Annotated in this window: 66 protein-coding genes, 2 tRNA genes and 2 pseudogenes (2 of these 70 only partly in view); 18 read left to right on the forward strand and 52 right to left on the reverse strand. The window is 40.6% G+C overall.

The features are described 5' to 3' along the window. From ACWIUE_RS01640 to ppsA, 23 genes and pseudogenes are all read right to left on the reverse strand, one after another. On the reverse strand, positions 1-284 hold the 5' end (the start) of the coding sequence (locus tag ACWIUE_RS01640; RefSeq protein WP_454134267.1) for a glycosyltransferase family 4 protein. 1018 nt of this gene lie to the left of the window's left edge; 284 of the gene's 1302 nt are visible here — the first part of the coding sequence; the start codon lies at positions 282-284; the stop codon falls past the left edge of the window. Position 285: 1 nt separating this feature from the next. Then, the gene (locus ACWIUE_RS01645; protein WP_454134269.1) at positions 286-1563 is read right to left on the reverse strand and encodes a glycosyltransferase family 4 protein; all 1278 of its coding nucleotides are present in this window, start codon (positions 1561-1563) and stop codon (positions 286-288) included. Further along, entirely contained in the window at positions 1553-3256 is a 1704-nt protein-coding gene (locus tag ACWIUE_RS01650; RefSeq protein WP_454134528.1) for a glycosyltransferase family 2 protein, read from the reverse strand. The genes ACWIUE_RS01645 and ACWIUE_RS01650 overlap by 11 nt, the downstream gene beginning before the upstream one ends. A gap of 9 nt (positions 3257-3265) precedes the next feature. Beyond that, positions 3266-3829 carry an elongation factor P gene (gene efp / locus ACWIUE_RS01655; RefSeq protein WP_454134271.1) on the reverse strand — a complete coding sequence of 188 codons (564 nt, stop codon included), beginning with the start codon at positions 3827-3829 and terminating at the stop codon, positions 3266-3268. 12 nt (positions 3830-3841) lie between these two features. Further along, a complete protein-coding gene (locus ACWIUE_RS01660; RefSeq protein WP_454134273.1) occupies positions 3842-4765 on the reverse strand; it encodes a class II fructose-bisphosphate aldolase in 924 nt (307 codons plus the stop codon). 82 nt (positions 4766-4847) lie between these two features. After that, complete coding sequence (locus tag ACWIUE_RS01665) at positions 4848-5663, reverse strand: peptidyl-prolyl cis-trans isomerase (protein WP_454134275.1); 816 nt, start codon at positions 5661-5663, stop codon at positions 4848-4850. 78 nt (positions 5664-5741) lie between these two features. After that, positions 5742-6257 carry a thermonuclease family protein gene (locus ACWIUE_RS01670; RefSeq protein WP_454134277.1) on the reverse strand — a complete coding sequence of 172 codons (516 nt, stop codon included), beginning with the start codon at positions 6255-6257 and terminating at the stop codon, positions 5742-5744. Next, positions 6254-8095, reverse strand: a complete 1842-nt coding sequence (locus ACWIUE_RS01675) for an ATP-binding cassette domain-containing protein (RefSeq protein ID WP_454134279.1) — start codon at positions 8093-8095, stop codon at positions 6254-6256. The genes ACWIUE_RS01670 and ACWIUE_RS01675 overlap by 4 nt, the downstream gene beginning before the upstream one ends. Then, on the reverse strand, positions 8085-9233 hold the full coding sequence (locus ACWIUE_RS01680; protein ID WP_454134281.1) for an ABC transporter permease subunit: 1149 nt from the start codon (positions 9231-9233) through the stop codon (positions 8085-8087). Before ACWIUE_RS01680 ends, ACWIUE_RS01675 begins: the two co-directional genes overlap by 11 nt. Next, positions 9234-10226: a microcin C ABC transporter permease YejB gene (gene yejB / locus ACWIUE_RS01685; RefSeq protein ID WP_454134530.1), complete on the reverse strand. Its 993-nt coding sequence runs from the start codon at positions 10224-10226 to the stop codon at positions 9234-9236. 472 nt (positions 10227-10698) lie between these two features. Further along, on the reverse strand, positions 10699-10992 hold the full coding sequence (locus tag ACWIUE_RS01690) for a hypothetical protein (protein ID WP_454134283.1): 294 nt from the start codon (positions 10990-10992) through the stop codon (positions 10699-10701). Beyond that, on the reverse strand, positions 10938-11294 hold the full coding sequence (locus tag ACWIUE_RS01695; RefSeq protein ID WP_454134285.1) for a hypothetical protein: 357 nt from the start codon (positions 11292-11294) through the stop codon (positions 10938-10940). Before ACWIUE_RS01695 ends, ACWIUE_RS01690 begins: the two co-directional genes overlap by 55 nt. 131 nt (positions 11295-11425) lie before the next feature. Next, the gene (locus tag ACWIUE_RS01700) at positions 11426-12055 is read right to left on the reverse strand and encodes an outer membrane beta-barrel protein (RefSeq protein ID WP_454134532.1); all 630 of its coding nucleotides are present in this window, start codon (positions 12053-12055) and stop codon (positions 11426-11428) included. Between the two features lie 291 nt (positions 12056-12346). Further along, positions 12347-12598, reverse strand: coding sequence for a hypothetical protein (locus tag ACWIUE_RS01705; RefSeq protein WP_454134287.1), 252 nt, complete (start codon positions 12596-12598; stop codon positions 12347-12349). Continuing rightward, entirely contained in the window at positions 12591-13682 is a 1092-nt protein-coding gene (gene ychF / locus ACWIUE_RS01710; RefSeq protein ID WP_454134288.1) for a redox-regulated ATPase YchF, read from the reverse strand. Before ychF ends, ACWIUE_RS01705 begins: the two co-directional genes overlap by 8 nt. Before the next feature lie 110 nt (positions 13683-13792). Beyond that, positions 13793-15181: pseudogene (locus ACWIUE_RS01715) on the reverse strand (leucyl aminopeptidase); the annotation flags it as partial. Then, positions 15178-15825 carry a DedA family protein gene (locus tag ACWIUE_RS01720; protein ID WP_454134290.1) on the reverse strand — a complete coding sequence of 216 codons (648 nt, stop codon included), beginning with the start codon at positions 15823-15825 and terminating at the stop codon, positions 15178-15180. The gene ACWIUE_RS01720 and the pseudogene ACWIUE_RS01715, both read right to left, overlap by 4 nt. A 21-nt stretch (positions 15826-15846) precedes the next feature. Further along, a complete protein-coding gene (apt, locus tag ACWIUE_RS01725; protein ID WP_454134292.1) occupies positions 15847-16389 on the reverse strand; it encodes an adenine phosphoribosyltransferase in 543 nt (180 codons plus the stop codon). A gap of 48 nt (positions 16390-16437) precedes the next feature. Continuing rightward, positions 16438-16776 carry a hypothetical protein gene (locus tag ACWIUE_RS01730; RefSeq protein WP_454134293.1) on the reverse strand — a complete coding sequence of 113 codons (339 nt, stop codon included), beginning with the start codon at positions 16774-16776 and terminating at the stop codon, positions 16438-16440. Positions 16777-16870: 94 nt separating this feature from the next. After that, on the reverse strand, positions 16871-18190 hold the full coding sequence (locus ACWIUE_RS01735; protein WP_454134295.1) for a DUF3298 domain-containing protein: 1320 nt from the start codon (positions 18188-18190) through the stop codon (positions 16871-16873). Positions 18191-18225: 35 nt separating this feature from the next. After that, positions 18226-18789, reverse strand: a complete 564-nt coding sequence (locus ACWIUE_RS01740) for an isochorismatase family protein (protein ID WP_454134296.1) — start codon at positions 18787-18789, stop codon at positions 18226-18228. Between the two features lie 56 nt (positions 18790-18845). Next, positions 18846-19940, reverse strand: a complete 1095-nt coding sequence (gene hypD / locus ACWIUE_RS01745) for a hydrogenase formation protein HypD (protein ID WP_454134297.1) — start codon at positions 19938-19940, stop codon at positions 18846-18848. A 54-nt stretch (positions 19941-19994) separates the two neighbouring features. After that, entirely contained in the window at positions 19995-22421 is a 2427-nt protein-coding gene (gene ppsA / locus ACWIUE_RS01750; protein WP_454134299.1) for a pyruvate, water dikinase, read from the reverse strand. 106 nt (positions 22422-22527) lie between these two features. Between ppsA and ACWIUE_RS01755 the strand changes: the two genes are divergently transcribed. Beyond that, a complete protein-coding gene (locus tag ACWIUE_RS01755) occupies positions 22528-23631 on the forward strand; it encodes a hypothetical protein (RefSeq protein WP_454134300.1) in 1104 nt (367 codons plus the stop codon). On the opposite strand, the gene ACWIUE_RS01760 is transcribed toward ACWIUE_RS01755, so the two are convergent. Together ACWIUE_RS01760 and ACWIUE_RS01765 are read right to left on the reverse strand one after the other, a co-directional pair. Beyond that, the gene (locus ACWIUE_RS01760; RefSeq protein WP_454134302.1) at positions 23609-23833 is read right to left on the reverse strand and encodes a DUF5408 family protein; all 225 of its coding nucleotides are present in this window, start codon (positions 23831-23833) and stop codon (positions 23609-23611) included. The two genes, ACWIUE_RS01755 and ACWIUE_RS01760, sit on opposite strands and share 23 nt — an antisense overlap. Further along, a complete protein-coding gene (locus tag ACWIUE_RS01765; protein ID WP_454134303.1) occupies positions 23833-24642 on the reverse strand; it encodes a metal ABC transporter permease in 810 nt (269 codons plus the stop codon). Before ACWIUE_RS01765 ends, ACWIUE_RS01760 begins: the two co-directional genes overlap by 1 nt. Positions 24643-24806: 164 nt before the next feature. Here ACWIUE_RS01765 and ACWIUE_RS01770 point away from each other — a divergent pair, with 164 nt between their 5' ends. Next, positions 24807-24929 (forward strand): hypothetical protein, encoded by a 123-nt coding sequence (locus tag ACWIUE_RS01770; RefSeq protein ID WP_454134305.1) that lies wholly within the window; start codon positions 24807-24809, stop codon positions 24927-24929. 165 nt (positions 24930-25094) lie between these two features. On the opposite strand, the gene lpoB is transcribed toward ACWIUE_RS01770, so the two are convergent. Next, positions 25095-25685, reverse strand: coding sequence for a penicillin-binding protein activator LpoB (lpoB, locus tag ACWIUE_RS01775; protein WP_454134307.1), 591 nt, complete (start codon positions 25683-25685; stop codon positions 25095-25097). After that, positions 25682-27187 (reverse strand): hypothetical protein, encoded by a 1506-nt coding sequence (locus tag ACWIUE_RS01780; RefSeq protein WP_454134309.1) that lies wholly within the window; start codon positions 27185-27187, stop codon positions 25682-25684. The genes lpoB and ACWIUE_RS01780 overlap by 4 nt, the downstream gene beginning before the upstream one ends. 68 nt (positions 27188-27255) lie before the next feature. Here ACWIUE_RS01780 and rplI point away from each other — a divergent pair, with 68 nt between their 5' ends. Then, a complete protein-coding gene (gene rplI, locus ACWIUE_RS01785) occupies positions 27256-27702 on the forward strand; it encodes a 50S ribosomal protein L9 (RefSeq protein WP_454134311.1) in 447 nt (148 codons plus the stop codon). A 159-nt stretch (positions 27703-27861) separates the two neighbouring features. Here rplI and ACWIUE_RS01790 read toward each other — a convergent pair whose 3' ends face one another. Then, complete coding sequence (locus ACWIUE_RS01790) at positions 27862-28161, reverse strand: hypothetical protein (RefSeq protein ID WP_454134313.1); 300 nt, start codon at positions 28159-28161, stop codon at positions 27862-27864. A gap of 131 nt (positions 28162-28292) precedes the next feature. On the opposite strand from ACWIUE_RS01790, the gene hslV reads away from it, so the two are divergent. Genes hslV through era form a run of 3 tightly spaced genes read left to right on the forward strand, consistent with a single transcriptional unit; the run spans position 28293 to position 31497 of the window. Then, entirely contained in the window at positions 28293-28826 is a 534-nt protein-coding gene (hslV, locus tag ACWIUE_RS01795) for an ATP-dependent protease subunit HslV (protein ID WP_454134315.1), read from the forward strand. Beyond that, entirely contained in the window at positions 28823-30127 is a 1305-nt protein-coding gene (hslU, locus tag ACWIUE_RS01800) for an HslU--HslV peptidase ATPase subunit (protein ID WP_454134317.1), read from the forward strand. The genes hslV and hslU overlap by 4 nt, the downstream gene beginning before the upstream one ends. Next, complete coding sequence (gene era, locus ACWIUE_RS01805) at positions 30124-31497, forward strand: GTPase Era (protein WP_454134319.1); 1374 nt, start codon at positions 30124-30126, stop codon at positions 31495-31497. The genes hslU and era overlap by 4 nt, the downstream gene beginning before the upstream one ends. Before the next feature lie 122 nt (positions 31498-31619). Here the strand turns inward: era and ACWIUE_RS01810 are convergent. The 4 genes from ACWIUE_RS01810 to ACWIUE_RS01825 form a co-directional block, all read right to left on the reverse strand. Then, positions 31620-31706: transfer RNA gene (locus ACWIUE_RS01810), tRNA-Leu, on the reverse strand. Positions 31707-31800: 94 nt separating this feature from the next. After that, positions 31801-31884, reverse strand: a tRNA-Leu gene (locus tag ACWIUE_RS01815). Between the two features lie 55 nt (positions 31885-31939). After that, entirely contained in the window at positions 31940-32251 is a 312-nt protein-coding gene (locus tag ACWIUE_RS01820) for a F0F1 ATP synthase subunit C (protein WP_454134321.1), read from the reverse strand. A 240-nt stretch (positions 32252-32491) separates the two neighbouring features. Further along, a complete protein-coding gene (locus ACWIUE_RS01825; protein ID WP_454134323.1) occupies positions 32492-32740 on the reverse strand; it encodes a helix-turn-helix domain-containing protein in 249 nt (82 codons plus the stop codon). 144 nt (positions 32741-32884) lie between these two features. Here ACWIUE_RS01825 and ACWIUE_RS01830 point away from each other — a divergent pair, with 144 nt between their 5' ends. From ACWIUE_RS01830 to ACWIUE_RS01850, 5 genes are read left to right on the forward strand one after another with little or no spacing between them, the layout of a single operon-like run. After that, on the forward strand, positions 32885-33304 hold the full coding sequence (locus ACWIUE_RS01830) for a hypothetical protein (protein WP_454134325.1): 420 nt from the start codon (positions 32885-32887) through the stop codon (positions 33302-33304). After that, a complete protein-coding gene (locus ACWIUE_RS01835; protein WP_454134326.1) occupies positions 33301-33978 on the forward strand; it encodes a tetratricopeptide repeat protein in 678 nt (225 codons plus the stop codon). The genes ACWIUE_RS01830 and ACWIUE_RS01835 overlap by 4 nt, the downstream gene beginning before the upstream one ends. After that, the gene (locus ACWIUE_RS01840) at positions 33978-34637 is read left to right on the forward strand and encodes a tetratricopeptide repeat protein (protein WP_454134328.1); all 660 of its coding nucleotides are present in this window, start codon (positions 33978-33980) and stop codon (positions 34635-34637) included. The genes ACWIUE_RS01835 and ACWIUE_RS01840 overlap by 1 nt, the downstream gene beginning before the upstream one ends. A 24-nt stretch (positions 34638-34661) precedes the next feature. Further along, complete coding sequence (locus ACWIUE_RS01845; protein WP_454134330.1) at positions 34662-34835, forward strand: ankyrin repeat domain-containing protein; 174 nt, start codon at positions 34662-34664, stop codon at positions 34833-34835. A gap of 17 nt (positions 34836-34852) precedes the next feature. After that, positions 34853-35251: a hypothetical protein gene (locus tag ACWIUE_RS01850; protein WP_454134332.1), complete on the forward strand. Its 399-nt coding sequence runs from the start codon at positions 34853-34855 to the stop codon at positions 35249-35251. A 158-nt stretch (positions 35252-35409) separates the two neighbouring features. On the opposite strand, the gene ACWIUE_RS01855 is transcribed toward ACWIUE_RS01850, so the two are convergent. Continuing rightward, positions 35410-35556: a hypothetical protein gene (locus tag ACWIUE_RS01855; RefSeq protein WP_454134334.1), complete on the reverse strand. Its 147-nt coding sequence runs from the start codon at positions 35554-35556 to the stop codon at positions 35410-35412. Between the two features lie 9 nt (positions 35557-35565). Here ACWIUE_RS01855 and ACWIUE_RS01860 point away from each other — a divergent pair, with 9 nt between their 5' ends. Further along, positions 35566-35733, forward strand: a complete 168-nt coding sequence (locus tag ACWIUE_RS01860) for a hypothetical protein (RefSeq protein ID WP_454134336.1) — start codon at positions 35566-35568, stop codon at positions 35731-35733. Here the strand turns inward: ACWIUE_RS01860 and ACWIUE_RS01865 are convergent. The 9 genes and pseudogenes from ACWIUE_RS01865 to hemJ all read right to left on the reverse strand — a co-directional run bounded on the left by ACWIUE_RS01865 (position 35719) and on the right by hemJ (position 44630). Further along, positions 35719-37821, reverse strand: coding sequence for a polyribonucleotide nucleotidyltransferase (locus tag ACWIUE_RS01865; RefSeq protein WP_454134338.1), 2103 nt, complete (start codon positions 37819-37821; stop codon positions 35719-35721). The genes ACWIUE_RS01860 and ACWIUE_RS01865 overlap by 15 nt on opposite strands. Before the next feature lies 1 nt (position 37822). Next, complete coding sequence (locus ACWIUE_RS01870) at positions 37823-38485, reverse strand: phosphoribosyltransferase family protein (RefSeq protein WP_454134340.1); 663 nt, start codon at positions 38483-38485, stop codon at positions 37823-37825. Next, the gene (locus ACWIUE_RS01875) at positions 38478-40688 is read right to left on the reverse strand and encodes an LPS-assembly protein LptD (RefSeq protein ID WP_454134341.1); all 2211 of its coding nucleotides are present in this window, start codon (positions 40686-40688) and stop codon (positions 38478-38480) included. The genes ACWIUE_RS01870 and ACWIUE_RS01875 overlap by 8 nt, the downstream gene beginning before the upstream one ends. After that, on the reverse strand, positions 40685-41146 hold the full coding sequence (locus tag ACWIUE_RS01880) for an RDD family protein (protein ID WP_454134343.1): 462 nt from the start codon (positions 41144-41146) through the stop codon (positions 40685-40687). The genes ACWIUE_RS01875 and ACWIUE_RS01880 overlap by 4 nt, the downstream gene beginning before the upstream one ends. Before the next feature lie 184 nt (positions 41147-41330). Then, positions 41331-41501: a hypothetical protein gene (locus ACWIUE_RS01885; protein WP_454134344.1), complete on the reverse strand. Its 171-nt coding sequence runs from the start codon at positions 41499-41501 to the stop codon at positions 41331-41333. Positions 41502-41625: 124 nt separating this feature from the next. Then, entirely contained in the window at positions 41626-42336 is a 711-nt protein-coding gene (locus ACWIUE_RS01890) for a class I SAM-dependent methyltransferase (RefSeq protein ID WP_454134534.1), read from the reverse strand. 243 nt (positions 42337-42579) lie between these two features. Further along, a pseudogene (locus tag ACWIUE_RS01895) lies at positions 42580-42813 on the reverse strand (class I SAM-dependent methyltransferase); the annotation flags it as partial. Next, a complete protein-coding gene (argH, locus tag ACWIUE_RS01900; protein WP_454134346.1) occupies positions 42810-44189 on the reverse strand; it encodes an argininosuccinate lyase in 1380 nt (459 codons plus the stop codon). The pseudogene ACWIUE_RS01895 and the gene argH, both read right to left, overlap by 4 nt. 9 nt (positions 44190-44198) lie before the next feature. Further along, positions 44199-44630: a protoporphyrinogen oxidase HemJ gene (gene hemJ / locus ACWIUE_RS01905; RefSeq protein WP_454134536.1), complete on the reverse strand. Its 432-nt coding sequence runs from the start codon at positions 44628-44630 to the stop codon at positions 44199-44201. A 184-nt stretch (positions 44631-44814) separates the two neighbouring features. Between hemJ and ACWIUE_RS01910 the strand changes: the two genes are divergently transcribed. Further along, entirely contained in the window at positions 44815-45624 is an 810-nt protein-coding gene (locus ACWIUE_RS01910) for a MetQ/NlpA family ABC transporter substrate-binding protein (protein ID WP_454134348.1), read from the forward strand. Between the two features lie 120 nt (positions 45625-45744). Here the strand turns inward: ACWIUE_RS01910 and ACWIUE_RS01915 are convergent, their stop codons facing one another. From ACWIUE_RS01915 to ACWIUE_RS01950, 8 genes are all read right to left on the reverse strand, one after another. Beyond that, positions 45745-46053, reverse strand: a complete 309-nt coding sequence (locus ACWIUE_RS01915; protein ID WP_454134350.1) for a hypothetical protein — start codon at positions 46051-46053, stop codon at positions 45745-45747. Next, positions 46019-46168, reverse strand: a complete 150-nt coding sequence (locus tag ACWIUE_RS01920; RefSeq protein WP_454134352.1) for a hypothetical protein — start codon at positions 46166-46168, stop codon at positions 46019-46021. Before ACWIUE_RS01920 ends, ACWIUE_RS01915 begins: the two co-directional genes overlap by 35 nt. Continuing rightward, complete coding sequence (locus tag ACWIUE_RS01925; protein WP_454134354.1) at positions 46114-46239, reverse strand: hypothetical protein; 126 nt, start codon at positions 46237-46239, stop codon at positions 46114-46116. Before ACWIUE_RS01925 ends, ACWIUE_RS01920 begins: the two co-directional genes overlap by 55 nt. Positions 46240-46252: 13 nt before the next feature. Further along, entirely contained in the window at positions 46253-47014 is a 762-nt protein-coding gene (locus tag ACWIUE_RS01930) for a tRNA 2-thiocytidine biosynthesis TtcA family protein (protein ID WP_454134356.1), read from the reverse strand. A gap of 2 nt (positions 47015-47016) precedes the next feature. Continuing rightward, positions 47017-47718 carry a Fic family protein gene (locus ACWIUE_RS01935; RefSeq protein ID WP_454134358.1) on the reverse strand — a complete coding sequence of 234 codons (702 nt, stop codon included), beginning with the start codon at positions 47716-47718 and terminating at the stop codon, positions 47017-47019. Positions 47719-47878: 160 nt separating this feature from the next. Then, entirely contained in the window at positions 47879-48565 is a 687-nt protein-coding gene (locus tag ACWIUE_RS01940) for a tetratricopeptide repeat protein (protein WP_454134360.1), read from the reverse strand. 8 nt (positions 48566-48573) lie between these two features. Beyond that, on the reverse strand, positions 48574-49287 hold the full coding sequence (locus tag ACWIUE_RS01945; protein WP_454134361.1) for an ankyrin repeat domain-containing protein: 714 nt from the start codon (positions 49285-49287) through the stop codon (positions 48574-48576). Beyond that, positions 49284-49820 (reverse strand): hypothetical protein, encoded by a 537-nt coding sequence (locus ACWIUE_RS01950; protein WP_454134363.1) that lies wholly within the window; start codon positions 49818-49820, stop codon positions 49284-49286. Before ACWIUE_RS01950 ends, ACWIUE_RS01945 begins: the two co-directional genes overlap by 4 nt. Positions 49821-50274: 454 nt before the next feature. On the opposite strand from ACWIUE_RS01950, the gene ACWIUE_RS01955 reads away from it, so the two are divergent. Next, positions 50275-50487 (forward strand): hypothetical protein, encoded by a 213-nt coding sequence (locus ACWIUE_RS01955; protein ID WP_454134364.1) that lies wholly within the window; start codon positions 50275-50277, stop codon positions 50485-50487. Here the strand turns inward: ACWIUE_RS01955 and ACWIUE_RS01960 are convergent. Further along, entirely contained in the window at positions 50470-51114 is a 645-nt protein-coding gene (locus tag ACWIUE_RS01960; protein ID WP_454134365.1) for a class II aldolase and adducin N-terminal domain-containing protein, read from the reverse strand. The genes ACWIUE_RS01955 and ACWIUE_RS01960 overlap by 18 nt on opposite strands. A 315-nt stretch (positions 51115-51429) precedes the next feature. Between ACWIUE_RS01960 and ACWIUE_RS01965 the strand changes: the two genes are divergently transcribed. From ACWIUE_RS01965 to ACWIUE_RS01980, 4 genes are all read left to right on the forward strand, one after another. Beyond that, complete coding sequence (locus ACWIUE_RS01965; RefSeq protein ID WP_454134367.1) at positions 51430-52263, forward strand: hypothetical protein; 834 nt, start codon at positions 51430-51432, stop codon at positions 52261-52263. 18 nt (positions 52264-52281) lie between these two features. Then, positions 52282-52908 (forward strand): nucleotide exchange factor GrpE, encoded by a 627-nt coding sequence (gene grpE, locus ACWIUE_RS01970; RefSeq protein ID WP_454134369.1) that lies wholly within the window; start codon positions 52282-52284, stop codon positions 52906-52908. Positions 52909-52918: 10 nt separating this feature from the next. Next, complete coding sequence (dnaK, locus tag ACWIUE_RS01975; protein WP_454134371.1) at positions 52919-54793, forward strand: molecular chaperone DnaK; 1875 nt, start codon at positions 52919-52921, stop codon at positions 54791-54793. A 310-nt stretch (positions 54794-55103) separates the two neighbouring features. Further along, positions 55104-55307, forward strand: coding sequence for a hypothetical protein (locus ACWIUE_RS01980; protein WP_454134373.1), 204 nt, complete (start codon positions 55104-55106; stop codon positions 55305-55307). Between the two features lie 21 nt (positions 55308-55328). Here ACWIUE_RS01980 and ACWIUE_RS01985 read toward each other — a convergent pair whose 3' ends face one another. Then, positions 55329-55790, reverse strand: the final stretch of a protein-coding gene (locus tag ACWIUE_RS01985) for an alanine/glycine:cation symporter family protein (protein WP_454134374.1). Its footprint extends 939 nt past the window's final position; the window shows 462 of its 1401 coding nt (coding positions 940-1401); the start codon falls outside the window, past its right edge — the gene reads right to left on this strand; its stop codon occupies positions 55329-55331.

Raw genomic sequence — 55790 nt, forward strand, 5'->3', positions numbered from 1 at the left:
AAAATATACTTAAAAACACCGCGGATTTTTGGATAAGAGTTCCAATCATCAAGGCGGAGGAAGTGAGATTCTGCGATATTTGGCGGGGGCAATTCATCGCAACTCGCCACAAAAATCTCATATAGATTGCTCTCAAATGTCATCTCAATCGTATTTGCAAAAACTCGCTCCGCCCCACCACTATGCAAATCACTCGCTAAATGCAATAATTTTAATTTTTGCGCAGAATCTACGCAATGGCGTTGTTTATAACCTCCTCTATTTTCTTCGCAATGCTTTGCCATTCTAACTCTTTTGAACGCAAAAGCGTTTTGTGCGATAGCATTTCATAGAGATTTTTATCGCTGATGAGATTTTGCAGTGCTTGTGCCAGCTGTGCCTTATTTGGTTTAATAATAATCGCACAGGTATTTTGGAAGGCATTAGCATACTGCCCCCCCCCCTACCAGCGATAATCGCAGAATCTAGCGCAGATTCTGCGATTTTATGTAAATTCGCACGATTCGCAGAATCTGCAAATTTTAGTATTGTGGATGAATTTTTGGGGTTGTGCGAGTGGAGCAAGGAAATAGAACTTTGAGGTTCATTGACGAAGCTCCGCGAAGCACTCCCCAAAAAGTCGCCACAAGACGAATTTGCCCCACCCAAAGACGAATTGCCTTCCAATATAAATTGCTCACTAAGTCCGCCCACATCACTCACCACACACGCCATCCCATTTGCAATCCCAACCGCCGCCACGCCACTTTGCGATGCTTCCAAATATGGCATTATCAAAATATGAGCGGAGTTGAAAATCTCTGCAATCTCCCCCATACTCAAAAATCTATCAATAATCTCAATCTTTTCTTGCACTTCGCTAGGCAAATGCGCTATGCTGTATTGATAGTTGCTTTTTCCGGCGATGATTAGTTTTTCATAAGATTGCGTTTGGATAGATGGCAGGGTATCAAGCAAAAGTTCGATACCTTTATATCTACTCACCCGCCCAAAAAATAAAAGCGTGGGTTTTGGATGATATTGCTTTTGGTCTCGCTTTAATCCCTTAAAGGCAAAAATGCCGTGTGGGATGATAAAAATGGGTTTATTTTGAAGTAATTTTGGCGAAACTTGCGAAGCGACAAATTTACTTAAAAAAATAATATGCGTGGCATTTTTAATGCAAAGATTTATCAAAAATTGCTGCATTGGCAGCTCATCGCCCAAATGCACAATGCCATCGTGCTCCACCAAAATCACAGGTTTTTTATGCAACTTAAATGCAATAATAAAAGCGATATTAAAAAAATGAAAATGCGGCACAAATAATGCGCTATATTTCCGCGCCACAAGGCAAAAATACAAAAATATAAAAGGCAAAACAAAAATGGCGGATAAAATAAAACTTATTTTGCCTTTATAAGTCGGGATGAATTTTGCGTCATCTCGCCTTACTTCATTACTTACAAAGGCACTTTGATAGATTGTAAAAGGCAGTTTAAAATGCTCTAAAATCGCATTTGTATATTGCTCAAAACCACCGCCCTTGCGCGTTAGCGAAATCACTAAAATTTTAGGCGACATAAATGCGCCCTTTTTGGTAAATCGCAGAATCTAGCGCAGATTCTGCGATTTTTGAAGCATTTGTAGTTGTGGTATCTTGCGCGAGATTTGTGTGTTGTGCTGAAAAATTTAAGTAAGATAAGACTTGTGGTCTATCAAGCGAGATTTTTTCAAACTCCCGCGCAAAAGGTAAAATAGGTCGCGCAAGAGACGAATTACCTACATTTAGGGCGCAACTCTCCCTAGCGTAAAGACTGCCATTGCCATTCTCATATAGGTCTGCCACTTGCGATGATATTTGAGCGATTTGGCACAGGCTTTCAAATAAGCTAAAATCATATTTGCCCCCCCCCTCATCAAACATTCCATCGTAGCGGTATTCTAACTCAACTACACTTTTTAAAATCGCAATGGTGCGCTTTTGGGCGATTTTAAAAGATGGATTTTGCGTTAAAATTGGGATATTTTGCAAATCCTCTAATTCCTCTATTACGCGCGAAATATCGCCAATGCGCCTATCTCGCGTCTGCATATCCATCTTACGCGTGATTGAGCCATCATTATCGCAATAAAAATATAGTTTATTTGGAATGCCTATGCTTTTTTTGGCAAGAGCGCAAATCCAAAAGCTTTTTAGCGCATCCTCTGCCATCGTAAGACGCTTATCCTCGCCCATATGTGCCACGATAACCTCCCCCACATACTTAATGTGCGAAGCTTTATAAAGCTTCGCCCATATGTGCCACGGAGGTGTGGCACAATGGGCGAAAACAGCTTCCAAAATCTCCCCATTATAGAGAGTCTTCGTAATAATCGGCGGTGAAATGCGTCTAAAAGTGCGTGGATAAAAGTCCATTCCAAAAAATATAATATCTGGCGCAGAATCTAAATCAAAAGTGGTAGATTCTGCGATTAGATTCTGTGAAATTGCGTTAGATTCTGCGATTAGATTCTGTGAAATTGCGTTAGATTCTGCGATATTTGTTTCATTTGTAAAATCTACCGCACCAAATGCCACTTCGCACGCATCTAATGCCAAATAATCATCTGCATCCAAAAATAATAAATAATATCCACTTGCTTCTTTTATGCCTTTCATCCTTGCATTAAAAGTGCCTAAATTATAAGGATTTTTTATAATTTTTATGCGTTTATCTTTTTTTGCAAAAGATTGCGCGATGTTTATAGAATCATCACTTCCGCAATCATCAATTAGCAAAATCTCAATATTACTAAAAGTTTGATTTATACAAGATGTTAAACATCGTGCAATGTATTTTTCAACATTATAAATGGGGATGATAATTGAAATGCAGGGATTATTCATATAATCCCCCCCCCCAATTAGAATGTTTCTAAAAAGTTTTATGTTTTTTAGAAAAGCATTCGTGCCACAAATCGCCCTATGTAAAATCTTGCAGGTAAATTGAGAGATAAAGTCATCTGCATCAAGTGGCAAAATATAATGCCCCTTTGCGTGCTTTTCGCCTACTATTCTTGTGTGGAACAATCCTAAATTATAAGGATTTTTTATAATTTTTATGCGTTTATCTTTTTTTGCAAAAGATTGCGCGATGTTTATAGAATCATCACTTCCGCAATCATCAATTAGTAGAATCTCAATATTGCTAAAAGTTTGATTTATACAAAATGTTAAACATCGTGCAATGTATTTTTCGACATTATAAATGGGGATGATGATGGAGATTAGCATACGCAAAATCTACTTCGCCTTCTCTAAATACTCGCCTGTTTCGGTATTTACGCGAATCACTTCGCCCTCTAATATATGAAAAGGTATCTGCACCACCGCGCCTGTCTCCAAAGTCGCAGGTTTTTTACCCGCACTTGAAGTATCGCCTTTGAAATTTGGCGCGGTTTCTGTGATAAGTAGCTCTACAACCTGCGGGACATCGACAGAAATCGCCTTGCCATTGTGAAAAAGCACAGATACCGCTATGCCCTCTTTCATCCACTTTGCCACATCGCCCACTTGCGAATCGCTTAAACTAATCTGCTCATAATTTGCCGAATCCATAAACTGAAAACTATCGCCATCGTGGTAGAGATACTGCATAGCGCGTTCCTCCAAATGTGGCTCATCGCATTTATCCCCCGCGTGAAAGGTTTTTTCAATCACTTTGCCATCCAAAAATGACTTTATTTTCACGCGCACAAATGCGGGACCCTTGCCCGGCTTTACGTGCTGATATTCTACGATTCGATACGGAACACCGCTAATTTCTATCTTTAAACCTTTTTTTAAATCGCCCATTGAAATTGCCATTTTGCGTCCTTTTTAAATTTTATTTTCACTGCCTAGCACTTTGATTCGCTCGACTATTAGGTTTCTCATCGCCTCTTTGCCCGGGGTGAAAAATTTGCGTAAATCAAATTGCGTATTGTCCTTTATTGCGACTTTTCGCACTTGTGCGATAAATGCTATGCGCAAATCCGTGTCGGTGTTGATTTTGTTTATCCCGCCTTTGACTGCCTCTTTTAGAAATGAAAACGGCACACCTTTACTGCCCTTTAAATCCCCGCCTGTAGCTAAAAACGACTCTTTTATGTAGTCAGGTATCGCACTTGCGCCGTGCAAAACTAGCGGGATATTTGTGAGCTTTTTGACTTCTTGCAAACGCGCAAAGTCTAATTTTGGTTCGCCTTTAAATTTAAAAGCCCCGTGGCTTGTGCCGATAGCGGGAGCAAGTGAATCTACGCCACTCTCTCTCACAAAAACTTCCGCTTCTTTTGGGTTGATTAGCACAGCGTCCTTTTCGCTAACGCTTACATTATCCTCAATTCCCATTAGTCGCCCCAACTCCGCCTCCACGCTAACGCCCCGCTCGTGCGCCATTTTGACGACTTTTGAAGTTAGCTCCAAATTTTCATCAAATGGGTGGTGCGAAGCGTCAATCATCACGCTTGTAAATCCCGCCTCTACGGCTTTTTGACAGGATTCAAAACTCGTGCCGTGGTCTAGGTGCAGTGCGACAGGGATACGCGGATATTTCGCGCTTAAAATTTTCACCATTCCTACCGCCATTTCAATGCCTAAATATTTGATTGCGCCCTCGCTTGCTTCCACGATTATGGGCGATTTGGCGATGTCTGCTGCTTCAAAAATCGCGCTCAACATTTCGTAATTCACAAAGTTAAACGCGCCCACGCCGTAGTATTCTTTGTGTGCTTTTTGCAAAATTTCATTGCCTGAAACTAACATTTTTAAAACCTTTTTTATTTGATAAAACGCAGAATCTGCGCCAAAATTAGCGTAGATTCTGCGATTCTGCGATTCGCAGAATCTACTTCATCTCAATTTTTGCTTTTTTCTTTAAATCCTGCGCCCTTTTTGCGATAATGTCGCGAAATTTGGTAAGTTTCAAATCATTTTCAAGTTGCACTTTAACTTCTTCATATTTTACTACGCCTTTGGGCTGAATGGATTTTAGATAAATGATATGATAGCCAAAGTCCGTTTTCACGGGCTTTTTGGTGTATGTGCTTGGTTTAAGCGCAAATGCTGCTTTTGAAAACTCCGCTACCATTTGCCCTTCACGCGCAAATGGTGGCAACTCACCGCCCTGCTCTGCACTGCCCTTGTCAGCGGACTTTGCTTTTGCTAACTCGGCGAATTTTGATTCGGCGTTTTTCCCTGCTTTGTTTAGCTCGGCGATTATATCCTTTGCTTCTTTTTCAGTGGCTACCAAAATATGTCTTGCTTTTGCTGTCTCTGGCTGAATTAGCTTGTCTTTGTTTGCGTTGTAGTGCTTTTTGACTTCGCTATCGCTTACCTGCACTGCTTCGATTTGCTTTCGCATCCAAAGCTCCAAAATCATCGTATCTTTGAACTCTTCAAGCGCGTCTTTATACTCTTGCGTATTTTCTAATTTGTCCTTTTTTGCCTCGCGTGTGAGCAATTTGCGCTCGATTGCTTGTTCAATCGCCTTATCTTTTAAGTCGCTTGGGAGATTTGCCAAATCCAAATTCGGCATTGCTTGGCGCAAAAACATCAAATCTTTGTCTGTGATTTCCTCGCCATCGACTTTTGCATACACTTCCGCGCTCAAACCGCTAAAAATAAGCCCCACTAGGCTTAATACAACTAAAACTTTTCTCATAAAATTCTCCTTAAAAATTTGGGTTTAAAGTTGCGGATTCTACATTTATCAATGATTTTTGTCAATAAAACGCAGAATCTATTTATAACTCTCACTAAAACACTGCATTTCATTATAAAAGCTATTCCAAAGTCCCAATTTTTGCGCTTTTGCAATGCTTTGAAGTCGGCGCATTTTTTCCAAATATAGTCCATTATTAAACGCACCTGCGCCGTCCTTATTTACCACCGCAAAGCCATCTGCTACCATTTTTTCATTTAGCACGACATTGCTATACGCAATAAGGCAGTAGCCATTTACCACGCGAACGCTATACATTTGCTCTAAATTGAGATTGTTTTGCATATAGCCGATTGTGAGATGGCTCATAATGCGAAATTTTTCGTTGTTGCAGGGATTTTTCGCGCTAAAATACGGCACTGATGCGCCAAGCATTGAGCATTCAAAGCTGTATTTGCTTAGGCGAAAAACAAGGCGATTTGGGTTGTAGTAGCTATTTAGCAAGTATTTGCGTTCGGTGATTCCATCAATGGCACAAAGATTTGACACAAGATTCGTTGCTATAAATACCACAAACAAAGCAAAATTTTTCATAATATCGATTCCACTAATGATTTGGTATAAGGATTTTTGGGCGATTCTAGCATAAATTTATCGCCACTTTCGGCAATTTCGCCATTTTTTAGCACGATGACAGAGTCGCATAATGCGCGGATTATCCCTAAATCGTGCGTGATTAGAATGTAGCTTAAACCAAATTCATCTTTTAGTCGAAGCAAAAGCTCTAACACTTGCTTTTGTGTGATTTTATCAAGTGCGCTTGTGGGCTCATCTAAGATTAAAATTTGCGGATTTAGGATTAGGGCGCGTGCGATTGCGATTCGCTGTCTTTGTCCCCCGCTTAATTCGCTTGGGAATCGCGTGAGATTGCTTGAATCTAACCCCACAAATCGCAACATTTCAGCGACTTTTTTGTCTTTTGTGCTGTCATTTTTGTAGTGAATATCAAGTCCTTCTTTGATAATCTCACGCACACGAAACCGCGCATTTAGCGATGAATTTGGGTCTTGAAAAACGATTTGGATATGTTTGCGAAAAGCGCGAAAATTGCGAATCTCTTTGTAATTTTGTGTGCCAAAAATAATGTCGCCACTATATTTTATAAGATTTAAAAGTGCAAGTGCAAGGGTGCTTTTGCCGCTGCCCGATTCGCCAATAATGCCTAAAATCTCGCCTTTTTTTAGCTCAAAATTTATGTTATGCAGAGTTTTTTTAGTTGTATTTTTGCCAAAAAGGTGCTTTTTTGCCGTGTGAAAAACGCTTAAATTTTGCACTTTTAGCAAAATCTCATCACTTAAATTTGGATTTTTGTAGCTAAAATGAGTGGCGTTTAGTAAGTCGCGGAGGTATTTATTTTGCGGGCAATTTGTTCTGGGGTATTCATTTGCGTTGTTTTGATACGAAACTTCGCTCAATGGACTTTTATGTCCTATTTTCGCTCGTTCCGCATCAAAACAACGCAAAGCAACACCGCCATTACTTCGATTGTTTGATTGTGAATCGTGCGCTGTGTGAGATTCTGCGATTAGATTCTGCGAATTTGTGGTAGATTCTGCGTTTTTGTTGCTTTTCGCAGAATCTGCGCCATTTTTCGTCATTGCGAGATTCTGCGAAGCAGAATCGTGGCAATCTATCGCGCTATCTGAATTGTGGATTGCCGCGTTCGCTTCGCTCACTCGCAATGACGAATCGTTAAAATTTGCTACATTGCCCACCATTTTGCCGTTCTTTAATAGCAAAATCTTATCTGCATAACGCCCCACCACCGCAATATTATGCGTAATCAAAATCACAGCAATTTCTAGCTTTTGGCTCAAATCCCGCAACAAATCCAAAATCTGCTTTTGCAACACCGAATCAAGCGCAGTTGTCGGCTCATCGGCAATGGCGATTTTTGGATTATTTGCCAAAGCGATTGCCATCAACACGCGCTGTCGCTGTCCCCCGCTCAACTCATAAGGATACACTTCGCCAAATTTCAAATCCAAATCCACCATTTTCATCAGCTCCGCGAATCGCAAATCAACCGCATTTTTTGGCATTTTTGGATTATGTAACTCCAAAATTTCGCACACTTGCTTTTTAATCCTATGCAGTGGATTTAGCGCGACTAACGGCTCTTGCGGGATATATGTGATTTCTTTGCCTAAAAATTCGCGCATAGATTCGACTTTTGCCCCATTAAAAATAATTTCGCCCTTTGATTCGCACATACCATCTAAAAGCCCCAAGATTCGCAAAGACAAAAGCGTTTTGCCACTGCCAGATTCGCCAATAATGCCTAAAATCTCGCCTTTTTGCAATTCAAAGCTGATATTTTTTAGCGCGAAATTGCGAAAATTAAAGCTAATATTTTGGAGTTTAAATAGCATTTTCACTCCCATTAGCGCGTGAATGCTTTGGATTTAGGCTATCTCTCACGCCTTCACCGATAAATACCAAAAGCGACAGCAAAATACTCACGCTTAAAAAGCCGATGATTCCTATATGTGGGGCGTTTAGATTGTCCTTGCCTTGATTTAGGATTTCGCCCAAACTCGCATATTCTGCGGGAAGCCCAAAGCCCAAAAAATCAAGCGTTGTAAGCGTAGCAATGCTCCCAGCCAAAATAAAAGGAAAATAAGTCGTAGTCGAAATTAGCGCGTTTGGCAAAATGTGGCGAAATGCAATGCTAAAATCACTCGCACCCAGCGCACGGGAGGCTTTGACAAAGTCAAAATTTCGCACCCGCAAAAACTCCGCTCGGACAAGCCCCACCAAACTAATCCAAGAAAAAAGTAGCACGATGAAAAGCACACGCCAAAATGTCGGCACGATGAAGCTAGAAATGATGATTAGCGCGAACAAAATCGGCACACTTGCCCAAATCTCTACTAACCTTTGTGTGATAATATCCACTCTCCCGCCGTAAAATCCCTGCAACGCGCCTACAAAAATGCCGATTGCCGAACTCATCGAACTTAAAATTAGCCCAAAGATAAGTGAGATTCGCACTCCATAAAGCAAACGCGCAAATAAATCTCTGCCTTTGTCGTCCGTGCCAAGTAAATTTTTTGTATTCGGTGAACCACTATTTATCGAGTTTGGCGGTGGCGCGGACAAATCATAGATTATCGTATCATATCTATAAGGAATGGGCGGATTTATCACAATCGCATTGCCCAAAAGCTCCATAAAATGCGGGTCTTTATAATCAATGCCAAATTCAAAAATGGCATTTGATTCGTGTGAATCTACGCTAGATTCGTAGCTAGATTTGCGTGAATCTAATTTCGATTCGTTCGAATCTAGCACCGATTCACGCGAATCCAAAGGGCGCAAATCCACAAAATCACTCTCCACATAATCCACAAATATAGGAAAATAAAAGCGTGAATCTTTATAAATCAAAATCGCCCTATCATTCGCAATAAAGGGCGCAAAAAGGCTCACAATAAAAATCACACAAAACAAAATCGCACTAAAAAATGCTAGTTTTTTGCGCCGAAAATGATACCAAAATTCGCCCATTTATCGCCCCTCAAAGTCGATTCGCCTATCAATTAGCGCGTAAGTCAAATCGCTAATAATCCCCACCACAAGCCCTAAAAGCGTGAAAATATAAAGGGACGCAAAAATCACAGGATAGTCCTTATTGACAATGGATTCATAGCCCAAAAGCCCAAGTCCGTCCAAACTAAATATGATTTCAATCATCAGCGAACCGCTAAAAAACATCGCCATAAACGCACTAGGGAAACTTGCGATGACTAGCAACATAGCATTGCGAAAAATGTGGCGATAAATCACCTGCGATTCACTTATTCCCTTTGTCCGCGCCACTAGGACATATTGTTTGCTTAATTCATCTAAAAATGAATTTTTGACAAGTAGCCCAAGCGTGGCAAATCCGCCGATTGTGATACAAAACACAGGCAGAGTTATATGCCAAAGGTAATCTTTGACTTTGCCAAAGGGCGTGAGATTTGCAAAATCATCGCTTATTATGCCTTTTAGCGGGAAAATATCCAAATAATTGCCACCACATAGCAAAATGATTAGCAAAATCGCCAAAATAAACGCAGGGAGCGAGTATGCAAAGATTATAATAATGCTTGAAATCGCATCAAATTTTGAGCCATTTCGCACCGCCTTTTTAATGCCAAGTGGGATAGATATGAGATAAATTAGCAAAGTGCTAAAAAGCCCAAGCGAGATTGATACGGGCAACTTTTCTTTGATAATCTCCACCACAGGGCTTTTGCGATAAAAACTCTCCCCAAAATCAAAACGCGCATAATCGCCTATCATCTTAAAAAAGCGCGTGGCTATGGGCTTATCAAAGCCATAGAGTTTTTGCAACTCCGCCAAACTCTCATCGCTAACCCCCGCCCTGCCCTTATAAAAGCTATCATTTAGATTTGTCGCGTTTAGCTCATTTGTCGCTAACGCGCTATGTTTGGAGATAAGTAGCTCAATGGGACCGCCGGGAGATAGCTGAATGATGGCAAAATTTATACACATTATGCCAAAGAGCGTGGGGATTAGCAAAAAGATTCGCTTCAAAATATAGGTGCGCAAATTAGACCTTTAAGATTTTTTGCAATTTTTAAAAATCGTCATTTTAGCGAAATTTACTTTTAGATTCTGCGAATTTGATTTTTGCGGGGGATTTTATGAAAAATATGGGTTTTGGTGTGGGAGATTCTGCGAATTTGGCAAATTTTCGCGCAAATCGCAGAATCTACATCTTTAAGGCGAAGCGCAGAATCTAATGCGCCATTTTCGTCATTGCGAGAGAATGAGCGTAAGCGAATTCTCGTGGCAATCTATTGTGTTATCTAAATTTTTGGATTGTTGCTTTGTTTTATTTGTAGATTCTGCGGATTTGGGTAATTTTTATTAGATTCTGCGAATCGCAGAATCTAATTGTGGATTGCTTTGCGCGAATCGCAAGCGATTCACCTCGCAATGACGGATTATTTTACCCACCCCCTTAATCCCCCTCCGCAAGGGAAGGGGAGAAATTTTCGAGATTTTTCGCTCGTTTTACTCGCTCAAAATGACAAAAAATCGCACTAGATTCTGCGAATTTGATTTTTGCGGTGGATTTTATGAAAAATGTGGGTTTTGGTGTGGGGAGATTCTGCGAATTTGCAGAATCTAGCGCATTTTTCGTGCGAATCGCAGAATCTTGCAATGATTTCAACGCAGATTCTGCGATTTTGTAAAAATCTACTTCGCCTTTCGCTTTGGCATAGTTGCCGCCTGTCCCGTAGCTTTCACGCAAGCCTGCCCGAAAAGTATCGCGCTCCAAGCACTAGCTTCTATGGTGACATTTGTCAGCACATCGGCGTCATATCCCGCCTCGCTTGCTTTTTGTAATGCGTCCGCCACCGCCTTGCTCTCGCGAAATGCAAGGGAGCCCATTGGAATGCCTAAAATGCTCCACACACAGCTCTCCCCCTCGAAATAATCGCCCTTTTTCATAGGGATTGGCACGGCGTTGGTGCTTGCGATGGAGTAGTGCGCGAGTGGTTGCGTGCAACCTGCAAAGATAAATGCCATTAGTATAATGCTGAATTTTTTCATTTTGTGTCCTTTTTTATTAAAATTTATGAAAACTGATTTTAGATTCTATCGCAGAATCTCACAAGCAATTTTTCGCAAAAAAGCGCGTTTAAGGCGGTTTTGCTGTTAGATTCTGCGAAATGTGGATAGGTTTAGTATTCATAGTTATCCAAATCAAACTCATCGTAATCTTGCGTTGTGCTTTGCTTTTTGCTTGGTTTTATGGTTTGCTTTGGCTGTCGTTTGATTTTTTTAGTGGGTTTTTGTGCGCCAAATGTGTAAGCATAGCGCATACTCATACTAAAAGCGTGGCGATTTATTGTTTTTTCACTCAAAGACTGCGTTTCATCAAATGCCAAAAACGGCACACGCACGGCAAGCTCAACGCTGTGATTATCGCTAAAACTCCCACGCAAGCCAAAATTTGCTCCAAAGTCAAATGCGCTTATCGTTTTCATCTTAGGATACTCGCCAAGCCACGGATAATCATAAACTTTGCTTGTGCCACCTAGCCCAAGTCCTGTAAATACGCCCATCTCTACGCCACCGCCATTGTAAAAATTCCACAAAAAGTCCGCATTTATCGTGTAATTTATCGAAGTGATATTTGTGGTGGCAGTATAAAGGATGATGAGCTCATCACCACGCTGTGAGTGGTGCATAAAGTGTAGGTTGCCATAGAATCTCGCGCCAAGTTTTTCTGTGAAAAAATATTTGTATCCGCCGAAAAATTCATAATCAAATGTGTGGTAAATATCCCAGCTTGTGATTTCGTCAGCTATGTAAAGATTGGTTGTTTTATAGGTGTCTTTCCATCCGCTACTGCCAAATCCACCGCCAACAAAAAATCCGCTAGATTCTGCGAATGCGAAATTTGTGGTAAAAATAAGTGCGAAAAGTAGCTGATTTATGAATTTGTATAGGGGGGGGGGATTTTAGATTCTGCTGCATTTTGCGCTTCATTTTATGTCCTTTCGTGTGAAATAAAAATGCGAATTGTAGCAAAAGATTTTTAAATGAAGTTTAAAATTGCGAAAAATAATGTAGATTCTGCGAATTTTGGTATTTTTTTATTAGATTCTGCGAATCGCAGAATCTAATTGTAGATTGCTTTGGCGATTCGTTGAATCGCCTCGCAATGACGAATTTTTTAAGATTTGATTCGCTCTGCGAATCACAATCGAAGTATTTTGCGGTATTGCTTTCGTAGTTTTTGGTGAATCGACACAAGGATAGCGGACTTTGCGTCCGTGCCTTGTGGCGATTTGCCAAATCTGCGAAATGATTACCCAAAGACAAATTGTTATTTCAGCGAATCTACACATTAAACCTAAAATGCATTACATCCCCATCTTGCACAACATATTCCTTGCCCTCACTTCGCATTGCGCCGTTTTCCTTCGCGCCACTCTCGCCACCATATTTCACAAAATCCGCGAAACTAATCGTCTCTGCGCGAATAAAGCCCTTTTCAAAGTCATTGTGAATGACAGCGGCGGCTTTTGGGGCTTTTGTCCCACGCACAATCGTCCAAGCGCGGACTTCTTTTACCCCTGCGGTAAAATAGCTTATGAGATTTAGCGTCTCAAAACTTATGCGAATCATCTGCTCCAAGCCACTTTGCGCGAAACCTAGCTCACTCAAAAACTCCGCGCGCTCCATCTCGCTCATATCAATCATCTCTTCTTCGATTTTGGCGCAAATCATCACAACCGCGCTATTTTGTGCCTTTGCGTAAGTCTGCAATGCCTCAAAATGCGCGTTTGCGCCACTTTCATCAACATTTGCGCCATAAATCACAGGCTTATTACTCAAAAATCGCAAATCCCTATCAAGCGCGATAAACTCCGCGCTATCCTTATCTGCAAAGGTTTTCACGGCTTTATTTTGCTCCAAATGCGCCTTTAATTTTAGGGCGACTTCTAACATTGTCGCGCTCTCTTTGGACGCCTTTGCGGCGCGCGTTAGTCGCTCGATTCTGCGTTCCAAACTCTCCAAATCCGCCAAAATTAGCTCAATTTCAATGATTTCAATATCGCCAATAGGGTCGATTCGCCCCTCTGTGTGTGTGATATTGCTATCATCAAAGCACCGCACGATATGCAAAATCGCATCGACTTCCTTAATATTTGCCAAAAATTTATTTCCCAAGCCTTCGCCCTTACTCGCGCCTCTCACAAGCCCCGCAATATCGACAAATTCGATTGTAGAGTGCTGAATCTTTTGAGGTTTTACGATTTCGGCAAGTTGCGCGATTCGCTCATCTGGCACGGGGACAATCGCCTTATTTGGCTCGATAGTGCAAAATGGATAGTTCGCGCTCTCGGCATTTTGCGCCTTTGTGAGTGCGTTGAAAGTGGTGGATTTGCCGACATTTGGCAGTCCTACTATGCCTACGCTTAAACCCATTATTTTGCCTTTTTGCGAGATAGATTCTGCGATTTTGCGCTAGATTCTGCGTTTTTTTGTGCGAGATTCTGCGATTTTGGTAGTTTTATTTTTTCATCAGCCACCGCCAAAATAAAATCAACCACACTTCTAACCCCCGCACCACTCGCACCATAAGGATTTATGTCCCACTCTTTTTCCACAAATGCAGGTCCTGCAATGTCGATATGAAGCCACTTGTCTTTATACTCATCGCGGATAAATTTCCCCAAAAATAGCCCCGCCGTAATCGCCCCGCCATAGCGCGTAGATGAGCAGTTTGAGACATCGGCGTTTTTGGATTCGATTAGTTTTTCTAAGTGGCGATTAAAAGGCAGTTTTGCGCAAAGTTCGCCACTTTTTAGCGCGATTGCTTCAAATTCTGTTTTTAGCGATTCGTTGTAGCCCAAAATCCCGCTACTATATTCGCCCAAAGCCACGACACACGCGCCTGTGAGCGTTGCTAAGTCGATTATTAAGTCTGGCTTCAAATCCTGCGCAAATGATAGGCAGTCGCTTAGCACAAGCCTCCCTTCTGCGTCTGTGTTTTTTACTTCGATACTTATGCCCTCGCGACTTTTTAAAATATCATCTGGGCGGTATGCGTCCCCGCCGATTGCGTTTTCAACTGCGCCTATGATTCCGCATACTTCGATATTTGGCGCAAGTTCGGCAATCGCACAAAGCGCACCAATTACCGCGCATCCACCGCCTTTATCGGCTTTCATCGTAGTCATATAATCCGCTGGTTTTAGGCTCAAACCTCCCGTATCATAAGTTAGCCCCTTGCCAACCACAACTATTCTTGGGACGATTTTTGCCTTTGGATTTTTGGGTTTATAAGTTAGCTTTATTAGTCGTGGGGGATTTACACTCGCCCTTGCTACCGCCAAAAGCGCGTTTGCCTTTTGTGTTTGTAAATATTTTTCATCGCCAATTTCGCAAGTCAAACCCTTTGCCTTTGCCAAATCCACCGCGATTTTTGCCAAATCTTTTGGAGTGCAGTCCGATGGGGGCGTATTTACGATTTCACGCACCAAATTCACGCTTTTTGCCACAATCTGCGCTTTTTTTAGCTCTGCGCTAAATTCGCCCTTGTCGATGATATAAAGCGTCTTTAATCGCCTCTTGTGCTTTTCGCTCTTATATGCGTCAAATTCGTAAGTCCCTAGCAAAAATCCAAGCATTAGCGCGTAGTTTTTTTCACTATCGCCAAAGCCGTGAATCTTTAATGATTCGACATTATAGCCCTTTAATTTTCGCGCTAGATTCGCCCCTGCTTCGCGAATCAAATCCACGCTAAATTCGCCAATGCCTAAATAAAATCTGCGCTCATTTGCTACAAAAATGCCCTGATTCGCCTTGCATTCAAAGCCTTGTAGTTTAAAAATCGCACTTGTTGCTTTGTCAACCTTGCTATTTTTATCCACCAAAATCGCTTCAATGTCTGCCTTTGTCGCCACTGATACTAAATTTATCATATTTTTGTCCTTTCGTTTATTTTGTTTTGTTTGTTTTCTAATTCGGTTTCAAGTTTATTTAACCGCTTATCCACGCGCTTTGTTTGCGTTTTAAAATAATAAATCACACCGCCACAAAATGTCGCCAAAAATGCAAGTAATATGTATGGGTGAGATTTTAGCCAATGCAGTAGATTTAAAATATGTTCGCCAAAAAACCACGCCAAAAGGATTGTAATCGCCGCCCAAATCCACGCACTGATGAGATTGATAATCGCAAATTTTAGCGCGTTGTAGCGCGTTAGCCCGATTGAGATAGGGATAATCGTCCGCATTCCATACATATATCGCTGCACAAAAATGATACCCCACCCGTATTTTTGCAAGAGCAGGTGCGCCAAAGCAAGTTTGCGCCGTTGATTTTTGAAGCGTTTTTGAATGTAGTCTTTGTTGAATCGCCCGATATAAAAATAAATTTGGTCGCCCACAAATCCGCCAAGCCCTGCGACAAAAATGGCAATAAAGACATTCAAATGTCCCGTGTGAGCGGCGATTCCTGCAAAGATTAGCCCTAATTCGCCCTCCAAAATACTCCAACAAAAAAGTATGAGATAACCAAAGTCAGCGACATATTTATCCCATAGCTCGATGATAAATTCTTCCATTAAATGCCCTTAAATTCGCTCCTATAATTCCAACACGCAAAAGACTTTTGTGCTTTTTTCAATTTCGCTAACCGCATCAAATTCAAGCAAACGCAAGATAAAACACGCTTCAACGCAAGTCCCGCCGATAGATTCGATTAGTTTAATCCCAGCTTTTGCCGTGCCACCTGTGGCTATTAAATCATCGATGAGCAGGACTTTTGCGCCCTTTTTGTCGCTAAATGCGTCTATGTGAATCTCAACTTCGCTAAATCCGTATTCTAACGCGTATTTTTCGGCTACCGTGGTGTAAGGGAGTTTGCCCTTTTTGCGAATCGGCACAAAGCCGATTTTTAGGCGCGAAGCAAGGGCTGCACCAAAGATAAATCCGCGCGATTCGATACCCACGACAAAATCCAATCCGTAGCTTTTGTAGCGCGATTCAAGGAATGTCATCAAATCCTCGAAAACCTCCGCGTTGTTGATGATAGTCGTAATATCGCGGAATAAAATGCCCGGCTTTGGGAAGTTGGGCACATCTCTAATGGCGGATTTTAGTTTGCTTTGTAATGTGTTTAAGTCCATAGTTTTTCCTTTATTTTAAATTCTGCGTTTAGATTCTGCGAATTTGCATCATAGCAACGCCTCGATTTTCTGCTCTAACTCGCGGATTCGCGTCTTATACTTGTCGCATTCGATTTTATACTGCGAATTGCGCGCTTTTAGGGCTTTGATTTCATTTTTCATTGTATTCATTTCCTCTGTCAAAATGTCGTTATTCCCCAAAGCGCGTTGCAGTTGAAGCTGGTGTTTGCGAATCAAAATCTCCGCTTCGTGCAATGTCAGCTTGATAGACGCAGAAGTCTTTTCCTCTTTTTGTGCGATATGCTTGTAAAAAAAGGTTTTGGTAAGCATAAAAAGGACAAACAAAACAAACGCCGTAAGTAAAAACCAACTCGCAACCGTGCTCATACTCTCCCCAAAATTTTAAAAATCCGTAATTCTAACATAAATTATGTTTAGCAAAATTTAAAATCGCAGAATCTAATGCAGATTCTGCGTTTTATTAGCTATTTTTGCCAAAAAGATAGGCATACGCAGAATCTTCGCGCACAAAGGGCGCAAGTTCGGCAAAGTCAAAGTGAATGCTTATGATTCCAGCTGCATAAGGCGCAATTTCATAAATGCCCCAATAAAATTCCACGCCATTTGGGGTGATTTTAAACTTTGAGAGCATAGCATTTTCATCGACACTATCCCCGTATTCCGCGCTCAATCGCTCTTTTATCATCGTCTTTAATTTTGCGTCATTTTCATATTTTAGCAAGATTTTTGGCTCATTTGCGATTCGCACTCCATTTGATAAATCAAAAGCCACCGCATCATCGCTGTAATTGCCGTGCGCACCGCCACTATAAATGTAATTGTAGTTGCTAAAAACAATCACTTTTTCATCAATATAAGCGACATTGAAGTTTGAAATGCCATCAAAGTTAAACGAATCCTCCGCATTTGCATACTCGCTAAAATCCGTTATGTCGCGCAACTGCGCATTTATTTTGTCAAGCGTAAAATTTAGCTTATTTGACACTATGATAGGAATCTGCAACGAAGCGTTAAAATTAAACTCTTTATCCGTGCCATCAAAGTCCTTGCCGATGTGCTTTTGCGCCACGCTAATGCCAAAAATTGCAATTTCGTTGATTTTGTTTGTCGCAAGTTTGAAATCCACGCTTTCGCCTTCTTTAAAAAATCCATTATTTGCGAATCGTCCGCTAATCTCGCCATTTTTAGCGATTTGTGCTTCAAAAATTTGGGCGATTTGATTGTTTGAATCTTGCGCTATGTTTGCGCTCTCTTTTGTGATTTCAAGTTGAATGGTTTGTGGATTCGCGTTTAAATCTTGTGAATCTGTCTTTGAATCCTTTGAATCTCGCGCTTTTTGGGGCGAATCTATGGGATTTGAATCTTGTGCCTTATTTTGCGTTGTATTTTGCGCCACTTCGCCTTTTAGCGTGAAAATCTCCCCACCGCGCACGATTTTGCCTAAAATATAGGCTATGCTGTTATTTTGATTTTCGCTTGTGTTAGGCGCAGATGAGATTTTGAGATATAGCGTGGATTGCTGCCCATCGATTTCGCCACCAAGCAAATAAAATTTCGCCAACGACTTGCTAATCTGCGGTGGCGTGGCATTTGAATCCTTTGTGCTTTTAAGCGTGATTTTGGATAAATCAAAATTTTGCGCTTCTGCTTCAACTTTTAGCGCACCAAAATCAAAACTATCTTGCATAATCGCAGAATCTACGCCTAAATCCTCCGCCTTTTTATCGCAACCCACAAAAATTATGGCACATAAAATCAAAAAACTGATAATTTTTCGCATAAATCCCCCTTAAAAATTTTATTTTATCAACGCCATCATTTTATCAACGCCGAAATCGCCTTAAAATGCGGTGAGCGCGAATCTTTTAGCAAATCAAATAAAATGCTTTCCATATTTATCACACTCGCCCCGCAATTTGCCAAAAAAGACAGCGCGTTTGCCTTATTTGCGCTATTCCTAGAAATCACGCAATCACTTGCCACAACCACGCCAAAACCCATATTTAGCAAATCTCTGGCACTTTGAAGCACGCAAATATGCGCCTCCATTCCCGCGATAATGATTTGCGTGATATGCGGATTTTGCGCCAAGTAGGCTAAAAGCGGACTATCATCATAAACCACGCTAAAAACGCGCTTTTCAAAATCGCTGTGTTTAGATTCGCCAAACAAGCCTTTTGCGCTCTCTCCAAGCCCCTTTACATATTGCAAACTCTGCCATAGCGGCACTTCTAAAATGTCGCAACCTGCAATCAAAATTTTGGTTTGGCGTAGCATTGCGCTAAACTCATCTTGTGCCATACTTTGCGCCAATCGCTGTTGAATGTCGATTACCAAAAGCAACGATTCATCTTTGTTTAGTGATAAAATTTCTTGCATTTTTTGCCTCTAAATTTTAAAAATAAAAGCGCATTCTACCATAAATCTTATAAAAATCACTGATATTTATAATACGCGGCACACGCGCCCTCACTGCTTACCATACAGCTACCTATGGGATTTTGCGGGGTGCAGACTTTTGCAAAAATCTTGCATTCAAGCGGTTTTTTAAGCCCACGCAAAATCTCTCCGCAAATGCAGTTTTTATTATCCGCCACCTTGCGCTTATCAATAATGTCTGCAAACTCTATCTCCGCATCTAATGCAGAAAATTTATCGCGGAGTTTTAGCGCGGAGTGCGGGATTTCGCCAAGCCCACGCCACTCAAAAGATTTGCGCGGCTCTAAATATTTATTTATTAGATTTTGCGCTACTTCGTTGCCTTCACGCGTAACCACGCGGTTATATTCGACTTCAAGTGTGGATTTGCCACTATTTTTTTGGCGCACGATTCGCAACACCGAATCCAAAATATCCAACGGCTCAAATCCGCCCACCACGATAGGGATTTGATAGCACAAAAGTTCTTCATAGATTTTTGCCCCGCTTATCACGCTAACATGGCTTGGGGCGATGAGTGCGTGAATGTTGCAAGGCTTTGAATCTAGCAAAATTTTTAGTGGCGGGACAACCAAAATATGATTTATGTGAAAATATAAGTTTTTGATATTTTCTTGTATTGCGCGCTCAATCAAAGCCGTAGTCATCGGCGTTGTCGTCTCAAAGCCGATTGCAAAAAATATTACTTTTTTATGCGGATTGTCCTTTGCGATTTGCAATGCTTGAAGTGGCGAGTAGAGAAATCGCACATCTGCGCCTTTGCTACGCGCTTCTGCAAGGCTACCTTTGGAGGACGGGATACGAATCATATCGCCCAAAGTCAGCAAAATCACACCTTTTTGCATTGCAATGTCAAAGGCTTCATTTATGCGATTTTTTGGCATTACGCACACAGGGCAACCCGGTCCGTGTATAAAGTCGATATTTGGCGGGAGTAGTTTGTTTAGCCCGTATCGCATAATGCTATGCGTGTGCCCACCGCACACTTCCATAATTTTGAGCTGTGATTTTAGGCTTTTAGATTCGGCGCGAATCTTTTTAAGAATGCCAAAAATTTTGTCTTTGTCTCTAAAACTATCGATTAAAAGCATTATTTTGCCTTGATTTTGGGGCAGATTCTGCGAATCGCAGAATCTCTAAAAAATCTATTTTTTCAAACTCTTTTCTAATTTCTCAACCACGCGCCAAGTGGATATGACTGAATCGGGATTTAGCGAAATGGAGCTTATGCCCTCTTTGACTAAAAATTCCGCGATTTCTGGGTAGTCGCTAGGTGCTTGTCCGCAAATGCCACAATATTTTTTGTGCTTTTTACACGCAGCGATTGCGCGTCTAAACATTTCTAACATTGCTGGATTTCGCTCATCAAAAATCGAGCTTACTAATTCGCTATCCCTATCCACGCCCAAAGTGAGCTGTGTTAAGTCATTTGAGCCGATTGAAAAGCCATCAAATAGCGAGAGAAACTCATCTGCCAAAATGACATTTACAGGCAGTTCGCACATCACATAGATTTCTAATCCGTCTTTGCCTGATTCAAGCCCATTTCGGCGCATAATTTCTAATACTTTTTTGCCTTCTTCTGGTGTGCGCAAAAATGGCACCATAACTTTCATATTTGTAAGTCCCATTTCATTGCGCACACGCGCTAATCCCTGACATTCCCACTCAAACGCCGTGCGGTAAATGTCTGAATAATATCGATTCGCCCCACGATAGCCTAACATTGGGTTTTCCTCGTGTGGTTCATAGGGCGCACCGCCTATCATATTGCGATATTCGTTTGTCTTAAAGTCGCTAGTGCGCACAATTACGGGATTTGGGTAGAATGCGGAGGCTATCATTCCTATGCCTTCGGCGATTTTGCCTGTGAAAAAGTCCTTTGGCGTGTCATATCCGCTTATGATTTGCTTTATCGCTTCAAAATCCTGCACATCTTTTTTGCCATTTTGCATATCCACTAACGCCACAGGGTGCGCTTTTATGCTATTTATGACAATGTGCTCCATTCTAGCTAATCCCACGCCATTATTTGGCAACTGCGCGAAGCTAAATGCCTTTTCAGGGTTGCCTACATTCATATAGATTTTGGTTTTGGTATTGCCTAAATCCGAAATATCCTCCACTTCAATATCAAAGTCAAAATGCCCATTATACACGAATCCTTGCTCTCCCTCTGCGCAAGAAACGGTCGCTTTTATGCCATTTGCGAGTTTTTCAGTCGCACCTGTCGCCCCTACAATCGCTGGGACGCCGATTTCCCGTGCTACGATTGCCGCGTGGCAAGTGCGCCCACCGCGATTTGTGATAACTGCGGCGGCTTTTTTCATTGCTGGTTCCCAATCTGGGTCGGTATTGTCGGTTACCAAAATATCGCCCTCTTTGATTTCGCCCATATGTTCGATGTCTTGGATAATTTTGATTTTGCCTTGTGAGATTTTGTCGCCTATTGCCATTCCTTGCACGAGCGTGTGAATCTTATCCACAGGCTTTTTGAAGCTGTATTTTTCAATGCGATTTGCGACTTTTTTCTTGTGCTTTTGGCTTTGCACGGTTTCAGGACGCGCTTGGACTATTAAAATATCGCCGCTTTTGCCATCCTTTGCCCACTCCATATCCATAGGGCGATATTCGCCTGCTTCTTTTGTGTAATGCTCTTCGATTAAAATCGCATATCGCGCTAAAGTCAAAATGTCCTCATCAGTGATTGAAAAACTGCTTAATTCTTCGATAGTTGTAGGGATATTGCGCGTAGGGCGTTCCGCTCCGCTTGGGGCATAAACCATTTTTATGTCTTTTTTGCCTAGCTCTTTTTTTATTATGGGGCGTTTGCCTTGCTTTAAAGTGGGCTTAAACACATAAAATTCATCAGGATTGACCGTGCCTCCCACGACATTTTCGCCAAGTCCCCACGATGCCGTGATAAATACCGCATCTTGAAATCCTGTCTCTGTATCAATGCTAAACATTACGCCACTTGCGCCTATGTCGCTTCGCACCATTTTTTGCACTCCCACAGATAGCGCGATTTTAAAATGGTCAAAGCCACGAGATGCGCGGTAGCTAACGGCTCTTTCGTTAAAAAGCGAAGCCATACAGGATTTCACATAGTGAATCAGATTCTGCGTCCCACGCACATTTAAGAAAGTATCTTGCTGTCCCGCGAAACTTGCATCGGGTAAATCCTCCGCCGTTGCGCTACTTCGCACGGCGACATCGGCGGTATTCATATTGTATTCCTTGCCAAGTATCGAATACGCCTCCAAAATCTCATCTTTCAAGTCCTTTGGAAAAGGCGTAGTGAAAATCAGCTCGCGAATCTTCTTGCTACGCGCCTTCAACACATCGATTTCAGAGACATCCACGCCATCTAGCAAATCCTTAATTTTCTGCCGTATCCCGCCTGAATCAAGCAAATACCAATACGCCTCACTTGTGATTGCAAAGCCATTTGGCACTTTTATGCCAACCCCAATCAGCTCTTGAAACATCTCTCCAATACTCGCATTTTTGCCCCCGACAATCGGCACATCCTTGTTATTCAACTCGCTAAAAAACTTAATGTATTTCATCGCGCTCCCCTTCAAAAAATAAAATTTTGAAATTATAAAATAATCTATTAGGATTTTTTGCTTAAAATTGCAAAATATTTTTATTTTTTTGCAAAATGGGGGCAAAATGCTACTTAAAAAAATCAAAGTAAAATCGCTAAAAAACGCAGAATCTGCGGTAGATTCTGCATTTTTGAATGATATTGAAGTAAAAATAATTGTAAATTGCGCTGAATCTACGAAATTTCTTGCGGAGGATTCACGCAAAATCCTCCCCTCCCTTGCGGAGGGCAACCTCCAATCTCTCCCCCTCCCTTGCGGAGGGGGATTAAGGGGGTGGGTAAATTCAAACAAATCTAACTCACAAATAACAATCACATTTTTTGCGCTAGATTATGACTTGGAGCACCTTGTGGCGGGGTATTTTGGCGCATTTGGATTGAGCGTGAATTTTAGGCGAGTGGATAATATTTTTTATATAGATTCGCCCTTATCAAAAGATGAGATTTTATCGCGCTTTGCGCAAAAAGACTTTATTCAAAGCTGCGAACAAATTGAGATAAATGACAAAAAAATCAACCGAGATTCAGTTGTAATGCCCTTTAATGGCTCACGGGCGAAAATTTCAAGCGAATTTTTAGAGAAAAATCGCGAATTTTTTGTAGATTCAAGCGTGAATTTTAAAAACGCAGAATCTACGAAAGTTCTTGCGGAGGATTCACGCAAAAATCCCCCCTCCATTGCGGAGGGGGTTAGGGGGTGGGTAGATTCTGCAAAGTTAGATTCTGCATTTTTTGTCCGCATTTTCGCAGAATCTAAAAATTTTTGTCATATTGAGCGAAGCGAAATATCTCAAAAAAACAATAGAGATTCTTCGCTTCGTTACACTTCGCTCAGAATGACACAAAATAGCACAAATTCTGCATTTTTTCAATCTTTTGACACAAATCCCAAAAACGCCATTTATAAAGCAATCGGCAAGGCATTAGATTCAAGCGAGGGCAAAGGCAATCTATTAGACGCCACGATTTTCTTAAACTTTCGAATCGATATCGAAACCTTAAAAATCTTAATTTTGCAAAAATGCACCTTTGTCATCTGTGCTGAAAAACCCGCATTTAGCGTGGTGCGATTCGCACAAAAATTTGGCGTAACGCTAATTTGCTTTCATCAAGGCGACTTTTTAGCACTCACCCACCAAATGCGCGTTATTTCGCAGAATCTGCGCTAGATTCTGCGATTTTGTGAGATTCTGCGCTTTCTAATTTTTTTAGTCGCGCTTCCATTTCAATCAACTTTTTATCGATGCCTACGCTAATTGTCACTTGATTTAGCACCACCCAAAGACTGAAAATCCCCAAAATCAAACTCACCGCCACCGCAAAAACAGCGATTTTTATCGCACGAAGCGACTTTTTTTCTACATTATCCATCATATTTTCCTTAAAATAAATTTGACAATTTGCGCTAAAATCATCCCGCAAATCGCGCTCATCACCACACACGCGCCAATGCTTATGTTATACAAATACGAAATCACAAATCCGCTGATGATAAAAATTAGCGATAAAATCCCCGCAAACACCATCATTTTTGCTAGTGAGTTTGCAAACATAAAGGCGATATAAGATGGGATACTTAAAATCGCAAGCACCAAAATCATCCCCGCCACGCTCATCGTCATCACAATGCCAAGCGAGATAAAAATAAAAATGACACAAAGAAAAATGCGCGTATAAACGCCCTTCAACCTGCAAAAAACTTCATCATACGAAACGCTCAAAATCTCCCGCCAATAGGCAAAAACAAACGCTAAAAGTAGCAAATCATAAATGCCAATTATCCAAATATCTTCTTTTCCACTCGCCAAAATCGAACCAAAAAGATAACTTGTGATATCCACCGCATATCCGGGCGTAATATCGATTAGAATAATGCCAAGTGCCACGCCAAACGCCCAACTTGCCGCGATGAAACTATCGATATTTTGCCTTCTAAACAGCACAAAATAAAGCAAAATTAGCGACATTAAAACCGCCATCAGCGAAGCACCAAGCATTGTGTGAAATCCAAAATATAACGCCAATCCCACGCCACCAAATGCGCTATGCGCCACGCCACCGCTTAAAAAGACGATTTTATTTGAGACAATTAGCGTGCCGATAATCCCCGCGCAGATGGATATGAGAACTGCGATGATTAGGGCGTTTTGGATGAATTGTAATTGCAAAATTTCTAACAAATGCAACCTTTTGGCGTGGATTTTGAAAAAAGCGATATTTTAGCAAAAAGATTTTTAGATTCTGCGAAATGGCGAAAATTTGGTGGTAGATTCTGCGAAATCCCTTAAATTTTTGTGGTAGATTCTGCGAAATGGCGAAAATTTGGTGGTAGATTCTGCGAAATGTGCTTAAATCGCAGAATCTCGCACGAAAATCGCAGAATCTAAATAATTATTTTGTGGATTGCCACGATTCTACACTCGCAGAATCTCGCAATGACGGAGATTTTTCGCTACGCTCAAAATGACAAAATTTATTAGATTCTGCGATTCGCAGAATCTAATAAATTATAGTATTTGTGGATGAATTTTTGGGGTTGTGCGAGTGGAGCGAGGAAAATAGGACATTTAAGTCCATTGACGAAGCTCCGCGAAGCACTCCCCAAAAAGTCGCCACAAGACGAATTTGCCCCTTACCAAGCGACATTTTTGTTGCTTCCTACCTTTATTATATTCACCTCATCATCCCACAGCACAAGTCCGCTTTTCAAATCACTCAAAGTTAGCAAAAAATAATAATCGATTCGCTGTTTTCCGCTTGAAATTTTGGTATTTTTTTGGATAATTTTGCCTGACAAACTTAGCTCTGGCGCGATGAGTTCGCCTTTTTCGATTGTGGTGTATTGATTGTATTCATCGTTGTCTCGCGCTTTTCGTGCGGTGTGAATCATTTTATCGCCACTTGCGCCCATCGCAAGAGATAGGATAAATTTACCGCTCTCCCGCATTTCGCGTGTGATTTTGCGTGTGAGCTGCGCTGTGTCGATATGCTGCATTGTGTCGTTTATGACATCTGAAATCACAAGCACTTTGGGTTTATCGATATTTTTTGCGTAGCGACTTTTTAAAAGCGATTCTACCGCACCATCGGCGGCATTTTGAATATCGTGATAGTCTAATCCGCTACTTGTGAATTCGCCCGACTTTGCCAAATCCACATACTCCACCTTATCCGCACACCCGACAAATAGCGCAAACACGCCAAAAAATAGCAATTTTTTCATTTGCTTTCTCCATTTAATTTGTGAAATAAAATGCTAATTATATCATTTTTTATTGCGCGAATGTAAATTAGATTATCGCTCTTATCGCATAAATCTTCGCATTTTGTTAGCGCGAAGTCGCCTAATTTCACCGCACCATTAAATAGCGCAAAATCGCCCTTATTTTCCACTCGCAAAATATAAAATCGCAAGGGCAAAATGCGCACGCTACGAATATCCGCCCTTGTGCTCGCATAGCTGAAAATCGCCCCCGCAAGCGAGCCAAAAATGCCTAATTTCTCTCCCAAAAAATATTGCAAATATGCCTTGTAAGACGAGCTTAAAAGCGAAGTGAAAATGATGTAGGGTAGCTCGATTTGAAATTCATTATTTACAAGTGGCGAAATGTCCGCGATTTCAAACGCAACGGGCTTGTCTTTTGGCGATAAATCGGGGAGACTCGCCACTCGCTTCGTTGATGAACCACTAGTTCTATCGCCTCGCTCGTGGCTTCGCAACCCCGATTTCTCATCCAAAATACTTTGCCCTATCGAATCTTGTATATATCTTGCATTGTAGTTTGTTTTGTATTCATACGATTCACGCAATACAGGCAATGCGATATTAAAACTCAACACGCTAGAATTCACAAAAAATAACGGCAAATCAAAGCGAATCTCTTCTTTTTTAGGGATTTGCCCTTCTTCAATTATTATCCACGAATATCGCTTTTTGTTGCCATTTTTGCGAGATTCTGCGATTTTGATATCGCTTAAAATCGCCTTTTGATTTGTGATTGCATAAGATTCTTTAAGCAAATTTTGCGCTTTTTCAAAATCATTTTGCGATAAGAAAAAAATGCCTGAAACATAGCTAATATAGGGATTTACATAACCTTCAAATGCCTTATAAGCGCGCAAATTTTGATAATGCTCTTTATATTGCAAAAGTGCTGAATCATAGCTTTGCGCGACATTTACGCCATTTGTTTCTTGCCCGTATTCACCCGCACTCTGCCTTATGCTCTCATCTCTTGCCAAAATATAATCGCTAAAACAATCCTTTGCACGGCGATGTCTATCATTTGCGCGGTTAAACTCAACCCTTGCACTTGCAAAATCGCCCGTCATTATCGCACTTAACGCCTTGTAATGATTTGCAAATACGCTTTCAAAAAACGCCCCTTTATACTCAAACATACCATTGCTAACCAAAATGCTTGCAAAGGTTTTAAGTCCGCCCTTAAAGGCATTTTCGCCACTTGTGCCTTCAAAAAATCCCTCCGCTGAATCTAAATAAGCATTTGCCCCCGCAAAATCGCCTATTTGATACGCCAAAATCCCACTTTGTAACGCCCATAAAAAGTCATCATCGCTGTATTTTTTGGCATAATTATACGCTAAATCTAAATCCTGCGCTTGGTAGTAGAGATTTTCTAACTTCGCAATATCGCCCATTGACGCACACGCACTAAATGCAACAGCGCAAAACAGGGCGGAGAGAAGCACTTTTAAAAAATACACAACGAACCTTAAAATTTGTGATAAAATTTCGCAATTATATTAAAATTTTTAGCAAAAAAGGCAAAAAAATGAAAGTTTTACTCTTAAAAGATGTCAAAGGTTTAGGCAAGGCAGGGAGCGTTTGCGAAGTCAAAGACGGCTATGGCAAAAATTTTTTAATCGCCAAAAATTTAGCGCAACTCGCCACAAATGAGACAATCAATCGCTACAAGGCGCAAGAAAAAAAGCGCATTGAAGAAGAGGCAAAATTAAAGGGCGAATTGGTTGATTTGGCGAAAAAGTTGCAAAATCTAACGCTTGAAATTCGCAAAAAAGTGGGCGCAAATGGTGCGCTTTATGGCGCAATTACAAAAGATGAAATTGCGGTTGCTTTTAAAGAAAAATTCAATATTGACATTGACAAAAAGGCGTTGGATTTGAAAAATCCCATAAAAAGCACGGGCATTTATGAGTTGGATTTGAAGCTAGGCTTTGGGATTCACGCGGTTTGCAAGGTGGATATAGTCGCGGAGTAGATTCTGCGAATCAATCGAAATCAATCAAATTTAATCGAGAAATCGCAGAATCTAGCGCGAAAAAACATTAAGATTCTGCAAATTTAAATATTCCCCCCTCCCTTGCGGAGGGGGTTAGGGGGTGGGTCAAAAATAAATTTCGCAGAATCTCGCAAAATCTTACATAATTTTAGTCGCTATAAGTAGTCCTGCAATCGCAATTTGCGTCATAACAAGCCATTTTAATAACTCATATTTTACTTCGATAATGTTATTTTTAAGTAGCGCAATATCATTTTTTACAAGCGCGATATCATCTTTTGTGGATAATTTATCCAAATCTTTGTTGCTTTGCTCTAAAATTGAGTCTGCGATTTCTAACGCTTCTTGCTTTATTTGCGCTTTATCTTCGCCCTGAAAATGCCTATCGATAAAATTATCTATCAAAATTTTGGTGCTTTTATTTAACGCTATTGCCATTTTGAAATCCTTGAAAACCAAATAAAGCGCATTATAGCACAAAAATCGCAATCTTATTAAATTTACGCATTTTTTAAGGCGAGTTTTTGTAAAATTCGCACTTTTTAGATTCTGCGAAATAAGGATTGAAAATGTTTCACGCGACAACCATTTTAGCATTCAAAGGGGCGGATAAATCCGTCATCGGTGGCGATGGGCAAGTAACCTTTGGCAACTGCGTCTTAAAGTCAAACGCCACAAAGATTCGCGCCCTTTATGATGGGAAAATTTTAAGCGGATTTGCGGGTAGCACGGCAGATGCGTTTAGTCTCTTTGATATGTTTGAAAAGATTTTGGAGGCAAAAAAGGGCGATTTGGAACGCTCGGTGGTGGAGTTTAGCAAGGAATGGCGCAAGGATAAATATTTGCGAAAATTAGAAGCGATGATGATTGTCCTAAATCGCGCAAAAATCTACATTTTAAGCGGAAGTGGCGATGTGGTAGAGCCAGAGGATGGCGTGATTGCGGCAATCGGTAGCGGTGGAAACTACGCGCTATCCGCTGCAAGAGCGTTACATCGCAATGCGAATTTGGATTCGCGTGAGTTAGTCGAAAAATCCCTGCAAATCGCAGGCGAGCTTTGCATTTACACAAACACAAACATAAAAATATTGGAGTTAAAATGAGAGATGACAAAAGCCCAAAAGAGATTGTAGAATATTTAGATGAGTATATTATCGGGCAGGACAAGGCAAAACGCGCCATTGCAATCGCACTTCGCAATCGCTATCGTAGAATGCAGTTGCCAAAAGAGATTCAAGATGAAATAATGCCAAAAAATATCCTAATGATAGGCTCAACGGGCGTTGGCAAAACGGAGATTTCGCGCAGAATGGCAAAGATTTTGGGACTGCCATTTATCAAAGTCGAAGCCAGTAAATACACCGAAGTAGGCTTTGTGGGGCGCGATGTCGAATCAATGGTTAGAGATTTGGTAAATGCGTCTATGAATTTGGTAAAGTCCGATTATATGGAGAAAAACGCCGATAAAACGGAGGATTATATCCTAACCAAAATCACAAACAACCTAATCCCACCGCTCCCAAATACCGCAAGTGAGAGCAAAAAAGAGGAATACAAAATCAGCTTTGAAAAAATGAAGCAAAAGGTAAAATCTGGCGCGGTTGATGATTTGGAAATCGAGGTAGAAATCACCGAAGCCCCAATCAACCCCTTTCCTATGCCAAATATCGGCATTGTAGAGATTTTCCCCAAAGCGCAAAAGATTAAAAAAATAAAGACAAATGTAAGAGACGCCAAAGAATTGCTTAAAAACGAAGCGATGGAAAATATCACAAATATTGATGAGCTGAAAATCGAAGCGGTAAAAAAGGCAGAGGAAAGCGGAATCATTTTCATCGATGAGATTGACAAAACGGCCAGCGATAATAGCAACTCACGCCAAAATCCAAACAAAGAGGGCGTCCAGCGCGATTTGCTCCCCATTGTGGAGGGAAGCCTTGTGGATACGAAATATGGGCAAATTAAGACGGATTATATTTTATTTATCGCGGCAGGTGCGTTTCATCTAAGCAAACCAAGCGATTTAATCCCCGAGTTGCAGGGGCGATTCCCCATTCGCGTGGAGCTTGATTCATTAAGCGAGGACGATTTGTATAAAATCTTAATTCAAACCAAAAATAGCATAATTAAGCAATATATTTATTTGCTTGAAACCGAAGGGCTAAAGCTAGAGTTTGATGATGAGGCACTGCGGACAATCGCGCGATTCGCTCACATTGCAAACGAAAAGACAGAGGACATAGGCGCAAGGCGATTGCATACCATTGTCGAAAAGGTGTTAGAGGACATTAGCTTTGATGCGCCAAATCTCAAAGGACAGAGCATAAAAATAGGCAAAAAGGATATTGAATCAAAATTAGATTCAATTATCCAAAATGCCGACAGCACGAGGTATATTTTGTGAAATTTGGCGAATTGGAGTGCAAATCTATGGGCAATTCGTCTTTGGGTGCATCTTTCGCACTTTTAAAATTTTTTGGGCGTTCGCAGACCGCTAGTCTAGTCTCACACCCAAAAAATTTTAAAAATACAAAATCTCCACCGCAAATACTAGAATTGTTTTTAAATGCAGAATCTAATAAAAAAAATGGCGAAAATATCGCAGATTCTGCGAACGCAGAATCTAATAAATCTTGTCATATTGAGCGAAGCGAAATATCTCAAAATAGAGATTCTTCGATTGCTTCGCAATCTCAGAATGACAAAAATAATCCATCCTCCCAAATGCGTGAGGATAAGTCTCAATCTCTCCCCCTCCCTTGCGGAGGGGGATTAAGGGGGTGGGTAGATTCACAAAAGAATAGTAGTGCGAAATTTTCAAATAGCGACTTTACCCACCCCCTAGCCCCCTCCGCAAGGGAGGGGGAACAAAAGACAAATTGCGCACAAGACAACGAGCATAAAACCAAATGCGGATTTATTGCCCTCATCGGTCGCCCAAACGCCGGCAAATCCACACTTCTAAACGCTCTTATAAACGAAAATCTCGCGCTCACTTCGCACAAAGTCAATGCCACGCGCAAACAATGCAATATAATCGTTACGCACAACAACGCGCAAATGATTTTCATCGACACGCCCGGACTTCACAAAAGCCAAAAGTTGCTAAACGCCCTTATGGTTGATGAGAGCCACAAAGCTATCGAATCTAGCGATATTGTGGCGTTTCTTGCGCCTATAAGCGATGATTTAGCGCATTATGAAGCGTTTTTAGAGATTATCAAAGATAAAAAACACATTGTTTTGCTGACAAAAATCGACTTAACAAGCAAGGCGAATCTGCTAAAAAAGCTTGAAATTTATCAAAAATATAGCTCCAAATTTGAGGCGATTATCCCCATTTCTGCCACAAAGCGCGTGAATTTGGAGCAGATTTTTGGTGCGATTTGCGCACATTTGCCTAATTCGCCATTTTTGTATGATAGCGAAATCCTAACTTCTACGCATATTCGCGAGATTTACCGCGAGAAAATCCGCGAATCGCTTTTTAACTTCACAAACAAAGAAGTCCCTTATAGTAGCGAAGTGCGCATTTTGCGGATATTAGAGAGTGAAAATATCACCAAAATCTACGCTGAAATCATCACAGAAAAGACAAGCCAAAAGAAAATCATCATAGGGCAGGGCGGAAAACGAATCAAAAATATCGGCATAGACGCACGAAAAAAGATTGAAGAATTTAGCGGTGAGCGCGTATTTTTGAGCCTAAATGTGGTGTGTGAGAGAGGGTGGAGTAAAGACAAAAAGGCAATCGAAAAGATGATTGGCGAGTGATTTGCAAAATTTCCTAAAATCGCTGCAAAATCGCAGAATCTAGCGTAGATTCTGCGATTTTATATAGATTCTGCGTTTTGCTTTAAATATCTAAAATTTATAAAAATGATTTTTGTTAAAAATGGTGCCGAGGGTCGGACTTGAACCGACACAGGGTTGCCCCTACCAGATTTTGAGTCTGGCGCGTCTACCAGTTTCACCACCCCGGCGCAAACAAAGCAAAGTTTTAAAAATTACATATCGCACAAAATGCGAATCTTTATAGTGTGAATCTCAAAAAAGATTCAAAAATCGCAAAAGTTTTGGTGCGGTTGGCGAGACTTGAACTCGCACGAGTCGCCTCACCACCCCCTCAAGATGGCGTGTCTACCATTCCACCACAACCGCTAAAATCCGCCTAGATTCACGCGAATATAAAATCCACGCGAATCCAAACGCACACTTATGACAACAGCGGATTTGCGTAAAGCACGATGATTGCGATAACTAGCGTGTAAATAACCTGCGCCTCGATTAGCGCAATAGCGATAAACATCGTAGTGGATAGCTTTCCGCCGATGCCCGGATTTCGCGCCATACCTGAAATTGCCGCGCCAGCCGCATTTCCCATACCTATCGCGCCACCAAGTGCCGCAATGCCTAGCCCGATAACCGCGCCCATCGCAGAATACGCCTTGATTAGCTCAGTGCCAAGACCATCATTCGCACACGCTACGCCCACACAAGCCAAAAACAAAAAAAGAAACTTTTTCATATTTTCTCCATAATAAAGTATTTCAAAGCCCTGCCGTTCGGATTCATCTCCCTACTTATCCAAAACTTTGATAGGCGCAATTATTGCAAAATCAAAATAAAATTTCACTTATTTTTGCAAAATTTTTGAAAATTTGTGTGAATTTTGTGAAATTTTGGGATATTGAGAAATTTTGTGCTTTTTGCATAAAGATTCGCAAAGATTTGGCATTTTTACATAAAAACTTGGCTAAAAATCACACTATTTTATCTCATCTAAACCTTTGAAAAAGTCCTCCACGCTGACATTTAGGACGATTGCGATTTTTAGTAAATGCTCGATATTGAAGTGCTGTTTTTTGTGATAGATTTCTGCGCAAGAGACTAGCCCAACGCTTTTGTGTCCTATTTCTAGGGCTAGTTGCAGTTGCGTTAGTCCAGCTTTTTGCCTAGCGTTTTTGACATTTTGCCCTATGATTTTGTGGGCTTTTTCTAGGTAATCCTCTTGCATTGGGCGTTTTGCCACCTTTATTTTTATAAAAATTTTGTTTTCAAAACTAGCTATTACTAAGTTTGATTTAAATTTTAATATGCTAATATTGCATTTCAACTTGTTATAACTAGTTGAAAAATGAAAATTTAAGGGAGAGAAAAAATGCGTAACGAAATCGAAAAACTCAAATATCACATTAGCACCATAAAGGATAGTGTTGAGTTTATAAATATTGACGGCTTGGCTGTAAAAATGGATTTATCCAAAGAGCAGTTTGATAGATTGCTTGAAATTTGTGATGAATTTGAGCGTAGAATCGAAAATGAGAAATTTTTTAGCAAAGCTGAATTTGAAATGACGCTCGAAAATGAATTTGGAATCGGCTATCAAACGATAAAAATGATTGTTGATGATTTCGCAAAATATGGGCATTTTGACTATTTGATATATGTGTATATGCTTACATCATTAAGTAATGTGCCATTTGTCAAAGCAAAATACAAAAAACTTGATGAGGCAACAAAAAATTTCATCGATGAAGTGGTAAAAAATAGTAGAAAAACAACAAATGGGCAAAAATGAAAAAGCTAATATTATCCCTTGTGGCGATGGTGTGTGCTGTAAATGCTGGTGAAATGCAAGATTTGTGGTGTAAAGATAAGAGTTTATCATATTGCATAAAACATTTTGATAGGCAATGCGAGGCTAAAAATTATGGTGCTTGTAGTGTTGTGGGATATTTGCACCATAAATTAGAGCAATATAGCGAATCCAAAAAATACTTTGAATTAGTTTGCGATAAAGCAAATAGTAAATCTACCTTTCAATTTGAGCAAATCAATGGTGCTTTAAGCAATAAAGTCCCCGCTATTACATTTATGCAAGCAGATTGTTTTTCGTTAGCAGGATACCATTCTTATGGTTTGGGCGTTAGGCAAGATTATATAAAAGCATTGCAATATCATAAAAAGGCTTGTGATTTGGGTAATGCGTTATCTTGTGCTTTGGCTGGTGGTGCGTATTATTTTGGCGAAGACATAAAGACAGATTACAGACTAGCAAAAAGCTATTTTGAAAAATCCTGTGAAATGCAAAGTGGTCGTGGTTGCGTTGGATTAGGTGCAATGTATGGGGATGGCGTAGGTGTAGCCAAAAATCTATCCAAAGCAAAAGAGTTATATGGCAAAGCTTGTGATTTGGGTGAGCAAATTGGCTGTGATGCTTATAAAGAGCTGAATGAAAAGGGTGTGAGATAATGAAAAAGCTGATTTTTGCCCTTGTGGCTATAATGTGTGGCGTGTGTGCTGTAAATGCTGGTGAAATGCAGGAAACAATATGTGGCAATAAAAGTTTATCATATTGCATAAAGCATTTTGACAAACAATGCGAAGCTAAAAATTATGGTGCTTGTTTTTCGTTGGGAGCATTATATCAAGAGCAAGAACAATATAGTAAAGTTAAAAAATACTTTGAATTAGTTTGCGATAAAGCAAATAGCAAAGATTCATATCAAACAGAGCTAATAGATGGTAGTTTGAGTAAAAAAGTCCCCGCTATTGAAATAATGCAAGCAGCTTGTGGTAATTTAGCAAACTTCTATACCAATGGAACAGGTGTTAGGCAAGATTATATAAAAGCATTGCAATATTATAAAAAATCTTGTGGTTTGGGCTTTGCAGAATCTTGTGCCGTTGCTGGTAGTGTATATTTTTTAGGTATAGGCACAAAGATAGACTACAAACTAGCAAAAAGCTATGTAGAAAAAGCCTGTGAAATGCAAAATGGTTTTGGTTGCTTTGGACTAGGTGTATTGTATGGGGAAGGCAAAGGCGTCCCACAAAATCTATCAAAAGCAAAAGAGCTATACGGCAAAGCGTGTGATTTAGGATTTCAAGAAGGCTGTGATGCTTATTAAAGAGCTGAATGAAAAGGGTGTGAGATGAATAGAGAAGATATGAATTGGAATGAAATATTGCTAGAATCGGCTAAAAATAATAATTTTGAGAAAGTTAAGGAAAGCATAGAAAATGGCGCAGATATAGGTATTAAAAATAATAATGGCAAAACCGCACTAGATTATGCAAAGCCAGATGCGATAAGTAGCTTTTTTTAAGATTGCTAGGCAACATAATGGGCAAGGAAATAAAGTCAAGTGAGATAATAAAACTACTAGATGAGACTATTGATTTCGCCCAAAAGGCATTAGAGGGACATATAGAAATGTGCCACGAACAATGTATAAAAGAAATCGAAGCGCAATGGAAAGGAACGATAAAGTTTAACAGCGCAGATGATTTGTCATCGCATTTTTCTTTGGTGGGCGATGATGAAATAGTGCATATAGGATTGTTGAATTTGCATATAAAGGCACTTAAAACATATCGTGCAAAGTTGATAGATGAGCATAATAAGCTACAAATGGACTATTGCTTGGAGAGACAAAAAAATCGCCTTGCTATAATCACTGCTACAATCGGCGCAATCGGCGTAGCAATAGGCGCAGGAATAACTTTGATGTTAAAACAATGAATCGCATTTGCGATTCGCGTGAAATTATCCGTCATTGCGAGGCGTTTGAGCGAAGCGGAAACAACGAAGCAATCTATTTAGGGGGACTTGCGAATCTAATGTGAATCGCTTACTTTTGGCGAATCTGTGGGCAGATTCTAAAAATCTAATTTATCGATTCAATTTTGTGGCATTGTTTTTATTTGCCTTTTAGATTCGCGGGGTTTGGATTGCCACGAAAATTCGCTTACGCTCATTTTCTCGCAATGACGGCAATATTTTCGATTCGCATTTGATTTGTGGATTGCTTCACCTTGCTGTCGCAAGGACTCGCAATGACGGGCGGGGCAAGATTCGCTTTATTTTTTTGGATTGCTTCGGCGATAAATCGCCTCGCAATGACGGATTTTTTATTTAAAGATTCGTTGAATCGCCTCGCAATGACAAAATGCGTAGTGATTCGCCAAATCGCACGAAATTTGCAATATTTAGCACAAATTTAGCTCGATTTTGTCGTTATTTATCCCTACGATTTCGACATTCACACTCTGCCCTTCGCTAAAATCGCTCAAATTTAGCCCATTGCGCGATAATTTTGAAGCGTGAATCAGCCCATCGACACCATTTTTTATCTCCACAAACACCCCAAAATGCACGACACTTTTTACCACACCGCTAAATTTTTCGCCCACCGCAAATTTCTCCACCGCAAAATCTACGCATTTCAAAATCTCCGCCTTTGCCTCCGCGAGATTCGCGCCATTTGCGCCAAAAAGCGTGATTTGTCCGCTGTCTTTTGCGATATCTACGCTCACTTCAAATCGCTCGATTATTCGCTTGATATTTTTGCCACCGCTACCAATTATAAGCGGGATTTTGCCCTGTGGCACGGAGAAAGTCTCGCTTTTTGGCGCATTGTCATTTAGCACGATTTGTGCCTTTGCATTTTGCATTTTTTCTAAAATCGCTAGTCTCGCCACACGCGCAGAATCTAGCGCACCGCTTAAAATCTCCACGCTAACATCGCTAATCTTTATATCCATTTGAAGCGCGGTTATGCCGTTTTCATTCCCCGCGACTTTGAAGTCCATATCGCCTTCAAAGTCCTCAACCCCCGCAATATCGCTTAAAATCGCATATTTATCGCCCTCTTTAATTAACCCCATCGCAACACCAGCGACTAAAAATTCTGGCTTTAACCCCGCCGCAAACAGGCTCAAACTTCCCCCACACACGCTTGCCATCGATGAGCTACCATTTGATTCAAGCACTTCGCTTACAATGCGAATGGTTTTATCGCCCTGTGATTTTAGCGATGATTCTAATGCCTTCTTTGCCAAATTGCCGTGCCCTAGCTCTCTGCGCCCCACTGCGCCGATTGGATATGCCTCGCCTGTGGAGAATGATGGGAAGTTGTAGTGAAATAAAAATCTTTCTTTTTTGCTTTTTGTGCCTACATTATCCACGATTTGGGCATCAGATTCTGCGCCAAGCGTGCAAACCGCAAGGACTTGCGTCTCGCCACGAGTGAAAAGTGCGCTTCCGTGCGCATTTGGCAAGATATTTGTAGCGATAGAGATTTTGCGAATCTCATCTAATCTCCGCCCATCAAGGCGAATGCGCTCATTTAAAATCATATTGCGGATAAAGTTTCGCTTAAATTTTGCCACGCTTTTTTCTACCACGCTTTCGCTAAACTTAGATTCTGCGATGATTTGGCGTTTTAAGAGATTTAGTGGCGCATTATTTTCGCCCATTTTTTGAATTACATTCTCCAAATCTTTGCCATAATTTTTAGAAATTTTCGCAAACGCCAAATCTAAATCCGCCAAATCTAAATCCGCGCAATCCGCCGAATCTAAATCCACGCAATCCACGCAATCCGCAACATTCGCTAAATCTAAATCCCCCAAATCCCCCAAATCCAAATGCGCTTTTTTATGTGGATTTAGCGCGTTTTCATACATTTTTGCATTTGCATTCAATTTTTCTTTTGCCAAATTTAGCGCGCAAATCATCTTTGATTCACATAGCGAATCGCAATTACTTTTAAACTCAATCATCGAAATATTCTCGCTCCCAGCGACAAATAAATCGATTGTAGATTCTGCGATATTTGGCGGATTTATCACAAAATTATCATCGATTAGTCCCACGCGAATCGCACTCACCGCAGAATCTATCGGGACATTTGAAATATAAAGTGCCATAGACGCCGCATTTAACGCCAAAACTTGTAAATCACAACTCTCATCGCCACTTAGCACAAACACGCTAATTTGCAACGGATAGCGAAAATTTTTAGCAAAAAGCGGACGCAAACTTCTATCAATCAGTCGCGAAGTAAGCACTTCAAAATCGCTAGGTTTGCCCTCCCGCTTTAAAAATCCGCTTGGGATTTTGCCATTTGCATAAGACTTCTCAATATATTGCACGGTTAAGGGCAAAAAGTCGCCTTCAATTTGTGTGCCTTCCATCGCCACCACCGCTAAAATCACCGCTTTTTCTTTACGCAATAAAATCGCTCCATTTGCCTTTTTTGCGACTTCATCGATTGCCAAAATCTCGCCATTTTCTAACATTATCTCCATTTTATCTCCCTTTAAATTTGTCATTTAACGCTTCAAACGCAGAATCTGCATTGCCAAAGTCCTTGTAATAATGCTCCGTATCCACAAAGTGCTTTGGCGCATACACAAAAAAGATATTATCCACCGCGTTTTCTAACTGCAAAAGCGTAGATTCTGCGATGATTGGCGTAAAAATGCGAATGGTGCTACATAACTTTTTCTTGCAAGTTTTGATTGCCACACTCATTTTAAGTCCGCTCTCCACGCCATCATCAACCAAAATCACATTGCATTTATCAAGTGCGCTGATATTTTCGCCCTTGCGATATTTATAAATATCAGGCAAAATCTTCTCATCATATCGCCTTTTTGCTTCGCCATAAATAAAATCATAACTTATACCAAAGGACTGCACAAGCGCGCTATTTATCGCAATATCCATATTTTCGCTAACTATCGCCACTTCGCATTCATTATTTTTTGGCGCAAAAATCGATTCGCTAAATAAATAATCAAATGGCACATTAAATCGCCTTGCAATCTCACTTGCATTAAAAAGTCCTCCCGCACTTATTGCAACCAAAATCGTCCCGCTTTTCTCAAACTCCGCACTTGGCGTTTTATCAAGCAATTTATTTAGCGCATCGCTTCTATTTTCAAACTTTTCATAAACCCTATCAATCATTGCTTCTTACGCTCTCTTTGAAATTATATTTTATGCTAGTTGAAGTCAGTGGCACGAATCTAAACTCCAAACTAATATAGCGATTTGTGATGGACTTCGCCCCTTCTTTTGTTAAAATGGGCGTAATCTCATTTGCAAATTTTAGTCCAATGCCAAAGCAACGAATGTCTTTTGCAATACTCACATTCCAATCTCTTAAATAATTTTGATTAAAATCATATCCAACATCGCCTTTGAGTGAGAAATACTCAAAGTCGTGCGCTAGTTTTAGTCGCAAAAAATTTGCCGTAGTCTCCACACACGCACCATCTAAGCACTCTTTATAATTGCCATCGAATTTTTGCCGTAAATAATAAGTCGCACTCCCTTGAAAATACCCATATCGCGCATTTATTGAAAATGAGATTTCATCTAAATTTTGAAATTTATGCGAGTAAGAAAGCGTATTTGAAACGCTAATATTATCAAAAATATTAAATCCAATTTCATTGCGAAGAGAGCTAAATCGCTCAATATCCTCCAATCCATCGCCTAAATCCACGAGTTGCGACATTCGATGATATAATATTTCGCCCCCATCGATATCAAAAAAATACTGCGAAAATCCCAAGCGAAGGGATGGCTTCACATCGCTAAAAATCGTATTTGACTTAAACGCCGGATAAAGTTCGGCGTCTGTGGCGGTAGATTCAGCATTTAAAATATTATTTTCATCATCTTTGTAAGAATAAAGCGGATTTGTAAGTTCTGCTTTAAAATTTAGCGCGTGAAAGAATTTATTATAATGCTTTGCAATATCACTTGCGATGAAAAATCCATAGTTCGCGCTAAAATAGTTGCTTGTCTTATTTTGCTTGATTTTATCGCTTAATTTATCTGCGCGAGTTAGTGTGACAACTCCGGCATTTGCACTCACACTCGCCCCAAGCGTAGCATATCCGCCAAAAATCGGCAAGTGAAAGTTTAGTGGCACACGCACACTATTATCCACATATCCAAATCCGCGATAACGCATAATATTTTTGGTATTTGCATCGATTGAATAGGTTAGATTGCTAATGCCAAGTTGCGAAGTGTATTTATGATATTGAAAATGCGGCAAAGTATGCAAGGTGGCGTCATTTGTAGGACTTTGCAAGTCTAAAAAATATTTGAAATATAATCCCGCGTAATGCTCGCCTTTTGTGCCAAAGAAGTTTGCCTTTGAAGTTTGGATACGATTTTCAATATCTGTGTTCTCTGCGTCTTGCAAACGAATATAATCCACATCATTCATAAAGCGAAAATCCAAATGCAAACCATCATCATATCCATCAAAAAATTCGCTTAAAATGCCCCTCCGCTCGTGATTGAAGTTGAATCCATAAATGTATTTGTTTTGCACATTATTTTTTATCATATATTTATGAAAATTATCAAAAAATCCAGCGTTAAAATAAAATAATTGATTTTGCAAATCCACAAATCGCAGTTCCATATTGCCACCATATCCGCGCGAAAAGCGAATCTGTGGCGTTAGCGTCATATCCCAAAAACTATGCGTTGCGATAAAAAATGGTTGCAAATATACAAATCCCTCCAAACTTGACTGCGTAAAACTTGGATATAAAAATCCCGTGCTTCGCTCTTGCTTTGTGGAGAGAAAAATATATGGCAACCACAGCACGGGGACATTTTTGATATAAATGCGCGGATTCCATATTCCTACGATATTGCTCTCTTGATTGAAAGTCCCAGAAGTGCCCTCAATCCGCCACACAGGGTCGCTAATCTCACAAGCGCTAATGATTGGGTCATCAAACTCAAAGAATTTATCTTTGCCTTTGGTATTTTTCGCGCTAATCCACACGCCAGATTCTGCGTCTTGGATATAAACAGGTTCGATTAGATAGAACTTTTCATCAAAATTCACCTTTGCATTTTGCGTAGAAAAATATAAATTGCCATCTTTGTAAAACTGCGCATTCCCGCTGACTTCCGCTTCGCGCGTCTTTGTATTATACTTTATCAAATCCGCGATTATATAGACATTTTGCGAAATCAAAGAGGCATTGCCCTTTGCGATGACAACTGAATTATCGCTAGATTCTACGCTATCAGCGTAAAGTTCAAAGATTCGATTATTATCCCTATCAAACTCGCTTACCGCACTTTGCGCAACTAAAATCTGTGCGAAAAAAACGACTGCTAGGGCAAATCTCATTCTATCTCTTGCCTTATGTCAATTACGATTGTTTTGATAATCAAATCGTGCATCGCGCGTCTAAATGTATCTCCAAACGCCACTAAAAACGGGATATAAAGTAAAAGCGTAGAAATTATGCGAATAAGAGAGCGAAGCACCGCATCTAGCGCATTTGGCTTATCAAGTGTGTCGATTTTCACAATCTTAATCTTACAAATAATCTTACCCAAACTCGCTCCATAAAGCGCGGTAAAAATGCTATGGTAGGCGACTTGAAGTGCGAAAATATATAAAAACGCATTTGATAAAAGCGTCTGAATCTGCTCCACATCGCCCCTTAATGTGGAGAGTTCGCCGAAAAATCCTACAAAAATAATTAGCGAAATGATGATTTCATCGATGAAAAATGCTAGGATTCGCCGCTCGTCACTTGCGATTTTCAACCCTTCTCTATCCAAAATATCCATTAGATTCATTAAAAATGTCCTTTATTTTGTGCGAAAATCGCCCTGTGATTCGTGGCAATTTACGCATTTAAATCCAAAAACACAAAAACGCAGAATCTACCATTTTTAGACTTAAAATGTAGAATAAAATTAAAAAATCCCCCTCCCTTGCGGAGGTTAAATCAAACTCTCCCCCTCCCTTGTGGCGGTGTTTCTATTTTCTCCCCCTCTCAAATGCGCGCGGGGGATTAAGGGGGTGGGTAGATTCTGCGTTGAGATTCTGCGAAATTGTGTTAGATTCTGCGTTTATTTCGTCATTGCGAGAAGTCGGCACGACTTCGTGGCAATCCAAAAAAACTCCCGTGCGATAAATACCCCACCCCAAACTCCTCCCGCAAGGGGAGGGGTTTTCTCTGTTTTTCTCCCCCTCCCTTGCGGAGGGGGATTAAGGGGGTGGGTTAGATTCTACAAATTTGTCTAAAATTTATTACGATTCGCAGAATCTAGCGTTAATTTTGTGCTGAATCTTTTTGTGCTGAATCTTTTTGTGCGATAATTAGCGAACAGACATTGCAAAAATATCGTTTGCTAAATTTAACGCCAAAGCCCAAATTTTGCAGTTTGTGGGCGATTTGCTCCAAACTCAAAAATCCATCTACCGAATTTGGCAAATATTTATACGCAGCGTAATTTTTGGAGATAAAGCCCCCGATATAGGGCAAGATTCGCTTGGTGTAAAATCGCGCGATTTTATCAAAAATATTTTCGTTGTCCTTTTTGCTAAACTCCAAAATCACCAAAATGCCGTTTTTGCGCAAAACGCGGTGAAATTCTTTTAGCGCGGAATCCACTTCGACAACATTTCGCAAACCATAGGCGATTGAGAGAATATCCACGCTATCGCTATCTACACGCAAATCCTTTGCCTCGCCATTTTGCAAAATCACGGAGGGTGGGAGCTTTTGGGCTGCGATTTTTAGCATTTCATTTGAAGGGTCGATGCCACGAATGGAGGTTAATTTTGGTGCGTTTTCTTTTTGGCAATTTGCCTTTGGGTATTCATTTGAATTATTTTCGCATAAAACTTCGCTCGATGGACGCCCAAGTCCTATCTCGCTTGTTTCACGCGAAAATAATCCAAAGCAACACCGCAATCCGTAGGATTTGCGAGCAAAGCGAAGCAACCAATCCTTCGATTGTTTGTTTTGCGTATTTTGCATTTTATTAGATTCTGCATTCGCAGAATCTACCCACCCCCTAGCCCCCTCCGCAAGGGAGGGGGAATCTTTGGATTGCTTCGATTCGCGTTGCGAATCTCGCAATGACGGATTATTTAAATCTTTTAAATCATTTGCAATTCTAGTATCTTGCGCAAGATTTGTGGGTTGCGCAGAAAAATCCGTGCGAGATAAGGCTGGTTGCCTATCGAGTGCGGATTTTTCAAGCTCCCGCAAAGATTGCGTAAGAGACGAATTGCATACTTTTAACCAACAAAGTATCATATCTCCCGTGCCACAGGCAACATCTAATATATCTAGCGAATCTTTTTCGCACAATCCTATCGCTTTTTCGCACGCTTCTTTGCGCCATTTTTTATCAATCCCAAAGCTTAAAATGCGATTTGCAATGTCATAATTTTGCGCGATTGAATCAAACATTGCCACGATTTCGCGCTGTTTGCTGTCTATTTTTTTCATAGCGAATCTAAAAAATCCTGCATTATTTCTATTTGCTCATTCACGCGCACTTCCGCGCTTCCACCATAAGAATCGCGCGAATTTAGCGAAGTTTGCAAATCTAACACCACCTTTGCACCATCCAAGTTTGAATCCTGCGCACACAGCTCATTTTCGCTTAATTCGCTAATATCTTTGCCCATAGATTCGGCGAATCCTACGACTTTGCCTACGATATGATGTGCGTCTCTAAAACTGACGCCCTTTTTTTGCACCAAAAAGTCCGCCAAATCTGTCGCAGTCAAATGCCCCATTTTTGCCTTATTTAGCATTGAATCGGCGTTGATTTGCACTTCTTTTAGCATCGCATTTAGCACTTTTAGGCAAATGCTGATATTTTTCACGCTATCAAAAAGGGCTTCTTTGTCCTCTTGCATATCTTTGTTATACGCCAAAGGCAGGGCTTTCATAGTGGTTAGCAGTGCAAGTAGATTGCCAAAAATTCTGCCACTTTTGCCACGAATAAGCTCTGGCACATCGGGGTTTTTCTTATTTGGCATTATAGAACTCCCTGTGGCAAAGGAATCGCTAATGGTTATAAAGCCAAATTCGCTACTACTCCACAAAATCAGCTCTTCAGCAAAGCGCGAAGAATGAAGCGCAATCATCGCTATTGCATACAGCAAATCAAGCGCGAAATCTCTCTCGCTTACCGAATCCATCGCATTAAACGAAGGCGCAGAAAATCCTAACTTTGTCGCACAAAAATCCCGCTTTATTTTATATGGACTACCCGCCAAAGCCGCACTCCCAAGCGGACAAAAATCATTGCGCTCATAGTCGCTTTTAAGGCGCAAAATATCGCGCCGAAATGCAAAGCAATACGCAAGGATATGAAATGCAAAGCTCACAGGCTGGGCGTGTTGCAAGTGCGTCATACCGGGCATAATCGTTGTGGTGTGATTTTTTGCGATATTTAAAAGCGTGGCGATTAAATCCTTTAAAAGCCCTTGAATCGCCACATTTTGCTTTTGGACATAGAGCCTTGTATCAAGGGCGACTTGGTCGTTGCGCGAACGCGCAGTGTGGAGCTTTTTGCCAACTTCGCCGATAAGTTGCACCAAACGCCGTTCGATTGCCATATGAATGTCCTCATCGGCGATTTTGAAGCTAAATTCATCATTTTCGATTTCGCTTTGAATCTTATCCAAACCGCCCAAAATGAAGTTTTTTTCGCTGTCGCTCAAAATCCCTATACGATTTAGCATTTCTGCGTGAATCTTACTGCCAAAAATATCCTCCGCATAAAGCTCTTTGTCAAAATGAATCGAAGCGTTAAATTCCTCCAACACTTTTGCGCTTGTCTCGCGAAATCGCCCTCCCCAAAGCTTTGCCACGATTGCCACCTAAAATTTTAGTATCGCGCTAAATGCGATTACAAAAATGCACAGCGTAGGCACTTCGTTGTAGATTCGGTAGAATTTGCCACTTTTTGCGTAAATGTCATTTTTTAGATTGCGCAAATGTCGCCCACAATCGAAATGATAGATGATTAGCAAAAATGCAAAGAGCAATTTTAGATGAAACCAACCGCCTGATTTAAACAAATCCATATTTAGCGCAATCATCGCAATGCCCGTTAGAATCGTTACCACAATCGCGGGTGTGCCGATAAAATAGTAGAGTTTGTCCTCTTGAATCTTTACTACGCTCACAAAATCCGCTTTGTCCTTATTTTCTGTGTGATAGACAAAAAGTCGTGGCAAGTAAAACAAAACCGCCATCCACGAAGCAAACGCCACAATATGAAGTGCTTTTAAGATAAGATATAAATTCATAAATTTCCCCTTTTTCGCGCTAGATTCTGCGAAATTCGCGCTAGATTCTGCGAAATTTACGCTAGATTCTGCGAATTTGGTATAAAAATGCGAATTATGGCACAAAAAATCTTAAAAATAAATTTCATTTTAAGCAAATATAGGCAAAAATTGCGCTTTTAATTTTGAAAGTTAAGGGAGAAATATGAAAAGATTAGCATTGATTTTTGCGCTAATTGCGGGATTTTTTATTATCGGGTGCGGAGATTCTGCAAACGCAGAATCTAGCGAAAATACTTTAATCACAATCAAAGTCGGCGCGACGCCAAACCCTCACGCGCGGATTTTGGAGAATATTAAAGATGATTTGAAAAGTGAAGGCATTGACTTGCAGATTGTCGAATTTAGCGATTATGTATTGCCAAATATCGCGCTAAATGACGGCGAATTGGATGCGAATTTCCACCAGCACCAGCCGTATTTGGATAAATTATCAGCGGATAGAAAGTTAGATTTGAAGTCCATCGCAAAAATTCACATCGAACCGCTTGGATTTTACTCTAAAAAAATTACGGATATTTCCGCGCTAAAAAATGGCGCGACAATCGCCATCCCAAACGACCCTAGCAACGGCGGGCGGGCACTTATTTTGCTTCACAATAATGGACTTTTGAAGTTAAAAGATGAAAATAATTTATACGCCACAGAGATTGACATCGCGCAGAATCCGAAGAAATTAAAGATTAAACCTGTGGATGCGGCGATGCTGCCAAAAATCATTGGCGATGTGGATTGCGCGGTAATCAATGGAAACTATGCCTTGCAAGCGGGGATGAGCGCGAAAGATGCGCTATTTTTAGAGGACTCGCGCTCGCCTTATGCGAATATTTTGGTGGTGCGAAGCGGTGAGGCGCAGAATCCAAATTTATTAAAGTTGAAAAATGCGCTGACGAGCGCGAAAACAAAGGCGTTTTTGGAGGAAACATATAAAGGCGAAGTGGTGCCAGCATTTTAATTTTATAAGTGCGTTGTCTCGTGAGCACAATTTGTCTTTGGGTATTCATTCCGCAGATTTGCTAAATTTCAGGTGCTCGCAGACCGCTAGTCTAGTCTCGCACCCAAAATTTAGCAAAAACTACGAAAGCAACACCGCAATTCGCAGAATTTGTGAGCGAAGCGAAACAATCAATACTTCGATTGTTTGAAACGGCGTGCGAGATTCTACGACTCGCACGAAAATCGCAGAATCTAATGCAAAAAACCTGTCATTGCGAGGCAGTTTGAGCGAAGCGAAAACAACGAAGCAATCCATATTTTCGTCATTCTCACGCAAGTGAAACGAGCGAAAAATCTCCGCCTTTGCGAGATTCTGCGATTTTTTGCAGAATCGTGGCAATCCACATATTCCGTCATTGCGAGAAAATGCGTAGCATTTTCGTGGCAATCCAAGATTCTGCGTTTTTTGTGTGATTCGCAGAATCTAAAAAGAGATTTTTCGCTTTGCTCAAAATGACAATTTGATTTGGATTGCCACGATTCTGCTTCGCAGAATCTCGCAATGACGGAATAATTTCCCCCTCCCTTGCGGAGGGGGATTAAGGGGGTGGGTTAGATTCTGCGTTTTTATCACTTTTCGCAGAATCTCACAAATCCGCAGAATCTAAAAAATCCTTATCGCAAAAACTTCCCGCGTGAATATTGCTAAACGCTTTTTTGAGCGAGATAAAAAAGTCCTTATTTTGCGCCTCGATTTCGCGTAGCATTGCCTTTGCACTTGCCCTTGCAAAGGGCTTTTTGTCGCTATCTACCCAATTTATCGGGCAGTTGCAATCAGGGGCGATATAAATTTCATTGCTTTTGATAAAGTCGATAATCTGCCGTTCGCGCACAAAAATCAGCGGACGAATGACAAATAGCCCGTTCCCAGCGCGATAAATCGGTGGCATAGAGCGCAACGCGCCATTGTAGCTGAAATTCATCACAAAGCTCTCCGCCGCGTCATCTAAGTGGTGCGCCAAAGCGATTTTGTTAAATCCGCCCTCCAACGCCTTGCTATACAGCGCACCGCGCCTCATACGCGAACAAAAACTGCAATATGAGCTATGTGGGCGTTTCTTTTCCTCCAAAGCCTCAAAGATTTTCGTGCGGTAGAGTTCGTAGGGAATGCCGTGCTTTGCGCAATAATCGATGATATATTCATACTCGCCCCCGCGTCCGTAGTCGATTGTGATTGCTTTGAAGTCAAATTTAAAGGGTGCGTGGCTTTGCATTCGCTTTAAAATCATAGCTAGTAGCATCGAATCCTTGCCCCCGCTAAGCCCCAAAAGCACTTTGTCGCCCTCTTTTATTAGCCCATACTCGGCGTTTGTCCGCCCAACTGCGCTTAAAATCTTTTTGCTTATCATCGTTAGTCCTTTATAGATTCTGCGTTTTGGTTAAAAATTTGCATTCTTTGTGCTTCATTTTCTTGTAGATTCTGCGCCATTTTCATAAAATTTTTTATGTCATTATTGCGGATTATTGAAATGTATTGCGCTTTATCGCCCTTTTGAATTATCACAGGCGCGAGATTCTGCTCCAAGCAACTATACACGATTAGCAATCGCCCGATTCTGCCGTTGCCATCGCTAAAAGGGTGGATTTTTTCAAAACTTATATGCGCCTCCAAAATCGCGCACAATTTTTCATCATCATTTTTTGCATTCTCAAATCGATAGTAGAGATTTTCGCACCACTGCGCCATCGCGGTAGGCACTTGATAAGGCGGGAGCGTATCAAATGGCGCGCCAATGATGATATTTGGGATTTTCTTAAACTCGCCATTGTTTTCAAGCAGATTTTCCAAACACAAAGCGTGAAATTTTTTAATGAGCTGTGGCGTCAAACTCGCTTTATTTTGCAGTGAAGTAATTAGATATTGCAGGACTTGCTTATAGTTTTTCACTTCGTAAAATTCGCGCATATTCATTTGCTTTGGGATAAAATCATCCACCAAAATGCTCGCGCTTTCATCTTGGGTGAGCGTGTTGCCCTCGATTGCGGTGGAGTGGTGCGCCATTCTCACACATAAATCAAGTGCGTAGTTGTGATTGCTTAAAATATCTAACATTTTTTGTCCTTGCTTTTGTTGCGCTTTTTAAAAAAGCGCAATTTTAGCAGAGATTCTGCGATTCGCGCAAGATTTTCACACGATTTGCAGAATCATAGCAATATAAATCGCAGAATCTAGCAAGATTCTGCGATTACGCCAAAGCAATGACAAAGTCAGCTTACTTTACACCCGCTTCATTTAGCTCTTTGTAGCCATCACAGCCATTTTGGTCGCCAAAATCACAGGCTTTGCCAAATAGCTCTTTTGTTTTGTATATATTTTCTGCTACACCTTCGCCCTTACCATACATTACACCTAGAATTCTGCAACCCAAACCACTTTGCATTTCACAGGATTTTTCAAAATAACTTTTTGCTAGTTTGTAGTCTATTTTTGTGCCTATACCTAAATAGTATGCACTACCAGCCAAGCCACAAGATTCTGCATTACCCAAACCACAAGCCTTGTTATTGTATTGCAATGATTTGCTCTTATCCTGTCTAACGCCCAAGCCGTTAGAATAATGCTTTGCCAATTTTCCACAAGCAAGTTGCATTATTTCAATAGCGGGGAGTTTCTTGCTTAAATTACCATCGATTTGTTCAAATTGATAGGTAGATTTACTATTTGCCCTATCGCATACCATTTCATAGTATTTTTTAGATTCACTATATTGCTCTTGTTCTAAGTGCAAACCTCCCACAACAACACAAGCACCATAATTTTTAGCATTGCATTGTCTATCAAAATGCTTTATGCAATATGATAAACTCTTATCGCCACACATCATTTCTTGCCATTCACCAGCATTTACAACGCACACGCCACACATTATCGCCACAATGGCGTAAATTAGCTTTTTCATTTAGTCCCCTACTTATACTCAAATTTTATTTGCATTCTTTTTGCGCCCCTGCTCTCTAAAAATGTCATTATCTCTTTGGTTTTTGCTTTGTTTAAAGCAGTCAAACCCTCATTGTCTTGTGCGTTTATATCTACGCCTTTTTCTACCAGATATTTGACAACTTCCAAATGCCCTTTAATAGAAGCCAACATCAGCGCAGTTCTGCCCCACTTGTCTTTTTCGTTTATATTGCCTTTGCTAAAAAACGAAAACAATCCACTCTTACTACTCTCTACTAGCACCTTTACTACCTCCAAATGCCCATCAAAAGAAGCCGACATTAACGCAGTATAGCCGTCATTACTTTTAGCTTTCACATCTGCACCTTTGGAGATGAGATATTTTACTAGCTCTAATTTTCCATTTGAAGAAGCACTAATTAAAGCAGTCCAGCCGAAGCTATCTTTTGCATTTACATTTGCGCCTTTGGAGATGAGATATTTGACTATTTCTAAATGCCCTTGATATGAAGCAATATTCAAAGCATTGCTCGACAAACCTAGCTCGTCAATATGCACAGCATTTACATCTACGCCTTGCTGTTCTACTAGCTGTTTGACTTTATCCAAATCCCCATCTCTTGCCGAATCATATATCAAATCCGCATTTTTATCTGCCCATACAACTTGAATCGATAACACGCCTAGCATAAAAGCTAATAATATTCTTTGAATCCTTTTCATTCTATCCCCCTTATATCATTTGTGATTTTGCCACTAAGCAAATCAGCGACAAATTTTCGCACACAATCCGCAAAATACGCCCTAAAATTCTCATCGCTTATCATATCGCTTTTGGCGTTATTGCATAGCGCACAGGCTAGGACACGATTTGTGGATTTGTAGCCTTGCTTTGGCGTTTTTTGCTCTATATGCAAAGTCGGATTAAATTTAGTCGATAGGATTAGCTCGTCGTTAAAAAGTTGCTCTAATTGCGCTTGTGTAGTCCCGCAATAATAGCACTTTGGCTCTTGTGCGCTATACCATTCATAAAACGCCCTAAATCCGCCAAAATCAGCTTTGCGCTCTTTGTCAAAGCTATTAAATCTCTTGCGTAGTTTGATAAAATCTTTGTATTTGGTGTCTGCTTTGATTTTATCAACTTCGATTTCATTTATGCCTAACTCTTGCGCACTTTGCTTTGTCGTGGGCAGACAATTATTTTTCTCTATGCAATTTAGCGCATAGTCTATGACTTTTTTTGTGTTTTGCTCCATTTTTTGTCCTTTTTGTTGTGAAATTTATTCGCCTTTTGTTTGGGGCGAATCTTGTTTTTTTAACCGCCGACTTAAAATCCACACGCGAATCTTGTGCGCGAAATTATAGATTTATGTAATCATTTGAAATCCTTTGTGGGTGGTTAGAAATGTGAAGTTTTTGTCATTGCGAGGCGCACGAAGTGCAACGAAGCAATCCAAAAAGTAATGTAAATTTTTAAGATTTAATGTGCGAAATTTGCGAGATAAAAACGATAAAAAATCAGTTAAATAAAGGGTAAATTCCCCCCCCCCAAGAGAGTTTCTGTAAGTTTTATGTGGCTTATAAAATCATTGCGTTTCAAAATGTGCCTTTTTGTGTGAAATTTCAAAATAAAATCCGCATTTTAGTTTGAATCAAATTAAAAAATTCTTAAAAGTATTTGAAATTTTGGGATTTTTCGCTTCGCTCAAAATGACATTTTTTTTGGATGGTTGCTTCGCTACGCTCGCAAATTCTGCGAATTGCCACGATTTTGCTTCGCAAATGCAGGGCTTACAAGCAAGTCTCGCAATGACGGCAAGGCACGCTAGATTCCACGCTTCACACAAAATTTTCGCACGATTCGCAGAATCTCGCCCAAATCTAACCCCAAAATATCGCAGAATCTCACTCATCCCAAAGTGAATGTTGATTCGCACTTAGCTCGACTTTATACCTAAATAGCGTATTTTCCAAATTATAAAGCGTTAAGATTCTAGCACTATTTTCAATCAAAGTAATCGTCTTTGCAAGGTGCATTAAATCCCGCCCGTAGGCATAAATCCCATATCCGCGCACGATTACAAAGTTTGCATTGTTTTGCTTTAAAAAATTGCCTACTTCCGTATCAGCGCGCTCTTCCCAGCTATCAAAGGATTTTGGATTGTAGATATTTATCTCTTTTAGCACCTTTGCGCCGTAGTAATCCTTTGGGATAATCTTTAAATGTTGCAGTGAATACGCCAAAGTATAAGGCGGGAGCGCGTAGGCAAAGCATTTTGCTTCGGCGATTTCTTTGTAAATGTATGAGTGCAAAGAGGCTTGCGAGCTTGCTTCATTGTAGCTATAATCGCGCTTGTGTGAGAGAATGACTAGATTTTCTTCGCGCAAATCATCAAAGAGCGCGTCCTTTGTGTTGATGATGAATTTTGTCTCATTTAGTTTGTGCGAGATTGAGCCTTGAAAGATATTAAAACAATCCTTTTTAAACATCGTGCGTGAGATATTTTGCAAATCTCTTAAAACCTTGCTATCTACATTGTTTTTAATCATAATGTGCCTTTTAGATTCGTATAGATTCGCGCTTTTTTCGCGCCAAATTTACATAGATTCACGCGACAAAATTCGCATAAATCGCTTTTAAAAGCGGGATTTTACCATAAAAATATTAAAAAAATTATTTTATGATTCGTAAGATTGTAGCGATTTATATCAAGCTAATTTATATCACTTTACTAAATAAAGTTGATATGATTATGCTAAATGTTGCTAATTTTTAGCAAAAAATTAGCACTCAAATCAAAATATTGCTATTTTTTTAAAAATTTATGTTATAATTTCGCAATTTCTTATTAAAGGATTTTGGATTTGAATAAAAAGCGCGAAAAGCTACTAAATGAAATGATAACCATTTACATACGCGAGGGCAAGCCGCTTGGCTCTGAATCGCTTCGTTTGGAGCTTAGTAGCGCGGATTTTCACATTTCATCAGCTACGATAAGAAATTATTTTAAGGTGCTTGTAAATGAGGGCGTTTTGTCCCAGCCACACATTAGTAGTGGGCGAATCCCTACAAACAACGCACTAAAAAATTATTGGCGCAAAAACATTGACATTAGCGTCCCTTTGGAGATTGGCAGTCTGCAAAGCGTGGCAAATGCGAGTGAAAAATATGAGATTTATTGCGGGATTCGCCTGTGGCAGAGCGATATTTTAAGCGAAGTGGTAAATTTTCGCGACAAATATATCATTTTGCTTTTTAGCGCAAAGCCAAATAGCGCGAAGTCATTTAATATGAAATCAGCGCAAAAAGGCGAATCAAGCGAGGCGATTCTCCCGCATTCATCGCATTTGTATGCGTTTTTGCAAGAAATGCTTTACCAAAATATCGAAGAGATTCGCTTTATGGCACGAAGTGTGTGCGCTAATGTGTTGTTTTATAGTTTGGAAAATCGCGCAAATATCGCAAATAAGGCGTCAAATTTTGGGTGCAAATTTTTGGAGATTAGCGACTCCGCGCTTTTTATGGAGATTTTGAATAGCCACATTTTTTATCGACTAAAAAATGGCTTTCACTTCCTAAAAGACGGCTATTTGGGGCTAATCCAAGATGTGCGCTTTGATGAAAATTTTGGCAAAATGTTTGTCTTTGGGCGACTTGATTGCGATTATGCGGGATTTTACAACGAAATTGCGTCATAACTTAAAAAAGGAGGATAAATGCAAAAAGATGATTTTAGCGAAGTTAGCGATGAATCTTTTAAGTCAAACGCAGATTTAGGCGAATCAGATTCAAACGAATCAAACGAATCAAACGAAAATTTGGGCGATTCAAATGAATGCGATTCAAGTGAATCAAACGCCGATTCAGCCGAATCTAGCGTAGATTCAGACGATTCAAGCGAATCTAATGCCGACAAAATCAAAGCATTAGAGGAAAAATACATTCGCGCTTATGCGGAGTTTGACAATGTCAAAAAACGCTTGGAGCGCGAAAAATATTTGGCTTTGGAGTATGCAAATGAGCAGATTTTAAAAGATTTTTTGCCCATTTTGGATACTTTGGAATCCGCGCTTGATTCGACTAAAAACGATGATAGCGAGGCGGTGGCAAAGATTCGCGAAGGGATTCAGCTAACCATTGATAATTTTATAAAGGCATTTAACAAGCATAATGTCTCGCATATCAGCACGGATGGCGAGTTTGACCCAAATGTGCATAATGCCATTATGCAAGTGCCTTCAGCGGACAAAAAGGACGGCGAAATAGCGCAAGTGATTCAAAAAGGCTACAAATACAAAGATAGGGTGATTCGCCCTTCAATGGTAGCCATTACTAAAAATTAAGGAGTAAAAAATGAGCAAAGTTTTAGGTATAGATTTAGGAACGACAAATTCGGCAATGAGCGTATTTGAGGGCGGTGAAGCGAAAATCATCGCAAACAAAGAGGGCAAAAATACCACGCCTTCAATCGTGGCATTTACCGATAAAGGCGAGATTTTGGTAGGCGAATCGGCGAAACGACAAGCAATCACAAACCCCGAAAAGACGATTTATTCAATCAAACGCATTATGGGGCTTATGTTTGATGAGGACAAGGCAAAAGAGGCGCAAAAGCGGTTGCCTTATAAGATTGTCGATAGAAATGGCGCGTGTGCGATTGAGATTAGCGGAAAAGTTTATACGCCACAAGAAATTAGTGCGAAAATTTTGATGAAGCTAAAAGAGGACGCAGAGGCGTATTTGGGCGAATCTATTAGCGAGGCGGTAATCACTGTCCCTGCGTATTTTAACGATTCGCAACGAAAAGCGACAAAAGAGGCTGGGACGATTGCTGGGTTAAATGTGCTTCGAATCATAAATGAGCCTACAAGCGCGGCTTTGGCGTATGGTTTGGATAAAAAGACGGCAGAAAAAATTGTCGTGTATGATTTGGGTGGCGGGACATTTGATGTAACGGTGCTTGAAACAGGCGATAATGTCGTAGAAGTCCTTGCCACAGGTGGAGATGCGTTTTTGGGTGGCGATGATTTTGACAATCGCATAATTGATTGGGCGGCAAAAGAGTTTAAAGATGAGAGTGGCATTGACATTAAAAAAGATGTGATGGCATTGCAACGCCTAAAAGACGCCGCAGAAAATGCCAAAAAAGAGCTATCAAGCGCAAGCGAGACAGAAATCAATCTGCCATTTATCACGGCAGATGCGAGTGGTCCAAAGCACCTTGTCAAAAAAATCTCCCGCGCGAAGTTTGAGAGTTTAATCGATGATTTAATCGAGCAAACTATCACAAAAATTGATTCGGTTATCAAAGATTCAAATCTCTCAAAAAGCGACATTAGCGAGGTTGTAATGGTAGGCGGTAGCACACGAATCCCAAAAGTGCAAGAGCGCGTAAAAGATTTCACTGCAAAAGATTTAAATAAAAGCGTAAATCCCGATGAAGTCGTGGCAATCGGCGCGGCGATTCAAGGGGGTGTGCTAAAAGGCGATGTCAAAGATGTGCTTTTGCTTGATGTAACGCCTTTGTCGTTGGGAATCGAAACGCTTGGTGGCGTGATGACAAAGGTTATCGAGCGAGGAATCACTATCCCAACCAAAAAAGCGCAGGTTTTCTCTACCGCAGAGGACAATCAACCTGCGGTGTCGATTCACGTTTTGCAAGGTGAGAGAGAGTTGGCAAAGGACAACAAATCGCTTGGCAAATTTGATTTGACAGGAATCCCATCTGCACCGCGTGGCGTCCCGCAAATCGAAGTAACTTTTGACATTGACGCAAATGGGATTTTAACCGTTAGTGCGAAAGACAAAGCCACAGGCAAATCCCAAGAGATTAAAATCACGGGTTCAAGCGGGTTAAGCGATAGTGAGATTGACAAAATGGTAAAAGACGCCGAGCTACACAAAGAAGAGGACGCCAAACGCAAAGAAGTCATAGAAGCGCGAAATACGGCAGATTCGCTTGTGTATCAAAGCGAAAAAAGTTTAGGCGAAGTCAAAGATGATGTGCTAGGCGCAGAAGATAGGGCGAAAATCCAAAGTGCGATAGACGCGCTAAAAGAGACGCTAAAAAATGAAAATGCGAGCAAAGATGAGATTGAGGCAAAAATCAAAGATTTAAATGATGTAAGCCACAAACTTGCAGAGGCGATGTATGCCAAAAAAGACGGCGAATCCAAAGGCGAATCGCCCAAAAAAGATGATGATGTGATTGACGCCGAAGTGGAGTAAAATTTCGCTAGATTCTGCGAAATCCTGCTAGATTCTGCGTTTTTCGCACTAGATTCTGCGTTTTAATTTGATTCGCAGAATCTGTCGCCAAAATCCCGCGAGATTCTGCGAATTATCCGTCATTGCGAGAGAATGAGCATAAGCGAATTCTCGTGGCAATCCAAATCGCAGAATCTGCGTTAAAAATCTGCTAGATTCTGCATTTTAATTCGAATCGCAGAATCTTTTAATATTGTCATTCTGAGGGAGCGAAGCGACGGAAGAATCTCTAAATTTTTTTAAGATTTTTCGCTACGCTCAATCCGCAGGATTGGATAAAGAAACTTCGGCTTCGCCTTGTTTTGCGAACATAGAGAAGCAATCAAATGACAAAAAACAAAATAACCACAGATTCTGCGTTTTTCGTGCGAGATTCTGCATTTTAATTCAAATCGCAGAATCTAAACGGCGCAGAATCTGTAAATTCTCCCCCCCCCCTCCCAAATGCGTGCGGGGGATTAAGGGGGTGGGTTAAATTCTACAAAATCGCCCTACTCTACCGCCAGAACTCCGTATTGTAAATCCCTACGCTTTTTGCCTTAAATACGGGATTTTTACCCGCCTTTTTTTGCGCTTCATAATCACGCAAAACCTTCACCGCAATATTGCTTAGTAGCACCATTACCACGATATTTATACTTGCCATTATCCCCATAAAAATATCCGCCAAGTCCCACGCCAACGCCAAATTCAACTGCGCCCCGACAAACACCGCAAACACCGCACTAAACCTAAAAACTTGCAACAACGCCTTATTTTCGGTGATAAATTTGAAGTTTGCTTCTGCGTAAAAATAATTGCCAATTAGCGATGTAAAGGCAAAAAGCACGATTGCCACACTCACAAAAAGCAATCCAAACACGCCAAAATGCCCCTGCATTACGCCCTGCATTAACGCCATCCCCTGCAATCCGCTCGTATCCACACTCGAACACAGCACCATAAACGCACTCGCCGA

Source organism: Helicobacter sp. 23-1045 (genome assembly GCF_053654655.1).

Bases quoted from the DNA above. Each gene is read 5' to 3' on its own strand.
- ACWIUE_RS01675 (WP_454134279.1), bottom strand. From the start codon at position 8,095: ATGCTATTTAAACTCCAAAATATTAGCTTTAATTTTCGCAATTTCGCG.
- ACWIUE_RS01935 (WP_454134358.1), bottom strand. From the start codon at position 47,718: ATGTTAGATATTTTAAGCAATCACAACTACGCACTTGATTTATGTGTG.
- ACWIUE_RS01890 (WP_454134534.1), bottom strand. From the start codon at position 42,336: ATGCAAAATACGCAAAACAAACAATCGAAGGATTGGTTGCTTCGCTTT.
- ACWIUE_RS01860 (WP_454134336.1), top strand. From the start codon at position 35,566: ATGACGGGCGGGGCAAGATTCGCTTTATTTTTTTGGATTGCTTCGGCG.
- ACWIUE_RS01940 (WP_454134360.1), bottom strand. From the start codon at position 48,565: ATGAAAAAGCTAATTTACGCCATTGTGGCGATAATGTGTGGCGTGTGC.
- ACWIUE_RS01740 (WP_454134296.1), bottom strand. From the start codon at position 18,789: ATGCAAGAAATTTTATCACTAAACAAAGATGAATCGTTGCTTTTGGTA.
- ACWIUE_RS01950 (WP_454134363.1), bottom strand. From the start codon at position 49,820: ATGGAGCAAAACACAAAAAAAGTCATAGACTATGCGCTAAATTGCATA.
- ACWIUE_RS01650 (WP_454134528.1), bottom strand. From the start codon at position 3,256: ATGCTAATCTCCATCATCATCCCCATTTATAATGTCGAAAAATACATT.
- hemJ (WP_454134536.1), bottom strand. From the start codon at position 44,630: ATGAATTTATATCTTATCTTAAAAGCACTTCATATTGTGGCGTTTGCT.
- ACWIUE_RS01760 (WP_454134302.1), bottom strand. From the start codon at position 23,833: ATGGATAATGTAGAAAAAAAGTCGCTTCGTGCGATAAAAATCGCTGTT.
- ACWIUE_RS01880 (WP_454134343.1), bottom strand. From the start codon at position 41,146: ATGAATCTAATGGATATTTTGGATAGAGAAGGGTTGAAAATCGCAAGT.
- ACWIUE_RS01850 (WP_454134332.1), top strand. From the start codon at position 34,853: ATGGGCAAGGAAATAAAGTCAAGTGAGATAATAAAACTACTAGATGAG.
- yejB (WP_454134530.1), bottom strand. From the start codon at position 10,226: ATGTGTATAAATTTTGCCATCATTCAGCTATCTCCCGGCGGTCCCATT.
- dnaK (WP_454134371.1), top strand. From the start codon at position 52,919: ATGAGCAAAGTTTTAGGTATAGATTTAGGAACGACAAATTCGGCAATG.
- efp (WP_454134271.1), bottom strand. From the start codon at position 3,829: ATGGCAATTTCAATGGGCGATTTAAAAAAAGGTTTAAAGATAGAAATT.
- ACWIUE_RS01930 (WP_454134356.1), bottom strand. From the start codon at position 47,014: ATGATAAGCAAAAAGATTTTAAGCGCAGTTGGGCGGACAAACGCCGAG.
- ACWIUE_RS01825 (WP_454134323.1), bottom strand. From the start codon at position 32,740: ATGCAAGAGGATTACCTAGAAAAAGCCCACAAAATCATAGGGCAAAAT.
- ACWIUE_RS01645 (WP_454134269.1), bottom strand. From the start codon at position 1,563: ATGTCGCCTAAAATTTTAGTGATTTCGCTAACGCGCAAGGGCGGTGGT.
- ACWIUE_RS01680 (WP_454134281.1), bottom strand. From the start codon at position 9,233: ATGGGCGAATTTTGGTATCATTTTCGGCGCAAAAAACTAGCATTTTTT.
- ACWIUE_RS01945 (WP_454134361.1), bottom strand. From the start codon at position 49,287: ATGAAAAGGATTCAAAGAATATTATTAGCTTTTATGCTAGGCGTGTTA.
- ACWIUE_RS01735 (WP_454134295.1), bottom strand. From the start codon at position 18,190: ATGCGAAAAATTATCAGTTTTTTGATTTTATGTGCCATAATTTTTGTG.
- rplI (WP_454134311.1), top strand. From the start codon at position 27,256: ATGAAAGTTTTACTCTTAAAAGATGTCAAAGGTTTAGGCAAGGCAGGG.
- ACWIUE_RS01820 (WP_454134321.1), bottom strand. From the start codon at position 32,251: ATGAAAAAGTTTCTTTTTTTGTTTTTGGCTTGTGTGGGCGTAGCGTGT.
- ACWIUE_RS01830 (WP_454134325.1), top strand. From the start codon at position 32,885: ATGCGTAACGAAATCGAAAAACTCAAATATCACATTAGCACCATAAAG.
- ACWIUE_RS01875 (WP_454134341.1), bottom strand. From the start codon at position 40,688: ATGAGATTTGCCCTAGCAGTCGTTTTTTTCGCACAGATTTTAGTTGCG.
- apt (WP_454134292.1), bottom strand. From the start codon at position 16,389: ATGGACTTAAACACATTACAAAGCAAACTAAAATCCGCCATTAGAGAT.
- ACWIUE_RS01870 (WP_454134340.1), bottom strand. From the start codon at position 38,485: ATGATTGATAGGGTTTATGAAAAGTTTGAAAATAGAAGCGATGCGCTA.
- ACWIUE_RS01865 (WP_454134338.1), bottom strand. From the start codon at position 37,821: ATGGAGATAATGTTAGAAAATGGCGAGATTTTGGCAATCGATGAAGTC.
- hypD (WP_454134297.1), bottom strand. From the start codon at position 19,940: ATGCTTTTAATCGATAGTTTTAGAGACAAAGACAAAATTTTTGGCATT.
- ychF (WP_454134288.1), bottom strand. From the start codon at position 13,682: ATGGGTTTAAGCGTAGGCATAGTAGGACTGCCAAATGTCGGCAAATCC.
- lpoB (WP_454134307.1), bottom strand. From the start codon at position 25,685: ATGAAAAAATTGCTATTTTTTGGCGTGTTTGCGCTATTTGTCGGGTGT.
- ACWIUE_RS01960 (WP_454134365.1), bottom strand. From the start codon at position 51,114: ATGATTAAAAACAATGTAGATAGCAAGGTTTTAAGAGATTTGCAAAAT.
- ACWIUE_RS01840 (WP_454134328.1), top strand. From the start codon at position 33,978: ATGAAAAAGCTGATTTTTGCCCTTGTGGCTATAATGTGTGGCGTGTGT.
- hslV (WP_454134315.1), top strand. From the start codon at position 28,293: ATGTTTCACGCGACAACCATTTTAGCATTCAAAGGGGCGGATAAATCC.
- ACWIUE_RS01955 (WP_454134364.1), top strand. From the start codon at position 50,275: ATGACATTTTTTTTGGATGGTTGCTTCGCTACGCTCGCAAATTCTGCG.
- ACWIUE_RS01845 (WP_454134330.1), top strand. From the start codon at position 34,662: ATGAATAGAGAAGATATGAATTGGAATGAAATATTGCTAGAATCGGCT.
- hslU (WP_454134317.1), top strand. From the start codon at position 28,823: ATGAGAGATGACAAAAGCCCAAAAGAGATTGTAGAATATTTAGATGAG.
- ppsA (WP_454134299.1), bottom strand. From the start codon at position 22,421: ATGAAATACATTAAGTTTTTTAGCGAGTTGAATAACAAGGATGTGCCG.
- ACWIUE_RS01755 (WP_454134300.1), top strand. From the start codon at position 22,528: ATGCTACTTAAAAAAATCAAAGTAAAATCGCTAAAAAACGCAGAATCT.
- ACWIUE_RS01730 (WP_454134293.1), bottom strand. From the start codon at position 16,776: ATGAGCACGGTTGCGAGTTGGTTTTTACTTACGGCGTTTGTTTTGTTT.
- ACWIUE_RS01910 (WP_454134348.1), top strand. From the start codon at position 44,815: ATGAAAAGATTAGCATTGATTTTTGCGCTAATTGCGGGATTTTTTATT.
- ACWIUE_RS01835 (WP_454134326.1), top strand. From the start codon at position 33,301: ATGAAAAAGCTAATATTATCCCTTGTGGCGATGGTGTGTGCTGTAAAT.
- grpE (WP_454134369.1), top strand. From the start codon at position 52,282: ATGCAAAAAGATGATTTTAGCGAAGTTAGCGATGAATCTTTTAAGTCA.
- ACWIUE_RS01660 (WP_454134273.1), bottom strand. From the start codon at position 4,765: ATGTTAGTTTCAGGCAATGAAATTTTGCAAAAAGCACACAAAGAATAC.
- ACWIUE_RS01720 (WP_454134290.1), bottom strand. From the start codon at position 15,825: ATGGAAGAATTTATCATCGAGCTATGGGATAAATATGTCGCTGACTTT.
- ACWIUE_RS01670 (WP_454134277.1), bottom strand. From the start codon at position 6,257: ATGAAAAATTTTGCTTTGTTTGTGGTATTTATAGCAACGAATCTTGTG.
- ACWIUE_RS01665 (WP_454134275.1), bottom strand. From the start codon at position 5,663: ATGAGAAAAGTTTTAGTTGTATTAAGCCTAGTGGGGCTTATTTTTAGC.
- ACWIUE_RS01695 (WP_454134285.1), bottom strand. From the start codon at position 11,294: ATGAAAAAATTCAGCATTATACTAATGGCATTTATCTTTGCAGGTTGC.
- ACWIUE_RS01705 (WP_454134287.1), bottom strand. From the start codon at position 12,598: ATGTGTAGATTCGCTGAAATAACAATTTGTCTTTGGGTAATCATTTCG.
- ACWIUE_RS01790 (WP_454134313.1), bottom strand. From the start codon at position 28,161: ATGGCAATAGCGTTAAATAAAAGCACCAAAATTTTGATAGATAATTTT.